This is a genomic window from Roseovarius atlanticus (assembly GCF_001441615.1).
GTDB lineage: Bacteria > Pseudomonadota > Alphaproteobacteria > Rhodobacterales > Rhodobacteraceae > Roseovarius > Roseovarius atlanticus.
On sequence record NZ_LAXJ01000020.1, the window covers coordinates 113702 to 170019 of the forward strand.

Here is a 56318-nt window from a genome sequence, read left to right on the forward strand (position 1 = left end):
GGCTCGGTCTGCGCCAGGCCGAGATAAGCTGCGGCGAAACCGATCGCGCCCGCGGCGACACCGCCCAGTATAAGCGCAAAGGCGCCCGGGCCCTTGGCCGGTTGCTGGGTCGTCGCGGGCAGAGCCGTGGCGCTTTGCTGGTCGCTGGCATCAGCCGTAGCCCCGGTTGTTTCGGTGGTGTGATCCGCCGTACCGCTAGGTTGTGACGTCTCCCCGTGCACCTCCGGTTTGGACTCGTCGGTGGTTGCCTCCGGCGTTGCATCTGGCCCAGCAGGGTCTTCCTGTGCGACGGGCTCGTCCGCGGCGGCAGTGGTGTCGTCTCCGGTCTGTTCGTCAAAGGGCGCGACCTTGGCCGTATCGTCGGCGGTGTCGGTCTTGCCGACCTCCTGTGACGTCTCCTCGGAGCTTTCGGTGACTTCGGTTTTTTCTTCGGAGGTTTCGTCCGGTTGCGACGTATCCTTTTCGAACGCGTTCTTCGCCTTGGACGATGGTTTCTTTGCCACTTGAAAACCTCTTTCGAATCTTGCCGCTAGGGCCCGGTGGACCAAGCTTACTGTGGGCCGGTTCTGCCCTCAAGCCGGTTGGCATGAGACCATAGTGTTGCGGTACAGGCCAGCATGGACTGCCTGTCGGGTGACTGGGCGACTTCGATCCGGGTCGCATTGTCCGGGGCAAAGACCCCGGCTGCGGCGCCGCTGATGGCCGCGACATGCAAGTTAGAGCCTTTTGGAACCGCATCTAGCAAAAGCTGGGCACTGCGCGGGGAAAAGACAGGGGCGATGACCGCATCCGCCTGCATGATCCGGGTGAGAATCGCGTCCGGCAGAGGCACGGGAAGCTGGCGATAGACCGTCGCTTCTTCGGTGTCTAATCCACCGGAATTGAGGTATTTCGCGATGTCGAAAGCGATGTGATCACCGCGCAGGTGCAGACAGGGTGTGGCGGGTGCATCGCCGACTATCCGTTCCGCAAGGTCCCGCCCGGTTCCGGGTCCGATGATGGGAGATAGGCCGCACTCGGCTGCCTTTTCGGCTGTTGCACTGCCCACGGTGTAACAGGTGAAATCCCGTGCCGTTGTGGCCCGGGCAAAGCTGGCGACTGCGTGGGCAGACGTGAAAATAAGCGTTGGATAGCGCGACAGGTCGGGCAGGTCGGGCAAAAGCTGAATGTCCAGCAGGGGTGCGATGCAGATATCAGCCCCGGATCCCAGCTCGGCCTGCACTGCCGCGGCAAATGTCTTGGCCGCGTCGACAGGTCTCGTGATCAGGATCAGCGGCGGCATGTACGCTCCGGAGTTGTTTGTGCATCCTTGCGGTGTTACCTGCCAATAAGGCTTGGCGCAACGGGCGTGAGATGACCGACACCCTGGCAATTCTTGGATTGGAAAGCAGCTGTGACGACACGGCAGCTGCGGTCGTGTCCATGTCCCCAGAGAGTTCCGAGATCCTGTCTTCGGTCGTACTTGGGCAGGACGCGTTGCACGATGCGTATGGCGGGATTGTCCCTGAGATCGCCGCCCGCGCCCATGCAGAGAAGCTGGATGTCGCGGTGAAACAGGCTCTGTTCAAGGCGAATATGACCCTTGGTGATGTGACATTGGTGTCGGCAACGGCCGGGCCTGGCCTGATCGGCGGGGTGCTGTGCGGCGTGACGACGGCCAAGGCCATTGCCGCCGCGCGACGTATTCCGCTGGTCGGGGTCAACCATCTTGCGGGTCATGCGCTGACACCGCGGCTGACCGACGGGTTGCCCTATCCTTATGTCATGCTCTTGGTGTCCGGCGGGCATTGTCAGTTTCTTCTGGTCGAGGGATGTGATGATTTCACGCGACTGGGCGGTACGATCGACGATGCACCGGGCGAGGCATTCGACAAATCCGCGCGTCTACTTGGCCTTGGCCAGCCCGGCGGGCCGGCGATCGAGCGCGCGGCGCTGGATGGTGACGCGGCGCGGTTCCGGTTTCCGCGCCCCCTGCTGGACCGGCCAGGCTGCGATATGTCGTTCTCGGGTCTGAAAACCGCGTTGTTGCGCGCGAGGGACGCCGTAGCCGCGGAAAAAGGCGGGCTGACCAGGCAAGACCGCGCGGACCTTTGCGCCGGATTCCAGCGAGCGGTGGCCGATGTCTTGCAGGAAAAGACGCGGCGCGCCCTGACCGAAGCGAGCCGGACCCTGTCGGAGCCACCCGCGCTGGCGGTGGCCGGGGGTGTGGCGGCAAACACCGAGATCAGGGCCGGATTAGAGACTGTTGCAGGCGAATTCGGCGTTTCCTTCGTTGCGCCGCCGCTGTCGCTTTGCACGGACAACGCCGCAATGATCGCTTATGCGGGCGGGGAACTCTTTCGTGCCGGGCGCATTGACGACATGACGTTGGCGGCGCGTCCGCGCTGGCCTTTGGATCAGCACAGCCCATCCCTGCTGGGCGGCGGAAAGAAAGGGGCCAAGGCATGATCGCGGTGATCGGCGCCGGTGCATTCGGCACGGCCCTTTCGATATCTCTGGCACGTAACGGTCCGGTGGTGCTTTGGGCGCGGGACGCAGAGCATGTCGAGGAGATGCAGGCGACGCAGGAGAATGCGCGGCGCCTGCCGGATGTTGCCCTACCGCAAGCCGTAACGGTATCATCGGATCTGACGTGTCTCGCGGAGGCCGACATCGTTCTCGTCTCTGTTCCGGCACAAAAGCTGCGTGCCTTCCTGGAAACGCACGGGCCGAAACTTGCCGGCAAACCCGTGGTGGCCTGTTGCAAGGGGATGGAACGAGGCACGGGCCTTAGGCCGACACAAGTCATTTCAGAGCATGTTGCCGATGCCGTTCCAGCGATGCTGACCGGCCCGTCATTTGCGCATGATATCGCGCGTGGTCTGCCTACCGCGCTGACGTTGGCCTGCGGGAGCGAACGCATAGGCGAACAATTGCAGGCGCGGCTGACAACACCCAACATCAGGCTCTATCGCACGACAGATGTGATTGGCGCAGAGCTGGGCGGCGCGCTCAAGAACGTGATCGCCATCGCTTGCGGTGCCGCGATTGGTGCCGGTTTGGGGGAAAGCGCGCGTGCCGCCTTGATGACGCGTGGATTTGCCGAGCTTGTGAAGGTCGCCGAAGCCTACGGCGCCAAGGCAGAGACCTTGGCTGGGCTTTCCGGATTTGGCGACCTGGTGTTGACTTGTACCTCGGCTCAATCGCGCAATTTTCGGTTCGGTCAAAGCATCGGTGCGGGCGAGACCTTTGACAGCGGCGTGACGGTCGAAGGTGCGGCGACCGCGGAAGCGCTTGCAGAGATTGCACAAGATGCCGGCCTGGATCTGCCGATTACGCGTGTCGTGATCGGGCTCGTGCGCGACGAATTGAACGTGCGCGAAGCTATGGATATGCTGCTGCAACGGCCATTGAAGGAAGAATGAATGCTGATCGCCCTGATTGCCCGGGACAAGCCCGGCGCCCTGCAAACCCGTCTTGATAATCGTGACAAGCACGTGGCCTATCTGAAGGAAAGCGGCATTGTGAGTCAGGCCGGTCCACTGCTGGATGCCGATGGCGGCATGATCGGCTCGCTTGTGGTGCTGGAGGTAGGCGATATGGCACAGGCCGAGGCATGGGCCGCAATGGATCCGTACAAGGCGGCGGATCTCTTTGAGAGCGTCGAACTGATTCCCTGGAACAAGGTGATCTGACACATGCGCTATTGGCTGTTCAAATCCGAACCGTCGACATGGAGCTGGGACCAGCAAGTCGCCAAGGCGGAGGCAGGCGAGGAATGGGACGGCGTGCGGAATTACCAGGCACGGAATTTCATGCGCGAGATGGCGGTCGGCGACAGAGGGTTCTTTTATCACAGCCAGACGGAAAAAGCGGTTGTCGGCACGGTCGAGGTTATCGCCGAGGCCCATCCCGACAGCACGACCGATGACGACCGGTGGGAATGCGTGGATATCAAGGCGGTTGAGGCGGTCGAAACGCCAGTGACGCTCGATATGATCAAGAACGACCCGCGCCTGGCAGAGATGGTGCTGGTGCGCAATTCGCGGCTGTCGGTGCAGCCGGTGACCGAAGACGAATGGAAAATTGTCTGTGAGATGGCAGGCCTGAGGCCGTAGATCGGCCTGCGCGTCGCAACCGTGCGACTTGAAATCGGACGGAGGGTACCTGCGCGTATCGACCGATACCCTCCGTTGCCCCACGTGCTCCCTACGCACCACACGTGTCACTGGAATTGGTTTCGGCCATACTGGCGCGATCACCTACCTTCTATCACTTTCTCGCCGAATCCACAAAAGCCGAATGCTCGGCATTTTCCTCAAATGCCATGCTCGGCTGTTTGGGTTCGCTCGCGTGCAAAAACGAACAAATTGATTTGTTAAGAACCGAGTAAGACGCCCTCTGCTAACGATTGTTTCGGGTGAGTAAATAGGTGGTGAGATGAGTGCGTCTGGTGACAATGCCGCGCCGGTCATCATCAAACGGAAAAAGGTCACGGGCGGTGACGGGCATCATGGCGGTGCCTGGAAGGTCGCGTATGCGGACTTTGTCACGGCGATGATGGCGTTTTTCCTTTTGATGTGGCTGCTGAACGCGACAACGGAACAACAAAGAAAAGGGATTGCGGACTACTTCAGCCCGACGATTCCCATCAACCGCGTCTCGGGCGGCGGCGACGGGGATTTCGGCGGAGAGAGTGTGTTTTCCGAAGAGACACTGCCGCAGAACGGGACGGGTGCCACAAACCAGCGCCCGACCGAGGCGCGGCAGGCACGCGGTGAAATCGGTGTCAGCGAAGATGGCCGCGCCGAGGGCGCCGACCCCGAGGCAGAGGCGCAGGAAGCCGCCAGTTTCGGCAAGATCGAAGAGATGCTGATGGGGCGCGGCGGTGAAAGCACCGTGTCGAAAGAGACCCGGAGGCATATCGTGACCCAAGTGACGGACGAGGGCCTGGTCATCGAGATTTTCGATCTGGAGAACGCCGAACTCTTCGAGCCGGACAGCGACGAGCCGACACCCCTTTTGCGCGAAATTGCAGAGATGGTGGGGTCGGTCGCAAGGCTGGTCGAGAACCGTGTCGCGATAGAGGGGCATACCAGCGCCGTGCCCGTCGTGCGCGCCGAGAACCCTGTCTGGTCCCTGTCGATGGCCCGTGCCGACCAAATGCGTGAATTGCTAGAGTCCGAGCAGGTCGCGACACAGCGGATGAACCGCGTCACCGGTCATGCGGACCGCGAGCCGGCGCATGAGAACGCACTTTCGATCCGAAACAACCGGCTTGAAGTGATCCTTCTGAGGTCTGACCAATAGGAAGTAGGCAGAATTTTATCTGTTAGCTGCCTGTTAAATCGGAACGTCTAGTTCTGGGCATTGAAGACATTCGATGCAGCAGAAAGGCGTGTCCATGACAATATCATCCTCGTTGAATGCCGGTGTGGCGGGTCTCAGTTCCAATGCGACCCGCCTGGCAGCGATTTCCGACAATATCGCAAACTCGGCCACCTACGGGTACAAGCGGGTCGAGGCGGACTTTCAGTCAATGGTGATTTCCTCGAACGGGGGCAGCTATTCGGCTGGTGGCGTGCGGTCCTCTACGCAGCGTCTGATCGACGAGCGCGGATCGCTCGTGTCCACGTCCAACCCGACCGACCTTGCGGTGCGCGGGCGTGGCATGTTGCCTGTTGCGCTGGCCAGCCAGGTAGACGTCGGAAACGGGTCGAGCCAGATGCTCTTGACCACGACCGGATCGTTCCGGACCGATGCCGAAGGGAGGCTGGTCACGGAATCGGGTCTGGTTCTGCTGGGCTGGCCGGCCAACCCCGACGGCACGGTTCCGGAGTTTCCGCGCGATACCAGCGACGGACTTGAGCCGGTGCAGATCAACGTCAATCAGCTGACGGGCGAGCCGACGACCAGCATCGATCTTGGCGTGAACCTGCCCGCGACGGAAACCGAAGCGGGCGCCGCGGGCGACCCGCAACAATTGTCGATCGAGTATTTCGACAACCTGGGCAAATCCGAAAACATCCTGATCGAGTTCACGCCGACCGTGCCTGCCACGGCGTCGTCCAACGAATGGACGATGGTGCTGACGGATTCGGCGCAAGGTGGCGCGGTCATCGGCGAATACACCCTGAGCTTCGATGATGCGCGGGCTTCGGGTGGCACGCTGCTTGGCGTGGCCGACACTTCGGGCGGTGCATATGATCCCGTTACGGGGTCGATCATCGTCAATGTGGCCGGTGGCCCGATGGAGATCAATATCGGGCAGCTGGGGGCCAATGACGGTCTGACGCAACTGTCCGACAGTTTCGCGCCGCTTTCCATCAACAAGGACGGCTCGCCGGTCGGCAACATGATCTCGGCCGAGGTGGACGAGAACGGCTTCGTGCACGCCTCTTTCGACACGGGCATCACGCGCGTGATCTACCAAGTACCGCTGGTCGATCTGCCCAATCCCAACGGCATGGTCGCCATGGACCAGCAGACTTACCTGCCATCGCCCGAAAGCGGATCGTTCTTCCTGTGGGATGCCGGGGACGGACCCACCGGTGACGTCGTGGCCTTTGCCCGCGAGGAATCCGCGACCGACGTGGCGGGCGAACTGACGGACATGATCCAGACGCAGCGTGCCTATTCCTCCAACGCCAAGGTCATTCAGACCGTGGACGAGATGTTGCAGGAAACAACCAACATCAAGCGCTGATCCGGCGCTTGAACCCCTACCCTAGCACCGAGGTGCCGCGATGAGTATTTCCACCGCTTTGTCCAATGCCCTTACCGGGTTGACCGCAAGTTCCCGCGCCGCCGGGGTGGTCTCGACCAATCTGGCGAATATCCTGACCGATGGTTACGCGCCGCGCAGCATCGAGCTGACGGCACAAGGTGATGGGCGCGGCGGGGGCGTGGCGGTTGTCGGTGTCACGCGGAACGTCGATGCCGGTCTTCTGAGCGAACGGCGGCTTGCCGACAGCGCCTTGGGCTACAACGATGCGATGGCCGGGTTTCTCACGCGGTTCGAAACCGAGGTCGGCCTGCCCGACGAGCCATCCTCTCTGACCGCGCGGATCGCGGCGTTCGAGGCTAGCCTGGCAAGCGCTGCATCCAAGCCGGAAGAAGAGGCGCGTCTGACCGAAGTCGCGCTGCGCGGCGCTGAACTGGCCGAAAAGCTGAACGCGATCTCCAGCCGTATCGAGGCCGAGCGTACTGCGGCGGACACCCAGATCAATCAGGCGGTGGACCGGGTCAACACACTCTTGTCCCAGGTTCAAACCCTGAACGCGCATATTGTGAACGCCAAGAATTTCGGTCACCCGTCCGCATCTTTCGAAGACCAGCGGCAGCAGGTCATCGATGAATTGTCGGACTACGTGCCGGTCCGGTCCGCCGATCGCGGCAACGGAGGCTTGGCGCTATATACGCCCGGCGGCACCGTCCTGATCGACGGTCGGCCGGCCGAGCTTTCCTTTTCGCCCTCCAACGTGGTTGCGGCGCATATGACCGAGGCGAACGGTCTTTTGTCCTGGCTTGAGATCAACGGCGTACAGATCACGTCCTCCGGCGCGAACAGTCCGATCAATGGCGGGCGCCTCGCCGGATTGTTCGAGATACGCGACAGGCTTGCCGTGGCCGCGCAGACCCAGGTGGATGCCACCGCGCGCAACCTGATCGAGCGTTTTCAGGACGCCGGGCTTGATACGACGCGCGCCCCGGGCGACCCCGGCCTTTTTACGGATAACGGCGGAAGCTTTGCCGTGGCCGACGAGATCGGCGTCGCCGGCAGGATTGCATTGAATTCCGCGGTCGATATTCGCCAGGGTGGCGCGGCATGGCGATTGCGCGATGGTCTGGGGGCAACCGCGCCCGGTGCCCCAGGCAATGCCAGCCTGCTCATTGATCTCTCTGCGGCGATCGGCAGCACGAATGCCATGGCGTCAGGCGACCTTGGGGCGACGGCGCGCTCATTTTCGGGGCACGCAACGAGCTTCGTCTCCCGCGTCGGTCAGCAGGCCATAACCGTTGATCAGACATTGAGTTTCGCCGCGTCTCGCCGCGCGGGCCTTAAGGATATCGAGCTCCAGCAAGGCGTTGACTCGGATGAACAAATGCAACGGCTCCTGCTGATCGAACAGGCCTACAGCGCGAACGCCCGGATGATCCAGACCGCCGACGACATGATACAAACCCTGCTGAGGATCTGAAGATGAACGCGCTTTCCTTGGGCGATCTTGCCCACACCTTCCTGCTGCGGCGCCAAAGCGCCCAGATCAAGCAGGACCTGACGCGCCTGTCCGAGGAGCTTGTCAGTGGGCGAGCAACGGACACGCGCACGCATCTCAACGGACATTTCACTGCGCTTGCCGACTTCGAGCGGGAACTGCGCCTGCTGGACCGGCATTCCAACACCGCCGCAGAGGTGGGCGCCCAATCGGCTGCAATGCAAGCCGCGATGAGCACGGTCCAGGACCGCGCCGGCGCGCTTGCCGAGACGATGGCGCTGGCCTCGGCCGCCGCGTCGCCCGGCGACACGCGTACGGTTGCAAACCAGGCGCAAAGCGAGCTTGAAACCATTATTGCCGCGCTCAACACGCGCGTTGCTGGGCGTGCGGTCTTCTCCGGGGTCGCGGTTGCGACCGCACCGCTTACCGATGCCGAGACCCTTCTGGCAGACCTGAGAACCGCGGTATCGGGCGCCACGACGGCCGCAGATGTGATGGCCGCGGCGGACACCTTCTTCGATGCGCCAGGCGGCGCGTTCGAGACCTCGATCTACCAAGGAGGCACAACCGATCTCAGCCCGTTCGATCTTGGATCAGGGGAAAGTGTGACGCTCTCGTTGCGCGCAGATGATGCCGCGTTGCGAACCGTGTTGAAAAATGTCGCCGTCGCCGCGCTGGCAGACGATCCTGGCCTCACGCTGGACGCCGGCGAAGCGAAGGCGCTCATGCAAACGCTGAGTGTCGGTGCGCTTTCGGGACAGGACGGCGTGACGCGCCTGCGCGCAAACCTTGGTTTCGCCGAAGAGCGGATCGAGATGGCATCGGCGCGCATCACATCGGAGCTGACCAGCCTCGAGGTCGCTCGCAATGCCCTGTTGGAGGTCGATCCCTATCAGACAGCGACCGAGCTCGAAGCGGTTCAGACACAGCTCGAAACGCTCTACACGATAACCGCGCGGTCATCGCGCCTTAGCCTGGTGAATTTCCTTTCATGACATTTCTATTGCGCGCGTGCCTGTCTGCGATCCTCTCCCTGATCCTCGCAACATTGCCGGTTTCGGCCAGCCCGATCCGTATCAAGGACCTCGTGGAATTCGATGGCGTCCGCGGCAACGACCTGGTGGGCTATGGCCTAGTAGTGGGTCTCAACGGCACCGGGGATGGATTGCGCAACGCGCCATTCACAGAAGAGATCATGTCGAACATCCTGGAGCGCCTGGGGGTCAACGTTACCGGCGAACAGTTCCGCCCCAAGAACGTTGCGGCCGTCTTCGTGACCGCCACGATCCCGCCCTTCGCGCGCGCCGGCGGCCAGATAGATGTCACTGTCTCGGCGATCGGTGATGCCGGCAGCCTGCTTGGCGGCACACTGGTCATGACGCCACTCAACGCCGCGGACGGTCAGATTTATGCGGTGGCCCAAGGGACGATCATCGCCGGAGGCGCCGCGGCCCAGGGTGAGGCCGGCGGCGTGGTCCAGGGGGTGCCGACCGCCGGGGTCATACCGGCCGGGGCCCGGGTGGAACGAGAGATCGATTTCGACCTTTCATCGCTGGACAGTATGCGCCTTGCGCTGCGTGAGCCCGACTTTACGACGGCGAACCGTATCGAACGCGCGATCAATGCCAGTTTTGGCCGCGCTGTCGCCGTGATGATGGACTCGGGCACGGTGCGACTCGATATTGGCCGGACCGGCACGCCAAGCCCGGCTCATGCGCTGAGCCAGATCGAAAACATCCTGGTTCAGCCCGAACGCAAAGCGCGGGTTGTCGTGGATCAGCGGTCCGGTACGATCGTGATGGGCGAAGACGTACGGATCTCGCGCGTGGCGGTGTCGCAGGGCAATCTGACACTCAGGGTCGAGGAGACACCGCTTGCAATTCAGCCGAACCCGTTCGCGGAAGGCGAAACGGTGATCGTTCCCCGAACGAACGCCGAGATCGAGGAAGAGCCCGGTATCGGCCTTGCCGAAGTACCGGACGGGACCTCCCTTTCGCAAGTCATCGCCGGGCTGAATGCGCTGGGAGTTGCGCCGCGGGACATGATCGACATCCTCAAGAGCATCAAGGCCGCGGGTGCGCTTCATGCGGAATTCGTTGTTCGGTGAAAGAACGCGCCGCGGTGGCGCGGGCCACTGACCGTTTCGGCTGATCGCCTCTCGGTCGCCCTATAGTAGCGCGCCGGACGCATTGTCTGAACAGGGGCCGGAAATGGCCAGCGGTCGTGTCCGGCGCCTCTTTGTACGGTCCAAGGTAAACGAATCTTGGGGTCTTGGCGCCGACTGGCAGGTCCGGTTTGCGGACCAGTATGCTGACCCTAGGGCGTTTCGCGATGCACCTGGATCAGAGCTTGGCCGTGAAACGCGCTGCAACATCCAATCGTATCGCGCTTTTCGCCTTTAGCCGTTGGCTCATGTTAAAGGCGAAACGCTTTGTTACCTGAATTTGAATGTCGGCGGGCCGCATTTTTCAAGCGATCAGAAGTAACCGCGTACCAGCCCGTCTGCCACCAACGTCCATCCATCGGCGATCACGAAGAAAGCCAGTTTGAACGGCAGGGACACAATGGCCGGCGGGACCATCATCATGCCCATCGACATCAGGACTGCGGCGACAACCAGGTCGATTATCAGAAATGGCAGAAACAGCAGGAACCCGATCTGGAACGCTCGGGCGATCTCGGAGAGCATGAAACTTGGCACAAGGATCGACAGCGGTGCGTCGGGCGCCGGTGCCGTTCCGGCTGCGTCAGGACGCAGGGCAGCCATCGCGCTGAACGTGTCACCGTCGACCCGGCCTGCCATGAAATTGCGGAACGGCTCTAACGCGCGTGCGACAGCTTCCTCGATCTCGATGCGCTCGCCGAGCAACGGCTCGATTCCCGTGGCCCAGGCCTCGGAAAACACTGGTTCCATCACGAAATAGGTCAGGAACAATGCCAGGCTGACGATCAGCATGTTGGGGGGCGATTGTTGCAGGCCGATCCCCTGCCTCAGGATGGACAGCACCGTCACGATGAAGGGAAAACAGGTGATCATGATCGCGAGAGCCGGCGCAAGGCTGAGGACCGTGATCAGCAGGATCAGTTGGATCGTGCGTGCCGAGAGTGACCCGTCATCCCCCAGCGAGATCGAAATGTCCTGCGCGGCAGAGGGGCCGGCAAGCAGCAGAAGGCCGCCGATGAGGCACCGCAATAGGCCTGCGTGTCTGATCATCCGAGCCCGTCTTGCAGATCGGCCACCTCGGTCAGCCGGACAGCCAGCTGGCCTTGTTGCTCGCCGTCGAGCTCTTCCAGCTCGCCCCGCGCGATCAGCCGCTCTCCGACATAGAGTTCAACCGCGTCGTCAACGCGCTTGTCCAGCGGCAGCACCGCGTTCTTGCCCATCTTCAGCAGGTCGCGGATCAGCGGGCGTGCCTTGCCGACGGAGATGGTGATCTCGATCGGAACGGAAGAAAACGGGCTGCGCAGTTCGCCGGGAGTGGTGTCCTGCGGGTCGGATTGATCGGTCATCAGGCTGATTTCCTTTGTTCATCGGCAATGGCGGTGGTGAAATAGGTGTCAATCGCGGCGGCTATCCTGGCGATGGTGTCCTGCAGATCGATTTCCTGCTCGGCGCCGTCGTCGAAGCGGACCTGCAGCTGGTCCGGCGAGAGTGTTGCGTCCTCCTCGACAGATACCGACACTTGGCCTTCGCCCAGGTCGGCGACATCGAGCGCGGCGGTCTGACCCGGAGCAACGCATACAAGAACGGGACGTCTTCCATGAAGTGCGACCTGTTGCATGATGATCTCGCTGAGGCGTGGCGCGAGGGTGTCGCGCGCCACGGTCGGCAGCACGGTCTCAACGATCTGCATGATCAGAGGACGCACCCCGTCCAGAAGGGTGCGAAACGCCTCTTGCTGCGTGAAATCGATGTCTTCAACGGCGCGGGCGAATTCCGCGGAGACGTGGCCAGCCTGTCCTTCTTGGGCTTTGACCGAGTCGTCCCACCCGGCTTGGTATCCTTTCTCGAACGCCTCGAGACGCTCTTCCTCGAGCAGGACCTCCGTCATTTCGACCGTGTCGCCGCGGCTCAAGGTTCCGAAATCTTCCAAAAGGTGGGAAACGGACATCAGGCGCGCTCCTCCTCGCCCTCGAGCCAGCTGCGCAAGATCTCGACCGTTTCGTCCTGCCGCTCGCTGATCATGGCGCGTAGTCTTTCGACAGGGTCCTGATCATCGGAGTCGAGGGATGGGAGCCCCACACCACCACCGCCCGACAGCATCGGCAATTCGCCTGGTCCGTCCGCATCGTCCTGTATCTCGCCGGTCAGGGCGGCTTGAGAGGCTTCGAAACCGCCGAGGTTATCGGGATAACCGGAATTTTCGGAAGCGCCCGGGGCGGCAAGCTGCGCTGCACCATCGGGCTGGCGGGCCAGAACCGGGCGCACAACGAATAGACCCAGAATGAGCGCGACAATAGCTAGAACCGCTGCCTTGATGAGGGACATCGCATCGAAAGAGACGTTCGAAAGAAGCGAGCTTTGAGGTTCTGTTCCCAATGGTTCCGGCAGCTCGAACTGCATCGTCTTGAGAGTGATTTGATCTCCGCGCGCTTCGTCGAAGCCGACGGCGGAAGCGACGAGTTCACGCAGGTCGGCAAGCTCTTCCTCCGAGCGCGGTGCAAAGACCTCGGCTCCGTTGGCATCTGTCGTCGTGGTGCCGTTGACCAGAACCGCGACCGTAAGACGCTTCACTGCGCCCGGCACCATCGTGATCTGCCGTTCGGTTTCGGACACTTCGTAATTGACCCTTTCGCGCGTCTCGCTGACCTGGCTGGACGAGGAATCGCCGGCCGCGCCGTCACCATCGGGCAGGTTGGATGCCACCGTGACATCGCCCCCGCCTTGATCGGTTGACTGGTTCGCGACCTCTTCGGTGTCGGTGCTGATGGCGACGCGACTGCCCGGGTCAATCACCCGCTCACGGACGGATTCGGTTTGTGTCACGGTGTCGACGCTGACCTCGACCACCGCATTGCCCGGTCCGACACGTGCCTCAAGAAGCCGTGTCACCCGCTGCCGGATCGCATCGGTGCGGTCGTCCGCCGCGTTGGTCGGCGTTTCCTCGGCCACGCCAAGAAGGCCACCTTCGCTGTCGATGATCGAGACATCCTCCGGCGTCAGGCCCGGCACGGCGGAGGCGACGAGAAACTTCAAGCCCTTCGCGTGCTTGGCTGAAAGGCCACCTGCAGCAGTGCTGATCGAGACGGATGCGGACGGTTTGACGTCGCGCTGAAACGGGTTGTTCCCGGTCTTGGCGATATGCACCCGGGCCGAGCTTATGGACTGGTGGGTCAGGATCGTACGGGCAAGCTCGCCCTCTTTGGCACGCCAGTAGGCGGCATCGAACATCTGCGATGTTGTGCCAAATCCCGACAGACCATCGAGCAGTTCGTATCCGCGCGACGAATTCGCCGGAAGTCCTTCGCTGGCCAGGGTCATGCGAAGTTCGTCACGTCGCGCGGAATCGACGAAGATCGACCCGCCGCGCACATCATAAGCGACGCCGCGCTGTTCGAGAGCACGCACGACCTCGCCCGCCGGGCCGCTTTCGAGGCCGGCGTAGAGCAGCGAAAGACTGGGTGCCGAGGCCATACGGGCAAGCGACAGAACAGCGGCAAACATCGCGACGGTTGCAAGTGTCACGATCACGCGGCGACGGGCATTCATTCCCGACCAGATATCGATGAGCTGCTGCAAGTTCTTCGCCTCCAGGATTGCGGCGTTCTGCCGTTCGCTGCGGTCCTGTTTCGCTCATCAGGCTTAACAATCGGTTAGTTCCTGTCGGGCTATGGTGCAGAAAATCGAAATCTAGGGATCAATCGATGGAAGATACCGAAGACCAGCTCGACGAGCCCCCCAAGAAGAAGTCGAAACTGCCTTTGATTGTTGGGCTTGTCCTGGCTCTTGCCGGCGGTGGTGGCGGATTTTATGCCGTCTCGTCCGGCCTGATTCTCGGCGGAGGATCCACCGAAGATCACGCGCATGAACAAGAGGACCGTGAGGTGAAGGACATGCCCGATGTGGCTTTCGTCCCGATCGAGCCGCTGGTCATTTCTGTCGGCGGCAAGGATGTCAGTCATCTGCGTTTTCGGGCGCAGTTGGAGGTCCGGTCGGCCTATCGCGAGGAAGTCGAGAAGCTGATGCCGCGCGTGGTGGATGTGCTCAATTCCTATTTGCGGGCCGTCGCCGTAGAGGATCTGAGCAACAACTCGGCCTTGGTGCGGTTGCGCGCACAGATGCTGAGACGCGTGCAGGTGGTCACCGGCGGTGACCGGGTTAATGACCTGCTGATCATGGAATTCGTACTGAACTGAGGGATCAAATGATCGAAATGATTGCAGATGTGCTGTTGGTCGCCGGCGCGATCGGTGCCGGATTTTATTGTTATGTTCTGGCGCGCCGGCTTAGTCGGTTCAACGACCTTGAAAACGGGGTTGGCGGCGCGGTCGCAGTTTTGTCCGCTCAGGTCGACGACCTGACCAAGACGCTCGAGGCCGCACAGAAGACCGCCTCGGCATCGACCATGTCGCTGGATGGTCTGACCGACCGCGCCGAAACGGTGGCCAAGCGGCTCGAACTTCTGGTCGCGTCCATGCACGACGTGTCTGACACGCCGCCGCCCCAACCTGGCGAGTCCGAGAAACGGGAGGCACCCGCGTCTCCGCTCGGCCCGATGTTCAAACGGCATGGAAATGGATGAATGGGAAGGTCGGCAATGAAAAAGCAGCCAAGACAAAAGCGCCGTTCCACTCAGAAAGGCAGCCTGGTGGTCATCGCCACGCTGCTGATCTCGTCCGCGGTGCTGAGAATCGGCGAAGGTGCGGGGCAGGCGTTTGCACGCGACCCCGACAATGACGCGATTGCAAATGCGAATGGCGAGGCTATGGGGAAGACCTGCCAGACGTCCGAAGATCTGCAAGCGATGCTGGAGGCATTCCAGTCACGCGAAGCCCGGATCGAGGAAAAGGAAGCCGCCATACGTGATCGTATGCACGCATTGCGCATCGCGGATGAGCAGGTGACGGAAAAACTTGCGCAACTGACCAAGGCGGAAACGCAGCTGCGCGAAACCATCGCGCTGGCAGAGACGGCGGCCGAAGACGATCTGGATCGGCTGACACGGGTTTACGAGACGATGAAACCGAAACAGGCCGCGGCCCTGTTCGAAGAGATGGACCCGAATTTCGCTGCCGGTTTTCTGGGACGGATGCGGCCCGAGGCGGCCGCGGCCATCATGGCCGGCCTCAGCCCCGAGGCCGCGCATCTTTACAGCGTGGTTCTGGCCGGCCGAAACGCGGGTGTTCCAAAGGAATAATCCGCCGCGGTCAGCAAAAAATTAACTGGTCGATGGTTATCTGGCGCGGACATTCCGGCGGAGCACAGAACACGACATGATTGGCATAATCGGTATTCTCGTCATTTTCGTGATGGTCTTCGGCGGGTACCTCGCTGCCGGCGGCAAGCTCGGGATCATTCTCAAGGCCTTGCCGTTCGAACTGATGATGATCGGCGGTGCTGCCATCGGCGCTTTCCTGATCAGCAACGACATGGCTGCGGTCAAGCATACGGCAAAGGATATCGGCAAGGTCTTCAAGGGACCCAAATGGAAAGCCGAAGATTATCGCGATCTTCTTTGCATGTTGTTCGAACTGATCCGCCTGGCACGGTCAAACCCGGTAGCGATCGAGGAACATGTCGAGGCGCCGGACGAGTCCTCGATTTTCGGACGCTATCCCAAGATCCAGTCCGACAAGGAGGCGGTGGCGCTGATCTGTGACACGATGCGCTCCGCGTCCATGAACTATGACGATCCGCACCAGGTGGAGGAAGTGCTTGAAAAGCGGATGGAGTCGACCATGCATCACGCGCTGCACTCCAGCCACGCGCTTCAGACCATGGCCGACGGTCTGCCTGCGCTGGGCATCGTGGCGGCTGTTCTGGGCGTGATCAAGACCATGGCGTCGATCGACCAGCCGCCGGAAGTGCTTGGCAAGATGATCGGTGGCGCCCTGGTGGGTACATTCCTGGGCGTGTTCCTGGCATACGGGTTGGTTGGCCCGTTCGCCGGCAAGGTCAAGGCCGTGGTCGAAGAGGACGCGCAATTCTACCAGCTGATCCGGGAAGTGTTGGTTGCCAATCTTTACAACCATGCCACGAATATCTGCATCGAGGTCGGCCGACAGAACACACCTTCGCATTGCCGTCCGAGCTTTACCGACCTTGAGGAGGCGCTTAAGGCCGTCAAACAGGAGGCGGCATGATGGGTCGATGGCTCGCCATCCTGGTGTCAGCGATCTGGCCTCTGGCGGTGCAAGCGCAAGGCGTTTCAGTGCGTTCGGGAGATCACGAGGATTTCACGAGACTGGTCTTCAACCTGCCATCACGGACCGATTGGACGATCGAAAACACCGAGGACGAAGCCGTGCTGCGCTTTGCACGGCGGGGCCTGTCGTTTGATATCAGCAAGGTCTTCGATCGGATTCAGAGGGATCGACTGGCGGAAATCGACATTGACCGTGATACGCAGTCCGTGACGCTGCGATTTGCCTGCGCCTGCGAGGCGACAGGCTTTTGGTTTCGCCAGTCGATGCTGGTCGTCGATGTCGCCGCCAAAGAGACCGGGTCGACCGGACAGATACGGGACACATCAAGCGACAATCGCAGCGTTGCGCTTCAGCTTCCAACGCGCGGTACGTCTGCCGCGACGACCTTGATGCATCAAGCGATCGGTTTCGAACCACCTGAAACCGAGCAACGGGCCGAGATGGCAAGCCCGCTTTTGCGCGAGACCGGTCTTGAAGAAAGCCGCGATCGCCTGCTGCGCCAAGTCAGTCGCGCGGCAAGCCAGGGTCTCTTGGCACCGAAGAGAACGCTGCGGCAACTGGTTGAAAAAGTCGCTGAGCCATCTCAGCCCGTGCCACCGGAGCCCGCTTTACAAGCTCCAGAGGAAAGAGACTCCACACTGCCCTTCAACCTTAACATTAATGTTCAAACGGCCGTGGACCGCGACTTCCTGTCCGCGCTTGAAGCAGGTGACCAAACAAGGCTTGCCAGCAGATGTCTCGATGCAGAGTTTATCGATGTCGCGAACTGGGGGTCGAGCGAGCCGTTCTGGGAACAGATCGGTCCACTCAGAGGGCGCATGACAAGCGAGTTCGACCGTATCGACGAACAGTCGGTCGGCAAGCTGGCCCAACTCTACCTGTATTTCGGCTTCGGCGTCGAGGCACGCAACATAGCGTCGTTGTTACCGGACGGTTCGGAACGAAAGAAAATCTACACGGCGCTGGCGCAGATCATGGACAATGGCAGTGCAGGCGGGACGGTTCTTGCCGGCCAACTTGACTGTGACGCGCCAGGTGCGATGTGGTCGGCGCTTGCTCATGAAAAATTGCCAGCGGATGCGCAGGTGAACCATAACGCGATTGTCCGGGCGTTTTCTGGCTTGCCTCCGCACCTCAGAAAACATCTCGGGCCAATTCTGTCCGCCAGACTTCTGAGCGCCGGACATGCCCGCGAAAGTTCTGCAATTCTTCGAATCCTCGACCGCGTCGACGAGACCATGACGTCTGCGGCCAAGATGGTCGTCGCCGATCTGCAAATTCAGAACGGAGAACGGGAAGCAGCGGAGGAAAGCCTGGACACCGTGATCGAGGCGAACAGTGAGATGTCGCCTGAGGCTGTTGCCCGACAGATTGACAGCCAGATCGAACGCGGCGGGCAAGTTCCGGCGAAACTGGCGCAATTGGCTTCGGCTTATGCCTATGAGTATGCAGGTAGCCCCTTGGGGCAGAAGCTGGCACGGTCGCATGTTCTTGCATTGGGTGCCACAGGTGCGTTCGACGACGCCTTCTCCGAGCTCGGCAGATTTGAGTCGGATACGGAAGGTTCGCTGGACCACATCCGAGCCGATCTTACGAACCGGCTGGCGACCCATGGCGCGCCATTCGAAATCCTGCGGTATGTGCTGTCGGGCGAGACCGCCCGGCCTGAGTTGCTTTCCCAGGAAAGTGCACTTGCCATGGCAGAGCATCTTTTGGATGCCGGCTTTTACCAACAAAGCCGGGACATGCTGGAGCAAACCTTCCATGGCCGAAATATGCGGCAGGCACGTCTTATACGGGCTAGGGCAGCGCTGAAGCTCAACCAGCCGAGGCTTGCCGAAGTCGAGTTGCTTGGTCTTGAAGGCAAGGACGTCAACATCCTGCGCGCGCAGGCCCGCAGCATGGTCGGCGAACACCGGCAGGCCTATGAGTTGTTCAGATCCGCCGGGCTGGAGGCGGAGGCGAACCGAGAGGCGTGGTTGGCCGAAGGCGGCGTGGCTGACGCCGAACCGCCCACTCCGAATGACCTGACGGGACTTGCCGAGGAGGAAACCGAGATCGGCGTCCTGGCGCAGAACAAGCTCCTCTTGGAAGACGTGGGCGCCACGCGCGCCACCCTTCAGGCCTTGCTGGCCGAAACACCGGATCCGTCGCCGGAGAACTAGGCCCGGTTACGAATTGTAAAGGTCAACACTCTAGACTTCGAACACAGGCAGAATGCCTTTTGCAGTGCGGAGAACCCGGTGGACCATTTGCTCGCTCCAGTCCTTTTGAAATGCGCCAGTGTACCTCTGCGCCGGGGGTTCGGGAGTCTCTTGCATTGAGACCTCTGACACTCGAGAGCTTGTTTCAGCCGACTGTTCTGCTGGCTTTGGCTCTGATGGCCATCATCGTCATGATGGTTCTGCCCATGCCGTCCTGGGTGCTGGACGTTGGTCTTGCGGCTTCTTTCGCACTCGCCATCCTGATCTTCACCGTCACGCTTTTCATCGAACGGCCGCTCGATTTCTCGTCGTTCCCAACGATTTTGCTCGCATCTCTGATGCTGAGATTGTCGCTGAACGTTTCTTCGACCAAGCTCATCATCGGCGAAGGGCACACTGGCACCGACGCTGCAGGAGACGTCATTCAAGGTTTCGCCAACTTCGTGATGGGCGGCAGCATCTTTTTGGGTCTCGTCGTGTTCTCGGTTCTTTTGATCGTTAATTTCATGGTGATCACGAAAGGGGCGGCGCGGATGGCCGAAGTGGGCGCGCGCTTTGCTCTCGACGGTATGCCGGGCAAGCAATTGGCGATCGACAGCGATATGTCCGCGGGCGCCATAGATCACACCGAAGCAAAGGAGCGGCGTGAACGCGAGCAACAGGAAACGACCTTTTTTGGCTCGCTCGACGGCGCGTCGAAATTCGTAAAGGGCGACGCCGTTGCAGGTCTGCTGATCACCCTGCTTAACCTCGTGATGGGTCTGATCATGGGCGTCGTGGTGCACAGTATGCCGATAGGGACCGCGTTCGAGACTTATGCCATCCTCACGGTCGGTGATGGCCTGGTAACCCAGATTCCGGCAGTTGTGATTTCCATTGCGTCAGCCCTCTTGTTGGCCCGCGGGGGCAGCCAGGGCGCGACTGACATCGCTTTGACGGCACAGCTTGGCCGGCACCCGTCCGCCATGGCGACGGTTGCCGTTCTGATGATCCTGTTCGCGCTTGTGCCGGGTCTGCCTTTTATTCCCTTCATCATTGGTGGCCTGGCCCTAGGCGGAACCGCGTTGTGGCTGTTGCGCAAGCGCGGTTTGCCGAAGGAGGCCCCGGTGGAGGTCGATCCGGAGGTAAGCCCTGCCAGCAAATCGCTGGGCGATATCCTTGACCTTGACGATATCCATGTTGAGTTCGCGCCCGACCTCGTCAATATGGTGCTTGATCCGGGAACCGGCCTAGACGCGCGGATCGACAACATGCGTCGCCATGTGGCCAGCTATTTTGGCCTGATCCTGCCAGAAATCCGGCTGACCGATGAACCTGCCTTGCCGAAAGGCACGTATGTCCTGCGGATACAGGGAGTCGAGCAAGCCCGGGCCGTTCTGCGCCTTGATCACGTGCTGGCGCTTGATCCAGACTCCGCGCCCGGTCTGCCCTCGGGTGAAAATGTCCGCGAGCCTGTCTACGATGCCCCGGCGCGTTGGATCCCCGAGGCGGACCAAACAGACGCTGCCTTGTCCGGCGTCACCCTCGTCAATCCCGCTGAAGTGCTGGCAACGCATCTTCTGGAGGTCATCAAGCGAAATCTAGGCCGGTTGCTGACGATGAAGGCAATGCGGCGTCTGCTGGATGAAATGGTCAACCTCAGCAATCCGGCACGGGCCGAAGCCAACCGAAAGCTGCTTGACGAAATGATCCCCGACCGCGTGCCAACAGATCTGTTGCACCAGGTGTTGCGCCTGCTGCTGGCAGAGCAGGTATCTATCCGCAACCTGCCGCTGATCCTGGAAGCGGTGGCCGAGGGCCGCCAGGTGCACGCGCATCCGGAGATGATCTGCGAACACGTGCGGCAACGGCTGGGCTTTCAGCTTGTCGCCAACCTGCAACGCGAGGATGGGAGTTTGCCGCTGTTGCAGCTTGCTCCGGAATGGGAAGACACCTTTTCCACCTATCAGGTTGACAGCGATCGCGGCCGGCCCGACGTGGCGTTGCCGCCGGAGCTTTTCAACGTTTTGACCTCTTCGGTGGCGGATGCCGTGTCGGAGGCGGGCGAACGCGGCGTCTTTCCGGCGATCGTCACATCCACGCCGCGCCGAAGGTTCCTGCGCACGGTGCTGACAGCGAAAAGCATCTCCAACCCGGTTCTGTCCTTCGAGGAAATCGGCGCCGACGCGCGCCCGGCGCTGGTTGGCGTGGTGCCGGCATGAGCCCGGCCGCAGAACTCTTGTCGCTGGTCGAGGACGCACTTTGGGTTCACTTCATCGTCTTTCTGAGAACCGGCCCGGTTATGGCGCTTTTTCCCGGTTTTGGGGAACGCACTGTGCCGACGCGGTTCAAACTGGTGTTGGCTATCCTGTTCACCATCGTGATCGCTCCGGCGCTGGCATCTGTATTGGACCCGGTGGTGGCGGCCCCGCCGCCGCTGGGGTGGCTCATCCTGTCGGAAACGGCTGTCGGCCTTCTCATCGGGATCGGACTTCGGATGTTTCTCCTGGCGCTGCAGACCGCCGGAGCTATAGCGGCCCAATCGACCTCGCTTTCACAGATCCTGGGCGATGCCGGAGTGACGCCATTGCCAGCGATCGGGCACCTACTGGTCATCGGCGGGCTTGCCCTGGCCATGATCCTCGACTTGCACGTTCACGTGGCCGAAATGATGATCCTGACTTACAGCTTGTTCCCGGTCGCACAGTTGCCTGACCCCGGGGCGGTTTCGATGTGGGGCATACGTCAGGTTTCCGGCGCCTTTGCCTTGGCGTTCACCTTGGCGGCGCCCTTCGTGATCGTGTCGGTGCTCTACAACATCACGCTTGGCGTGATTAACCGTGCGATGCCGCAAATGATGGTCGTGTTCGTCGGCGCCCCGGTGATCACCGGGGCCGGAATAGCGCTTCTGTTTCTGTTGGCGCCAACGATGCTGACCCTGTGGATCGAGGCGCTTCAGGCCTTCGTCGTCAATCCGTTCGGAACGCGCTGATGTCCGGTTCGCAGGAAGACGATACCGAAAAGTCGCACGAGCCGACCCAGCACAAGTTGGACGAGGCGCGCAAGAAAGGCGAGCTGGCCCGATCGGCCGACCTGAACACGGCAGCCGCCTATGGGGGCTTTCTTTTGGCCGCGCTTGCAATCGGAGCCAGCTCCGTAGGGTCGGTCAGCACGGCAATGATGGTGTTGCTTGGCCAGGCGGGCGACTTCGCGGATCTCGTGTTCGAAGGTTCGGCGGCCGGTCCGGTCGGCGGGTTGCTGGGGACCATTGCCTTGGGCCTTTTGGCCTGGTTCCTGATACCGGCCGGTGCCGCGTTGCTCAGTGTCTTTGCGCAACGCGCCTTCGTTTTTGCGCCGACCAAGTTGCAGCCCAAGTTGTCCCGGATCAGCCCAGTTTCGAACGCGAAGAACAAATACGGCCTCTCGGGCCTGTTCGAGTTCGCCAAAAGTTTTGCCAAGCTGTTTTTCTACTCGGTCCTGCTGGCCGCATATCTTTCTTTCAGGCTACCTGAAATGGCGGGCAGCCTGCACGCCGAACCTCAGGTGATCGGGGCCCTGATGGCAAAAATGCTGATCGAGTTTCTGTTCGTGGTCCTGGTGATCGCGGCGTCGATCGGCGTGGTGGATTACCTATGGCAAAGCTTCGATCACCAGCGCAAGAACCGGATGTCGCACCGCGAGGTAAAGGAAGAGCACAAGCAGAACGAAGGCGATCCGCACATGAAACAAGAGCGCCGTCAACGTGCGACGCAAATTGCGAGCCAGCAGATGATTGCCGAGGTGCCAGGGGCAGACGTGGTTATCGTAAACCCAACACATTATGCCGTGGCCCTGAAATGGAGCCGCCTGCCCGGGGCGGCTCCGATCTGTGTGGCGAAAGGCGTTGATCATGTCGCGCTTGCGATCCGGGACAAGGCGATGGCGCATGGCGTACCGGTGAGGTCCGACCCGCCAACGGCCCGCGCGGTCTACGCGATGACCCAGATCGGCGATGAGATCGATCCACAGCACTATCGTGCGGTGGCTGCCGCTATCCGCTTTGCAGAGGCGATGCGAAAGCGGGCGAGGGCCTGGTCATGAAGGACGATTTCAACGAGCTTGTGGCGATCACCGATGCGCGGTTCCGCGCGGAACAGGCAAAGTTGCGGGATATCCTGCAAGAGGAAAAACGCCTGCGCGACAAGGCGTCAGAGCTGGAGGCGGCGCAGCGTGGCGCGCAGCTGCAATATGCGTCCGAGTGCGCCGGCCAACGCATCTATGGCGGTGACGTCTTGTGGCTGGGCTGGATCGGTCGCGCCCGCCGCCAGTTGCAGATCGAGCTGGCACGCGTGCTGGTGGAAAAGGGAAAGAGAATGAGCGCGCTCAGTCACGCCCACGGGCGCAAGATCGCGTCCGAGTCGCTGGAGTCAGATGCGCGGCGCAAGGAACGCGCCGAATCTCAAAAGCAGGACATCGAGCAAGAACAGGCTCTGTTCCTGCTCGATCACTGGTTTCGGTGAGCGCACGCCGCGCCGCGTCTAGACGTCCTGGCGGGCGATATCGGTGATCAGAATGCTACGCACCACATCTCCGATCAGGCCCTGCGCGGTCTCGCGCAACGACGCGCGCAGAATGTCCATGTTGTTGGCGTTGGTGAACTCGCCCTCGAATCCGCCGACATTGGCGTGGTCGAAAAGCACTTGCAGAAACGCATCGCGCAGCTTCGGCTCGCGGGCATAGATCACCTCGGATTGACCTTCGGCCACTTCGACGCTCAATGACATCACCACGAGGGAGTTCACGAGATCATTCGTGACCACCGGCACCACGAACTGATTATTGAGCTTGACGTATTCATGTGTCGTTTCTTCTTCGGGCGCATCGGCGTCGTGATCCTTGGCGGATGTGTCCTGTGCGCCCTGGGATTGGTCGGTTTCGCCGCAGGGATGCATTTCCACGACCTCCGCAGGATCCGGGCGAAGCGCGATCCCGGCGCCGACACCGGCACCTATTCCGAGAAGTGCCATCAAGATGGGAATGAGTTTGCGCATGTCGAGTCTTTCTAGAACGGAAGGATCATGTCTAGCGCTTGTTGGCCGTAGCGCGGTTGCTGGACGTCGGTGATCTGTCCCCGTCCACCGTAGGAAATACGGGCCGAGGCGATCTTGTCGTAGGTGATCTCATTCTGGCGCGAGATATCCTCGGGCCGCACGAACCCCTGCACAAGAAGTTCGCGCAGTTCGAAATTCACCCGCACCTCCTGCGAACCCTGGATGGCAAGCACGCCGTTCGGAAGAACCTGGGTAACCGAAGCGGCGATGCGCAGGGTCAGTTCCTCGCGCCGGCTGACGGATCCGTCGCCGCCGGAGCTGCTCGACTGATTGATGCCCACGGCGTTGTCCATGCTGGCGCCTTCGGGCAAATCTTCGTCGATCCGCTGCGGGATACCGAACAGGTCGGGAATCGCGAGATCTTCTGAGCCGTTTCTGGATCGTGAGGTCGAGTTGGAGATCTGGGCTTCGTCGTCGATCTCGATCACGACGGTCAGGATATCGCCTCGCTTCATGGCGCGCCGATCGCCGAGCAGGGACCGTTGCCCACCGCTCCAGAGCGAGGCGCGGTCGACCGGTCGATCGGGCTCGGCTACCAAAGGCAGACCCGGATCGTACATCGCCCGATTTTCGTCGGTGTCTTCGGTCGGGGTGAAGCTGGGCGGTTTTCCGAAATGATCCATGCGCCCGCAGGCCGCAACAGTGCAAATCAGGGCGAAACAGAGACTGAACTTAAGTGACATTCGCATTTTCCTAATGAGCGACCAGAACTTGGCCCGATCGACTGACCCGCCCCGAAACCGTATTGCGTGACGACATGTTCATGACCCGGACGTACTCACCCACGCCGGCACGATCGAGCGACCGTCCCTCGGTGGAAATGCGCAGGCCGTTCGCCTCGAAGATCAGGGGCACGATCTGATTGCGTTCCACGATGGCCGGCGGACCCACATCTCCTTGGCGAATGGGGCGGCCCGCATAAAGCGCGGTGCGCGTCTCCTGCCCCACGAGCAGGGCGGGATCGTCGACGCCGCCGGGGATGTCCCCGCGCTTCAACGCCAGATGTTCGATGGTGAGAATCGTTTGTGCACGGATCGTCTGGGCCGCGACGACAGTGTCGGCCGCTGCGCCGCCGCCAGAGAAACCCATGCAGATCAGGGTAAGACAGAGCCGCATCAGCGCACCTGCGTCGTGGCGCTGAGCATCTGGTCCGCGGCCGTAATGACTTTCGCATTCAGCTCGTATCCGCGCTGAGCCTCGATAAGTTCTGTAATCTCGCGCACCGGGTCGACCGAGCTGTCCTCGAGATATCCTTGCCGCACTGTGCCCAGGCCGTCCTGCCCCGGTGTGCTGGCCAGGGCGGCGCCTGACGCCTCGGTTTCAAGGAAAAGATTTGCGCCGATCGCCTCGAGCCCCTTGGCATTGGTAAAGCCGGCCAGGTTGAACTGTCCCAAAAGCTGTGCCTCGGCCGCCTCGGCGAAATAGGCATATACCTCACCCGCGCCGTTGATCGAGATGCTGCGCGCATCGTCGGGAATCGTGATTTCTGGCGCGACGGGATAGCCTTCGGACGTGACGATCAGCCCGTCTGCCGATCGCTTCAGTGCGCCGTCCCTGGTATAGGCAGCCTGTCCCGAAGGCAGCGTCACCTCGAAGTACCCGTTGCCCTCGATCGCGATGTCGAGATCGCCACCGGTCGCCGAAAGCGAGCCTTGCGCAAGGTTGACAGAGATAGCCGCGGGCCTGACGCCAAGACCCAGCTGCACGCCGGTGGGCAGCAAGGTGCCGTCGGCGGCGTTGACCGTGCCTGGGCGCGCCAGTTGCTGATAATGCAGGTCCGCGAACTCGGCACGGCGCGTGTTGTAGCCGGTCGTGGACATGTTCGCGAGGTTGTTGGAAATGGTTTCGACCCGCATTTGCTGGGCCGCCATTCCGGTTGCGGCGATTTTCAGGGCTCGCATGGCAATCTCCTTTGATTACTTGGCGACAAATGTCTGAAGTGCTGTGCGAATGCGTTCGTGTTCCGCTTCGATAAAGCTCTGACCCATCTCGTAGGCACGCTGCACCTCGATCATTCGCGCGATCTGGCCAAGAGGGTCGACATTGGAGCTTTCGAGAAATCCTTGCCGTATCAGTGGATCGAGAACCGGCTCGACACCCGCGTCAGAGCGAAACATCACGCCGCCCTCCCGGACCATCGCCGTCATATCCGTGGGCATCACGAGCCCGACCTGGCCGATCAACCGCCCATCCGAGCTTATGGTGCCGTCGCCGGATATCCCCAGCGTGCCGTCCGGCGGGATGAAGACCGGCGCACCGCCGGCATCCAGCACCCTGTACCCGTCATTGGTCACAAGATCACCTTCGGCAGAGACCGCGAAGCTTCCGTTGCGGGTCAGGCGCTCGCCGGCGGGCGTTTCGATCAGGAAAAAGCCGTCGCCTTCGATCGCCAGGTCAAGCGCGCCGCCGGTCTGCGTGATGGTGCCCTGGGCGTAGGACGTATTGCGCACATTTGCCGTGGCCATTGACAGGGACGGTCCATTTTCGACGCCCACGATATGCTCGGCAAAGATCAACCCCTCCTGTCGGTAACCGGTGGTCGAACTGTTCGCGATATTGTTCGCGATGGTTTGCATTTCCCGCATCAGGCCCGATTGACGGGTGAGGGTCGTGTAGAACGCGCTTTCCAAATCAGCCTCCGATCATCAGGGGGACCACGCGGTCCTGGAAAAAGCTGACCAGCGTTTGTGTCATGAAGCCCATGGTCAGCCAGAACACCGCGACGATTGCCGCCAGTTTCGGAACGAACGTCAAAGTCAGTTCCTGGATCGAGGTCAGTGCCTGGAACAAACCGACGAAAAGACCCGCCACCAGTGCCACCGAAAGGATCGGAAGCGACGTTATCACCGCCACCCAAAGCCCCTGGCGCAAAGTGTCGAAAAATATGACTTCTTCCGACATCGCCTTACACCGGCATTCGCAGGATTTCCTGGTAGGCCTCGACCACCTTGTCTCGGACCGTCACGGCGGTTTCCACGGCAAGCTCGGTCTGCGCCAGCGCCTGGACAAGGGCGTGTGGATCGGCCTCTCCGCTCATCGCGGCCTTGGCCGTGACCTCGGCGTCCTGCAGGGTTGCGGCAAAATCCCGGGCGAGGCCTTTGGCGGCCCCGCCCACGTCACCCTGACCGGCATTCGGCTCGGTCGCCGGGCGCGCTGCTGCATAATTCTGGGCAGCATTGATAGGTTTGATATCCATTCTGGAACTCCTCTATCGACGTAACAGGTCAAGCAGGCTGGACGACATCTGCCGGGCCTGTTCGAACATTTTCAGGTTCGCTTCGTAGCTGCGCTGGGCCTCGCGGGCGTCGGCAAGCTCGACCACGAGGTTCACATTCGACCCGTCGAAATGGCCGGTCTCGTCTGCCATCGGGTGCGAAGGGTCGAATATTTCTTCAAGATCCTTGCGGCTGAGGTGCACGCGGCTGGTTTCAACGCCGCCGGCATCGGGTCCGCGGGCGACTTCCTCGAAAGAAATCAGCTTGCGACGATAGCCAGGCGTGTCGACATTCGCGATGTTTTCCGACACGTGCCGCAGGCGCTGGCTTTGTGCCTTCAGAGCCGTTGCAGAAACGGAAAGGGATTGTCCGAGATCGCTCATCTATGCCTCGTGTTATCGGCGCACCGCGGTGCGCAAGATTGTCAGGGCGGATTTGTAGATCGTGACGGCGCGGTCGTGCTGGCGCTTGGTGTCCACCGCGTGCAGCATTTCGCTTTCGACTGAAACGGCGTTGCCGTTGGGATCGGCCATCGCGTCACCGCGTTCGAAAACCTCATAGCCGCCGGTTTGCGCGGCACCGTTCAGGTGACGCGCGCGGGTGGCAGCCTGTGCAAAGGCCGGAGTTTTCGTCTCTAATTCAGCCTGAAACGGTGCGATATCGCGCGCGACGTAATCCGGCGTGTCGGCATTGGCCATGTTCCTGGCAATCACGGTCTGGCGTGCGCCAGCGTGCTTGGCCATCGCATGTGCCATGCGAAAGACTTCGAGATTTTCAAACATCGGGGCTTCTCCCTCGATTGGCTTCAATCAAGGCTTAACCGTGATTCCTTTAGAAATGGTTCGCATGAGCCCAGAGGAGACGAAAATGCGCTTGCCCGACCTGACCGCCTTGCGATCTGAAATCGCCGATCTGCAACCGGTGCGCAGCGTCGGCCGCGTGCGCAGCATCGAGGGAAACGTCGTGGGTGTCGGCGGGCTCTCGACCGTGGCCAAGATGGGGGACAGGGTCAATATACACGGGCGCGACGGCGTTTCGGTCCGTGGTGAGATCCTGCGCATGTCGGCCGATCTGGTGACGATCCTGCCGGATGCATGGCCAGAAGGCATTTCGTTGGGCGACAGGGTGTCGCTTGGCCGGCCGCCCCTTTTGTGGCCGTGCGACGAATGGATCGGACGAATCATCGACCCGTTCGGCGCTCCGCTCGACGGTGCACCGCTTCGGCGCGGTGATCGAAATTGTCCGTTGCGCCGCGACCCGCCCGCTGCCGCCCAGCGGCGAGGCCTGGGTGAACGGCTGGAAAGCGGGATGGCCGTTTTCAACACGTTTCTTCCGATTGTTCGCGGGCAGCGGATCGGCCTTTTCGCGGGGTCCGGCGTAGGGAAATCGAGCCTGCTCGGACATCTTGGGCGCAACATGCAGGCGGATGTCGTTGTCTTTGCCCTTATCGGCGAGCGCGGGCGCGAATTGCGCGAGTTCGTGGAAAATGTATTGGGGCCCGAGGGCATGGCGCGGTCTGTAATCGTGGCCGCAACATCCGACCAATCGCCGATCGTGCGACGGCGCTGCGCCTGGGCGGCGATGTGCGTGGCCGAGTATTTTCGGGACTCCGGGCGTCAGGTTCTGTTCCTGGCAGATTCGATCACCCGCTTCGCAGAAGCGCACAGGGAGGTGGCGACGGCCGCCGGCGAGATGCCGGCGCTGCGCGGCTTCCCGGCCTCGACAGCACATATGATCATGTCGCTTTGCGAACGCACGGGCACAGGGTCGGGTCAGTCGGGCGACATAACGGCGCTTTTCAGCGTACTGGTCGCCGGGTCGGACATGGACGAGCCGGTGGCGGACATCTTGCGCGGGGTCCTTGACGGCCATGTGGTCATGGATCGCGCGATTGCAGAGCGAGGACGATACCCGGCGATCGATCTGCTGCGGTCGGTGTCCCGCAGCCTGCCTCGGGCCGCCAGCGATGACGAGAATGCCCTGATCTCTCAGGCACGTGGCCTTTTGGGGGCCTATGCCAAATCGGAGACCATGATCCGTGCCGGTCTTTATTCCGAAGGATCCGATGCGACACTGGATCAGGCAATCCGCGTCTGGCCGGAACTGGATGCGTTTTTGGCCGAATTGGAGCCTGTTTCAACGCAGAACAGTTTCAATCGTTTGTCGCTAATCCTGCGGCGCGCCGGGCACGACCGATCCAGTCTCAAGCAGGTTCAAAAGGGGATGCAGGGTTCGGAAGGTCAGAAATCCGGTACGCGAGGCGCCGCTGGTCAAAACAGACCTGCGCAAAAGACCGGTCAGCCGCGGCCTCACCAGGGGTCCACTACGAGAAACATTGCACTTCGGTAGATGAAAACGCGGGTCTGCGCAGGCGACAGAAGTCCCACGTCCATGATTTGAACGCGGTGATGCGACTGGTGAACTCGGTCAGCGTGCCTGCAACAGCGTCAAGGCGATTGATGTGGGGGACTGGAACGAAATCGCCTTAAGCTGGTCGCGGACCAGGAAGGCCCTGACCAGGTCTTCACGCGCGCTGTCTTCGGCCAGATCGTCGATCGTCTCCAGCCCCAAAGAGCTGCGTGACTTGTCCTTGAAAATCTCCAGCTGCCGATCAATGTCCAACTGACCGAAGCCGTCCGGCAGACCGAGTGCCGTTTCAAACACCGCGCGCAGGGGCGGGGTGCCCAGAACCCGAAACCATTTGGTGTCTTCGGAGCCGTCCGACTGGGCCAGGTCCAAAAGCTCGCGATCCGCGTTCAGGCTCAGTCGCATGGATTCGTTCTGCTCCCCGACGGCCACTTCGAAAGAACGCGCCCGGAACTTGGCAGTGATATCTGCGGCAAAAAGCGGGTCTTGTGTAAGCGCGCCGCTGCTATTGCCAAACCCAAATGCCTTTGCAAAACGTTGGTAGCGGTCATCCGAGAGCCGGTTTGCCAGGGCGTCGTTCGACTCGGTGCCTTGCTCCAGAACCGTGCGGATCAGGTATCGGTTGTTCAGATCGTCCTGAAGCCCGAAAGCCCCGAGGGCGACGCGCAGAAGACGCCGGTCCCCGACCAGCTCTTCCGCGCTTGTGACCTGGCCGATCGTCACTTCGAAATATTCGGTATCGCGAACGATGCGAGGAGAGTTGTTGAACGCCTCCGCCTGGCTGTTCGCAGTCCTTTGCAAGAACATCCATCCGGCCAGTCCGGACATAGGAATGACCGGCTGGAACATCAGATCGTCCCCTGGACCTTTGTATGCGCGAGCACCCTGTCCTCTCGTGGTATCAAGCTTCGCAGCGATTTGAGGCACTGATAATGCTGGCCTTCGATGACAGCCTCTGTCGCCTTGGTCAGGTTGGCCCTGCTATCCGAGTCGGTAAAGACCTGGCTCAGTTCCTCGATCCGCTTGAGCATCGGCATCCGGGAGTCCTCCGCATTATGATCGCCGGACAGAACAAGCTGCGCGGCATAGCAGGCGCGACGTACCGGCGTGGTCGCCTCTTCCGGGTGAATGGCATCGCGCAGACGTAGAATGTTGGCGTTTGGTGTCATGATTGACAGGCGCGAGCGACGTTCGCCGTTCTCGATGACCGCACCATTGACCAGGACACGTTCCCTCGGGCTGAGTTTCAGGACAAGTCCGCTCATGTCACAGACACTCCTGGGCGGGCCGTGCAGAGGTCCGGCCGGTGTTGACGGCGTTCGGGCGGCGCAGACCCTTCATTACGGCGGTGTTGATTTCGACAAGGGGGGCGACGGAGGCCGTACGGCTGAGCACCTTGGCGCTGTGGATGCGCGTGAACTCAGAAAGATAAAGGATACGGGCCTGAATTTCCGGAGGCAGGGCGTTGGACTTGCTTACGACATCGCCCGCAAGCACGGTCCAGAGCCGGCGATTGTCGTAAATTGCGGCGGCCAGCGCCTTGAAGCCGCTGGGACCTCGATCCGCCGCGGCTTTCAGCCGGCTGGTGATACGCGCGAACGCATCATATTCGTTGTCGCGATCGGTACGTATCGGCTGGGCCTCGTCGCGATAGGCGTTTTGCGCTTTCAGCGTTGCGTTCACGGCTGTCTCCTTCGGGAGGTTTATGCATCAGACCTGTTCAGAGGATTGGAAGCGCCCCCCTTGCGAGAGGGCGCTCCCTGCTGTGTTAACCCCGGAAGAGGCTAAGCAGCTGTTGCGGTGCGCTGTTGGCAATGGACAAAGCCTGGACGCCCAGCTGCTGCTGCACCTGAAGCGCCTGCAGACGCGCCGAGGCTTCTTCCATGTCGGCATCGACCAGCGACCCGATCCCGGATTTGAGCGAGTCCGTCAGGTTCAGGACGAACTCCGCCTGGGTTTCAATCCGACCCCGGACAGAGCCGAAATCCGCCGCTGAGTCGATTGCTGTCTGGATCAGTCCTTCGATGTCTTCCAGTGCCGCATCGGCGCCTTCATCCGTTCTCACATCGATATCTGCCAGGTCTTCGAGGCCGCCGCCCAAGGTCACGTCCGTGGTCTCGATAGCGCTCAGAGTGAAGTCTTCGCCGGTCGTCTCAGAGCCTGTGAAGGTGATCGTGGCAGCGCCGCTGGCTGCGACGGTTACCGCTGCTGCGATGGTGGTGCCTTGCGGAATGTCACCAGCTTCGATGCTGCTTGCGACACGCGCGTTAAACGCATCGGCCAAGGCATTCGCCATGTCTTCTTGGGTGTCACCGTCACGTGCTACGTAAGACACATCGCGCGTCGAGTCGTCGAACGAACCAAGGTTGGCCGACCCGGAAATATTGATCTGAATGGCCGTGCCCGCCTCGACAGAGTCGATTGTCAAGGTCTCGGTCGGTGCTGTGCCTGCGCCGTCCAGATCGGCGCCAGCGGCTGCAGCGACGTTACCACTGACCGTGGTGGCGGAACCAGCGGCAATTATCGTGCCTGTGGTGTAGTCGGTGACTTCGGTGCCGAGGTCGTTCTTGCTGACGTCGATATAGCTGACGCCAACCGTGCCGTTCGAGGCGCGGTCCAGCGAACTGAGGATTTCGACAGTTCCGGTGCCGGCTTCGTTTTCACGGTTCGACAACAGGTTCAGACCATTGAACTGGGCAGCACCCGAGACGGCCGAAATCTGATCGCGCAGAACGTCGATGTCTGCCTGGATCTTGGCACGATCGACGTTCGCCTCCTGGGCGTTCACGATCTTGCCCTTGATGTCGGTCAGCAGGTCCGAGATTGTCTCAGCCGCGTTCTGGGCCACGGCAACCGTGGACTCGCCCAGCGCGAGGCTGTCCGAGATCGATTGAAAACCCTTCACGTCTGCTTCCATCACTTTCGAGATGGCCCACACGGCCGAGTTGTCCTTGGCGGTCGCGACCGATTTGCCGGTCGAGATTTCCGCCTGAGTCGATGCCAGGTTCGAGTTGATCGAACGCAAGGTTTGCAGTGCAACCATTGCGCTGTTGTTCGTCAGAATGCTTGACATAGCATAGTCCTTTAGCTGCGGCGCTTTTGCGCCGTTACAGATTTACCGCCCTTGGGCGATGGTCTCGAAAGTCATTCTGACGTTTGCGATGCGCTTCGTCGGCATCGCGCCATCCGCCCTGGGACGCAGCCCGAGAAATGCCGTCAAAGTGCTAAGAGAGTCCTAAGGCCGATCCGGCTTATGATTGGCATTTAGGACAAATACGCAGCAAACTTGGTGGACCGCTCACGCGCGTTTTTCCAGCTGGCGCGTGATCTGAGCGTCGATGGTTTTCTTCTGCCCGTCCTCGCCGTAGGTTTCCAGCGAGCGGCGGACCTTGCGCACAGCGGCAAGCCTTGCCGAGGCCCGACGAATGCCTTGCAAGGCGCCGTCAAGCAACAATTGGTTACGAGACAGCTTGTCCTGGATGTTCGATATTACGGCCGAATCCTCGGCATCGAGTTGACCCAGCAGGTCGATCAGCGCTTCTTTGCGCTCCAACAGGCGGGCCATCTCGTCCAGATTTCCGCTCAGAACCGCTTGCCGCTCCGCATCCAGAAGGACGTCCAATTCATCGACCAGCGCTTGCGCAGAGGAGTCGTCACTCATTTCTTTTCTCCATCATTGATCTCAGGAAATGTTCGGACAGGCCGATTCCTCCGGCCTGGGCGATCTTGTCCGCAATCGCCTGGCGGTGAAACGAGGCAAACTGATCTTCGCCCTCGCCCCCGGAAAAGGAATTCACCTGCTCGCCGAAACCGGCGGCCTTGAGCATTTCGGCAAGAAACGTTGCCTCGAGCTTCTCGGCCGCCTTGCGCGCTGCGTCTAAAGACGAAGATGAAACAACACGTTTCGCAGGCGGCGTGCCCGGCGTAGGTTTGATGGGTAAATGATCGGTCACCAGAATCCCTCGAATGCTGCGAACTTTCCGGCATTTGACACCAAAGCGGTAAAGAACTGGTAATCACCCTCTGCGAAGTTCGATGAGCGAGGAAGAAATCCCGGAGCTCACGAATGTTGCACATACACTCAACCGAGACTGCCGCCACACCGCCAAAGGGCGGCACCCTGGTGAAAACCGATCTGGTATCGGAACGGGAGAGACCCAACGATAATTCCGGGCCGGCGAGCTTCGCTTCGATTTTCGCCGAGGGTCGGCCGCGCCACTCTCCGGACGTTGTTCCCGTAAGTCTCCAGCCAGAGGCGGATACTCCTGAAAATGTGCCGGACGACCCGGGTGAGCCGCCGCGTGACATCGCCGGAGATGACGCCGCAACCGAAAGTGACGAAGTAGACGACAGTGACGAAGCTGATTCCGTTGCGCGTGTCGCGCGCGACAGCAGTGCGCGCCCCGAAGCTCGGGTTATTCTTGCCCAGCCGGAAAAGGGTGAGGTCGCAAAGCAGGATATGCCACGTCGCGATGGCGGGCCGCCCACGGCGAACGCGCGGTCGATTATCGCGGCACCCGGCGGCAAAGGGTCGGACCGTTCCGGTCCGCCTGACTCCGTACTTCAAGATACCAAGGCGGGGCTTACGGCAGAGAGCGGCGACGTGTTGCAATACCCCGTGCCAAGTCGTGAAAGCACGCTCCAAAGGAACGTCTCCGAGCCTCCGACGCTGCTTTGGCCTGAGGAACCGGGCCAGAACGGGACTGCAGGCCGTGCCGTCGTAGCGGGCGCGAAGGGCGCCGAGGCACCGAGCCTGGCGGCGCCGGGTGTTCTGGCAACCGCCCGCCAGACGACCGTTCCTGTGGGCGTGGCGCCGCAGGCCACAAAAAGCGCTGAAGGCGATCATCACATTTCTGCATTCAGTACGGCAGCGGTCTCCGGTGCGATATCGCGGTCCGCGACCTCCCATTCCGCATCTCGGAACAGTGTCACAGTGGCCGAAGATGTCCGGTCGCGCACCGAAACCGGCACCGCACAGCCCGACGTGCGTGCCAAGAGTGAGGCGGTGATCCAGGGCCATGTCCGTTCAAGCCCGGAGGCTGCTGCGCCATCAAATTCGCAGAAGCAGCCGCGCGAAAACAACCAGACTTTGCCGCAGGCGCCGGCGCCGGAAGCAGACTTCGCCGAACTGCCGCGGCCCGCCAGGCTGGGCAGCGAGCCGACGAGCGTAATCAAGCCCGCATCACCATCGCCGGAGCGTTCCGCGCCGAGCACTGCGGTGGCGCAGCTTGCTGCCGAGCGCACCGCGCGTCCGTTTGCCAAACCCGCGCGCGCGAGTGCCGATGCGTCTGTCGTGCGCGACGCGGCTACATCCCGAATACAGACCGCTCAGGGCATCGCCCAGCCAGGCGGCTTACCGGCAGGTCAACAAGATATGCCGAAGCAAGAGGTGACGCTGTCGGAAACCAGGGTTCGGCCCGTTGCCGAACCGGAAGTGACGTCCACTTCAGCCAAGGGGCCGGCGTGGCAATCCAGCGGGCCCAAGACGCAGGCAGCGGCCATGACCCCAACGCCAACCACGGCTACTCAAGTACCCGGCGCAAGTCGCCTTGGTGAGGATTGGTCGCGCGGGCTTGAGGTCGATGCCAGCCGAACGACTGCATCCGGCGCCTTGACCAGCCAAGTCGAGACAAGTGCGCCGCTGCGTCCCAATGCCCCCATGTCAGCGCTGTCACCAGAGCTGCCGCGCCATGTCGCGGAGCAACTTGCCAGCGGGTTCCGCAGCGGCACTGACAAAAGTGTCGAGATCCGGTTGAACCCGGCCGAGCTTGGGCGTGTGCGAATCAATTTGCAAACCAACGACACCGGCGTGGTCGTGGTCGTGCTGGCCGATAGGCCCGAAACCTTGGACCTGATGCGCAGACATACCGATATTCTCGCGCAAGAGTTCCAGCAGATCGGCTATGGCGCGGCCGAATTCTCGTTTGGTCAAGGCAGTGACGCTAGGTCGGGTCAGGGCAGCAACGAGGATCGTGAGTCGCATCGCCGCGAAGGCGCGGTGCTCGAAGCCAACACGAGAGAGGCTGCCGAACCAGGCAACACGAGGGCGCAGATCGCGCTTGACCGTGTCGACATTCGTCTTTGATCAATCTGAAGGACATTCTCATGGATATCTCCACACTTTCCGCAACCGCTGCCGGAACCGGCTCTCGCGGGTCCGCATCCTCTGCAGGAGAGTCATCCGTACTGAGTTCGGATTTCGAGACCTTCATCCGAATGCTGACGGTTCAAATGGAAAATCAGGATCCGCTCAACCCGATGGAGTCGACGGAATTTGCGACGCAGTTGGCCACGTTCTCGAGCGTGGAACAGCAGGTCAAGACAAACGATCTTTTGTCGGCCCTTGGCGCGCAGATGGGCCTGATGGGCGTGTCGCAATTGTCAGGCTGGATTGGCATGGAAGGTCGCGCGATCGCGCCGGTCGTTTTCGATGGCGCTCCGGTGGCCCTGACGGTCTCTGGCGACACCATTGCCGACCGGCATGAACTGGTCGTGCGAGATAGCGCGGGCACCGAGGTACAGCGTCTGGAAGTTTCCGGCGATCGCGAAGAAATCGCGTGGCTGGGCACCGATCGGGACGGCAACCTTCTGCCCTCGGGAACGTACGATATCAGTGTCGAGTCTTACTCTGGCGACGAAATTGTCGGCTCGACGCCGGCACAGGTCCATGGTCGCATCATCGAAGCCAGGACGGAGGCAGGCCAAACTGTTCTGGTCATGGAAAGCGGCCAGGAAGTGCCGGCATCGGCTCTACTTGGCCTTCGATTGCCGCGATAAGATGAAAAATTTGGCGGATCGGCAACAGCTGGACGCGAAAGGCCAGATTCTTCCGGAACTGTTCGGAATGGGTTTTATTTCGGCCGGTTTTATGGGATAAGCCCGGTGAACAGGTGCTTCGGCATCGTGCAACCAAATGACATGGAGTCTGTCATGAAGAAACTTACGACACTTATCGCAGCTAGCGCTGTCGTTGCAGCTTCGGTTGCGCCGGCCGTTGCAGAAGAAGCGACCACGACCAACGATCCCTTCGTTTCGACGCAATCGCTCGAAACCATGCAAATCGGGGGCGTGACCTACGTTGTTGTCGGTGTTGTCGCCGCGGGCCTTATCGTGGCACTGGCCGACGGCTCTTCCACGACGACGAGCCTGGTGACGAATTAATTCGTCCAACCGTTTAGGTATCTTCGAGCGGGCCTTTCGAGGCCCGTTTTTCTTTTTCCCGGTCTGAATTTCGATAACATGAATCGGCACCGCATCAAGCGCCCCGGGCAACTGATGCCAGGTTCACGTTGCGGGCGCGCCTAAGCGTTTCGAAACACCGCGCTCAGCGCAGGTGGCTCAGCGTGAAATATCCCAGACCTTCGCCAAGCCAGGTGCGAGCCTCGACAATTCTGCCTGAATCGCTGACCAGGTAGTAATTGTTGAACGTGCCCGTGTCCGTCTTGCAAAAAACGTCGATACGCGTCACCGCAAGCCTCAGCGCGCCGCCCTCGTAGGTCTGGCGTCCATCCGGGGTGAACGCGCAGTAGGCTTCGGTTTCCTCAATCTGGTTCTCGCCGTCCAGATGCCGCAAAACCTGCCGTTCAATGCCGTCCTGGCGACGCGAGAGCATCCCCAGCAAGCCGTTGACGCTTGACGACATGAGGTCTGTGCCCAGCCCGCGCGTCGAGGTGATGACACCGCCGCGCGTCGAAACGCTGCGCCGCTCGGACGTCCCCCAGGCCGACCAGGTCCTGTAGGGGCCGTTCGTTTCAATGACGCGCAACACGGCGACGCTGCCGGTTCCTTCGATCTGCATTAGCGCGAAGGGACCATCGCTGGAACTCAACGCGCGACGTATCTCGCGCTGGACAACGCTGTCGGGAATTTCCTTTTTCGCCGGGCCCTGGGCGCGGCGCGAGTCGATCAGGGTCTTGCCGACGGACAGAACCGAAACGCCCTGCCGGGTGTTGGTACAGCCCGCCATAGACAGCGCAGTCAATACCCCGACTGCGAGAAGTAGCGTCTTGCTCGGCGTCATCTCCAGTATTTCCCCCAGCTTTTGGCAACTTCCGGCCGGTGCGACTCGCGGATGGTGTCGTAAAGGCGCCCGTCGACTTCCAGCCGCTGACCGCCGTCTCGGGTAAGGGGACGCAAGACGCCGCTCGCCTTCTGCTTCGTCGGCGTGCCCACCAGCCACGACAGCGGCACGGTGAACCGGATGCCCTTGTCGAAAGACCCTTCGCCGAACTGGCTGGCTGGAACATCCGTGAAAGTGGCGAATGCGCCGATTTTCCATCCATTGGCGAATTCCCGGTCCAGCGTAATCGTACCGCCCCAATCGCCGGCCAGGTAGCGGCCTGCGTCAATCTGGCCGTGAAAGCCGTTTCCGAAATCGTAATAGGCCGAAACGTGGCCGTTGAATTCCGGGATCGTACCGCCGGGTGTCACTCGAGAGCGCAGGCCGAATTGTTGATCGAAATCGCGCGGATGCGTGTAGTTGATCTCGGCACCCAGCGCGAGACGGCTGTCCACAGGCTTCCACAGGACTTCGCCCGAGATACCGGCATACATCCGCTCCAGATAGCCCGCGGTGACACGGCTGTAGAAATCCGGCCAGAGGCGGCCGTATTTAGCGACAGTAAGGTTTTCGATGAACGGCTCGTCCGTGCGGTTGTAGCGGTCCACGTCCGACCGAACCTGAGGCAGTTGAGAGTTGTTTGGCCGCACCGCGCTGTCAAGATTGCCGATCACCTTCTGACCGAGAGATCCCGATACGATCCAGCCCGATCCAAGGTGATACTTGGCCTTGGCGCGGATGCCGATATCGGCCCGTAGCGGATTGCTGGGGTCAAACAGCGACGTGCGCAGATATGGTCCGATCGACCATTCGAACCGCGGATAGACGCTCTCGAAGGGATCGGGATAATCGCCAAAGCGCAACGTGTCGGTAAAGCGTGCGGCGGCAAGCGCCTCGCGCGCCGGCCGGTGCTCCAGACGCTCCAGGTCGGTCCGGCTGAAGGACATCGTGCTGGCCGGGATGCCGTTCTCGATCAGCGTGACATGCAGCATCTCGACCGACGGCGGCAACTCGCGGCTCATGCTGCGCAGCGTGCGCCCCAGGGCCTGGGACGTGGCATCGTACTTTTCGTTGCGGATCCGCACATGTGCGGAGCGTCCGTTCAGGGTCATACCCTCAAGGTCAAGGTCGGATTGTTGAAGGCTTTGTTCCAGCGACGCGGTGATCGCCTGTTCGCGGCCCGGTTGCGTGGTCCAGCCCAGGTCCTCGGCGCTGCGCGGGCCGCGCACGGCAACGGGCAGCGGCGCAAGTTCCGTGCCGCCCTTGACGGAAGGATTCTTGGGATTGAGATTGAAGGTCAGTGATGCGCCGAATTCCTCGCCATGCAGGGCGAAGGCACGCAGCGAGGTGTTCTGGCTTACTTGGTACGTTGCGGCAAAGTTCCACGGGATCGACCGTTTCAGAATGCCGGCAGATTGCGCGGTGTCGTAATTGTCCGAAGAATACTCCGCGCTCAGCAAAAGCTTGTCGGTTGCCTGATAGCTGACCCCGCCGAAGAAGGCGTAGTCACCCTGGAACCAGTCGTCGATATTGAACTGACCGCCCGTGCCGCCCTGGTTAAAGCTGAATGGCGTGCGCGTCCCAAAGCTGCCGTCGCTGGCGTAGCTGCCGAAACGCCCAAAGCCCAGGCCGCCGGTCACGCGCAGGCGGTCGCCGATCGACTTGGTGGCGACGATGTATTCGCCGGACAAAAGGCCGGTGCCGACGAAATCCTGAAGGCCGACCGACACCGCAGGGGTGAAATCGGTCTCATCGAACAGGCGGAACCGAAGGTCGAAACTGCGGTCGTAATAGGTCGAGAATTGCGGGGTGATATCTTCTGTCCCGGCATAGCGAAAACTGCCGGACAGCCGGTCCGTGATCTGAAAGCTCAGCGTCGTCCGGAAGAACCCGTCGAAATATGTGACGTTGGTGGTCAGCTCGCCGTCCGGCGCGACTTCGGCCGTGGGCATGTCGATCAGACCGCCGGGCGTACCATAGTTGTTGGTCGTCCGCGTTATAAGATCGTCGGCGCTTGCCACGGCCGGAAGGCCGAACATCCCAAGCGCGACCAGAACGCGTGTCGGTGTGCGGATCACTGCGCGTTTCCCTTCATTGACGTCCCGTCGACGTTAGCCAAGCAGATGTGATTCCGACACCGCCCGAAGCGTCGTGTCATTCGATAGATATCAGGAGTCACATCAATACCACGTCTTCAGATGAATACCGTTGCCAGCATGGTTGCCATGGCACCCAGAGTGATGCCCATACCCAGCCATAGCACGGATTTCCAGCGCAGGCCGCGCGTTGGTTCTGGTTCGGGCGAAGATTGGCGGATCAACGCGCTTTCGACGATCTTCGGCAAGCGCGGCCCGTAGCGCGACAGCACCATCAGCGTGCGGCGCAGGTCGCGCACCGCGGCGCCGGGGCCGATATTCTTGCGGATGTAATCCTCGACCACCGGCTTGGCGACCTGCCAGATATTGGTCTGCGGGTTCAGGCTTCGCGCGACACCCTCGACAACGACCATCGTCCGTTGCAGAAGGATCAGTTCGGTGCGGGTTTCCATCCCGAATCTCTCTGTTACTTCAAAGAGATAGCTTAACAGCCCGCCCATCGAGATCTTCGAGGCATCCATGCCGAAAATCGGTTCGCCCACGGCTCTAAGGGCACGAGCAAACTCGTCCACGTCGCGGTCGGGCGGCACGTAGCCGGCCTCGAAATGCACTTCGGCGACACGTTGGTAATCGCGCTTGATAAAGCCATAGAGGATCTCGGCATAGACCCGGCGGGTGTACTCGTCGATATGCCCCATGATCCCGAAATCATAGGCGATGATATCGCCATTTGGCGCGACCTTCAGGTTGCCCTGGTGCATGTCGGCGTGAAAAAACCCGTCGCGCAGGGCGTGTTTCAGGAACAGCTGCAACACTCGTTCGCCAAGCTCGGCCCGGTCGTGGCCGGCGGCGTCTATGGCGGCGTTGTCGCCCATCGGCGCCCCGTCGGCCCATTCCATCACCATCACGCGCCGCCCGGACATATCCCAGTTCACGGCCGGCAGGCTGAAGCCTTCGTCCTCGGCGGTGTTGGCGGTGAACTCGCTGGCCGAGGCCGCTTCGAGACGCAGGTCGAGTTCTCCGTTAACCACGCCCTCGAAATGGGCGATCACGTCGCGCGGTTTCAGGCGGCGGGCGGACGGGGACAGTACCTCGATCATGCGTGCCGCGAAATAGAACGCGTCGATGTCCCTGCGAAAGGCCCGCTCAATTCCCGGCCGCAGCACCTTGACCGCCACGTCCTGCCCGGTTTCGCGCAGCCGCGCCTTGTGCACCTGCGCGATCGAGGCGGCGGCAATGGGGTCGCTGAACTCCGAGAAAACGGCCTCGACCGGCTGACCCATCGAACTGGCGACACTGGCCTTGGCCACTTCGGCATCGAAGGGTGGAAGCTTGTCCTGCAATACGCGCAACTCCTGCGCCAGCGCATCGCCCACGATGTCGGGCCGGGTCGAAAAGACCTGCCCGAACTTGATATAGGCCGGGCCCAGCGCCGTCAGCGCGCGCAGGGCAGGCGGCATGTTGGTGTCGCCCTTGTAGCCCAGCCATTGAAACGGCCAGGCCAGGAACCGCATCGTCCCGCGAACCAGGGGTGGCGCGTCCATCGCATCCATGATCAGCCGCATCGCGCCGGTGCGTTCCAGCGTGGCGCCCGTGCGGATCAGGCGCAGGATGTTGTGCGGTCCGCGCATGGCTCAGATCTTCCAGCCGGAATGCAGGCAAGCGATCCCCATGCTGAGGTTGCGGTACTTGGCCTGCTCGAACCCGGCCTGGCGCACCATGTTCAGAAAGGTTTCCTGGTCGGGGAACTTGCGGATCGATTCCACCAGGTACTGATAGCTGTCGCGATCCCCGGCAATCGCCCGGCCCATCTGCGGAATGATGTTGAACGAATAAAGGTCATAGACCTTCTGCATCAGATCATTGGGGATCTGGCTGAATTCCAGCACCATCAGCCGCCCGCCTGGTTTCAGCACGCGAAAGGCCTCGTTCAGGGCCTCCTGCGGGCGGGTGACGTTCCGGATGCCGAAGCTGATCGTGTAGACGTCGAAACTGTTATCTGCAAAGGGCAGCGCCATCGCGTCGCCCACCACCCAGTCGAGGCTCGCCGCCATCTGCTCCGCCTCGGCCCGCTTGCGCCCCTCGACCAGCATCGGTTCGGTGAGGTCCAGCACCGTGGCGTGGCCCGAGCCGGCCCGTTTCAGAAACCGAAAGGCGATGTCGCCCGTGCCGCCCGCCACGTCCAGCAGGCGCTGGTCCGCGCGCGGGGCCAGCCAATCCATCATCGCGTCCTTCCAGACACGGTGGATGCCGAAGGACATCGCGTCGTTCATCACGTCATATTTCGACGCGACCGAGCCGAACACGCCGCGCACGCGGCCTGCCTTCTCCTCCTCGGGGATGTCCTCGTATCCGAAATGCGTTGTTTTCCCGGTCATTTATCCCCGCGGCCTTGCCGTTTGATCCTCAAGTCCTTCTTATAGGTCGCCGGGGGCGGGTTACAATGCGCCCGTTTGGTCGCAGAGGGAGCGGAATGCCGGAATTGCCAGAGGTCGAGACAGTGCGCCGCGGGCTGGAGCCTGCGATGACCGGTGCCGTGATTGCGTCGGCACAGGTCAACCGCCCCGACCTGCGCTGGCCCTTTCCGCCGGGCATGGCCACGCGGCTGACCGGACAGCGTGTCCTAAGCCTGCGGCGGCGCTCGAAATACATTCTTGCCGACCTGTCCTCGGGCGAGACGCTGTTGATTCATCTCGGCATGTCCGGCCGGATCCTGATCTCGGGCGATCCGCTGGGGCAGTTCGTACACGACCATCCCGCTGCGGAGAAACATGACCACGTGGTGCTCGACATGGTCAACGGCGCCCGCATCACCTTCAACGACCCGCGCCGCTTTGGCGCGATGGACCTGATGGCCACCGACAACGCCGAGGCCCACCCCCTGCTGGCCAAACTCGGCCCCGAGCCCTTGGGCAACAAGTTCGACGAGCCTTATCTCGTCGCAGCGCTGAAGGATAAGAACACCCCGATCAAATCCGCCCTGCTGGATCAACGAATCGTGGCAGGGCTGGGCAATATCTACGTCTGCGAGGCGCTCTTCCGGGCCGGAATCTCGCCCCTGCGCCGCGCCGGACGCATCTCGGCCAAGCGGGTCGCGGCACTTGTTCCGATCATCCGCGCCGTGCTGAACGACGCGATCCTCGCGGGCGGGTCCTCGTTGCGCGATTTTCGCCAAGCCGATGGCGAGCTTGGATATTTTCAGCACAGCTTCGACGTCTACGACCGCGAAGGTGCCCCCTGCCGCCGCGCTGGATGCCCGGGAAATGTGCGCCGCGTCGTGCAATCGGGCCGTTCCAGCTTCTACTGCGCGACCTGTCAAAGATAACCTTGATCCGACTGCCTCAAATGGTAATGACTCAAGTCTGACAGAAACAAGCGAAAGCAGATTTCATGGCCTATGAGACGATCATCGTCGAAGTAGAAGACCACGTCGCCAAAATCACCCTGAACCGCCCCGATGCCCTGAACGCCCTCAACGACCAGCTGTTGGGCGAGCTTGTCGATGCGTTGCAGGATGCCGAAGGCAACGACAAGGTGCGCTGCATCGTCATCACCGGCTCGGAAAAGGCTTTCGCCGCCGGGGCGGACATCAAGATGATGTCGGAAAAGTCGTTTGTCGACGTGTTCGCAGGCAACCTCTTCGGCCCCGAGGCGGACGCCATCGTGCGCATCCGCAAGCCGATCATCGCCGCCGTGTCGGGCTATGCGCTGGGCGGCGGATGCGAGCTGGCCATGATGTGCGACTTCATCATCGCCGCCGACAACGCCAAGTTCGGCCAGCCTGAAATCAATCTCGGCGTGATGGCCGGAATGGGCGGCAGCCAACGCCTGACGCGGTTCATCGGCAAGTCGAAATCCATGGACATGAACCTGACCGGGCGCTTTATGGACGCCGACGAGGCCGAGCGCTCGGGCCTTGTCAGCCGCGTCGTTCCGGCCAAGAAGCTGACGGAAGAAGCCATGGCCGCCGCGGGCAAGATCGCGGAAAAGTCCATGATCACGGTCATGGCCGTCAAGGAAGCAGTCAATCGTTCTTACGAGGTGCCGCTGGCCGAGGGCCTCTTGTTCGAGCGCCGCGTCTTCCACTCGCTTTTCGCGACCGAGGACCAGAAGGAAGGCATGGCCGCCTTCGCCGAAAAGCGCGAAGCGCAGTTTCGCGACAAGTAAGGGGAAGGGGGCTGTCTGCCCCCGCCCGATTTCAGATCACGAAATGCAGGCTGTCGAACCGCTCGCGCAATTCCTGCGTTCGCGGTGCGACCGCTTCGGGATCTGCGGTCAGGCCTTCGTGGATCAATGCCGCAAGCGCAGGGGCATCCTGCGCTGTGACGCCCCAGCGCACCAGCTCCGGCGTGCCGATGCGCAACCCGTTCATGTCACCCGGCACGTCCGCGATGGGCAGTCCGATTCCGCAAGCCAGGAACCCGGCTTTGCGCAACGTCTTCGACGCGGCCTGACCGCCGCCGAACTGTGCCGCTTCGACCGCGAACTGATGCGAATTGGTATATCCCTTGGGCGTTCTGAATACTGGAAGGCCCAATGACGCCAACGCGTCCGCCAGCGCCTTGGACAGGTCGATCATCGCCCGCGCGTAGGCCGAGCCGTGCTCGCGCCAGTCCAGCATCGACACCGCCAGTGCCGCCGACTTGGCCGCATCGAAATTGGCCGTCATCCCGGGAAAGGCGATGGCGTCCAGACGTTCGGCCATATCTGCCTCGTTGGTGACGATCACGCCGCCCGCCGGGCCGCCAAGGCTCTTGTAGGTGCTCATCGTCATCAGATGCGCGCCTTCTGCCAGGGGGTTCTTCCAGGCGCGCCCGGCGATGATCCCGCATTGATGCGCCGCATCGAACATGACCTTCGCACCCACGGCGTCGGCAATCTCGCGGACCTCAGCGACGGGATGCTCAAACAGGTTCAGCGACCCGCCCACGGTGATCAGCGCGGGGTTTTCGTGCCGAGCCAGGTCGCGCAGCGCATCCAGATCAACTGTGTATCCGTCTGCGTTGACCGGCGCCGGAACGGTACGCAGACCGAACAGCCCGGCACATCCATCGGTATGGTGCGTGACATGTCCGCCGATCGTGGCCGGAGGCGCGATGATCGTATCGCCGGGTTTGCAGGTCGCCATGAAGGAATAGAGATTCGCCAGCGCCCCGGACGGCACGCGAATCTCGGCAAACTTCGCCTGAAAGATCTCGGCGACCAGCTCGGCGGCGATGACTTCGATTTCCTCGATGGCTTCAAGACCCATCTCATATTTGTCGCCGGGATAGCCCAGCGACGGCCGCGATCCGATCCCCGACGACAGCAGCGCCTCGGCGCGCGGGTTCATGACATTGGTCGCGGGGTTCAGGTTGAAGCATTCGCGCTCGTGTATTTCGCGGTTCTGCGCTGCCAGCGCCTCGATCTGCGTGGCAATCGCTGCACTGCTTTGCGAACCTGTCCGTGTCGCAATGGTCTGAACCAGCGTCTCGCTTTGTGTGGGCACCCAGTTCCGGTGGGCAAGGGTCATTTTCGTTTCTCCAATTGAATTGGTCGGATCATGCCGGGCGCGCGACGTGGGTGAAAGCGGTTTTCGTCAATTCCCGCTTTGCTTTCCGGGCGTTTGCCGCTATACGCCTGCGCCATACATGCGCGTGCGGCCCGCTCTGGCCAGAATCATTCCGGCCTTTGGCCTGCCGGAACGGGCTCGTCCTCGTGCACATTTGAAACGCAACGACAGACCCGAAAAGGTTCACACCATGGCCAATACTCTCCAGTCCAAAAAGCGCGCGCGCCAGAACGCCCGCCGCCTCGATGTCAACAAAGCGCGCCGTTCGCGGATTCGCACATTCCTGCGCAAAGTCGAGGAAGCGATTGCATCCGGTGACAAGGAAGCTGCACAGAACGCACTCCGTGCCGCGCAGCCCGAACTGATGCGGGGCGTTTCGAAAGGAGTGTTTCATAAAAACACCGCTTCGCGGAAAATGGCACGGCTGTCTTCGCGAGTGAAATCGCTCGGCTGAAACAGGGCGCTAAGCTATTGAAGGAAAAGGTGCCGAATCGCGCGGCACCTTTTTTTTATGGCTAGGAACGACTCGGGACCATGTGACTTTTTCGCGGCAAAGATCGAGTCAAGCGCTAAGAACAGTTGCCGCCTTGCTGACTCCATTGCTAATTTACCTAAGCGATTCACGCTTGGGGGGACAGGCGCTCGGACCGGTAAGCACGATCAACTGCTCTGATCGAACCGGACCATTCGACACGTGTCGAGGGCGATCATTTTGTCCGACGGAATTGGCGCGATCCATGCGGCTTGCCTTACGCTTGTGGGGACGAGAGAAGGCCAGCGCAGGACCGCGTTTTGACAAAGGCCATTCGGCTTGTTGCCCGGTACCTCGTGTCGGGCAATGGGATGTGGTATGTCTGTTCCTGACCGAACCGCGATCGCATCAAGAAGGTGGTGCGCCGATCGAGGGTGTGCTGGGGTTCAACAACAAGACCGCGGAACGGGATAAAAATGACCAAAGATCAATGGGGCCAAATCAAGCAAGACCTGCTCAAGACAATCGGAAAGAACAATTTCACCAACTGGATCGAGCCGCTCGAACTGACTGCGATCAACGATGACGTTGTGACCTTCAAGGTTCCGACCACGTTTCAGGGCAATTACGTTTCCCGCAATTTCGGCGAGTTGATCCTGTTCAAGGTGAACGGCTATGCCCCCTCGATCCGGCGGATTGATTTTCAGGTCGCGGCGAATTCGTCGCAAAAACCCGCCACCGCCACTGCAAGCACGACCGAGGCCGCCACTGGCACCGCAACCCCGGCACCGACGCGTGCCAAGGCGCGCCTGTCGGATGATGTGCTGTCATCGGCGCCCCTGGACGAGCGATTCACGTTCGACCGTTTCGTCGTGGGCAAACCCAACGAACTGGCGCACGCCGCGGCCAAGCGCGTGGCCGAAGGTGGCCCGGTCACGTTCAACCCGCTGTTCCTCTACGGTGGCGTCGGGCTGGGCAAGACGCACCTGATGCACGCCATCGCATGGGATCTTCAGGCCGCGCGGCCCGAGTTGAACGTGCTCTATCTCTCTGCCGAGCAATTCATGTACCGGTTTGTGCAGGCGCTGCGCGACCGTCGCATGATGGATTTCAAGGAGCTCTTTCGCTCGGTCGACGTGCTGATGGTCGACGACGTGCAATTCATCGCCGGCAAGGACAGTACGCAAGAAGAATTCTTTCACACGTTCAACGCGCTTGTGGATCAGAACAAGCAGATCGTCATTTCCGCCGACCGCGCCCCGGGCGAGATCGAAAACCTCGAAGAGCGCATAAAGTCGCGCCTGCAATGCGGCCTCGTGGTGGATCTGCATCCCACCGACTACGAACTGCGCCTCGGCATCCTGCAATCCAAGGCAGACCGCTTTGCCGAGCAATATCCCAGCCTCGAAATGGCTGATGGGGTGCTGGAATTCCTCGCGCATCGCATCTCGACCAACGTGCGTGTGCTCGAAGGCGCGCTGACCCGGCTTTACGCGTTTGCCTCGCTGGTCGGTCACCAGATCACGATGGAACTGGCCCAGGACTGTCTTGCCGACATCCTGCGCGCGTCTGAACGCAAGGTCTCGATCGAAGAGATCCAGCGCCACGTCTCCGAACATTTCAACATCCGCCTCAGCGACATGATCGGGCCCAAGCGCGTGCGTACCTTTGCCCGCCCAAGGCAGATCGCGATGTTCCTTTGCAAGCAGCTGACGTCGCGCTCTTTGCCCGAAATCGGCCGGCGCTTCGGCGGGCGCGACCACACCACGGTGATGCACGGCGTGCGCCGGATCGAAGAGCTTAGCGCGCAGGACGCGCAGCTTGCCGAAGACCTCAAGATTCTGCGCCGCGCGCTCGAGGGCTGAAGGGCAATAAAAGGCTTGAGCATAAGGCGAAACTTGCTAACGTGCCGGTCCCGGTGCCCGTCAGAGGCACGCACGCAGGGAGCGAGGGCATGAAACTCAGCATCGAACGCGGAACGCTGCTCAAGGCGGTTTCGCAGGCCCAGTCCGTGGTCGAACGGCGCAACACGATCCCGATCCTTGCCAACGTGCTGATCGAGGCCGAGGGGGATGCCGTGCATTTCCGCGCGACCGACCTCGACATCGAGGTGGTCGACAAGGCCCCGGCCCAGGTGGAACGCCCGGGTGCCACGACCGTGTCGGCAGTGACGCTGCACGAAATCGTGCGCAAGCTGCCCGACGGGGCGCTGGTGACGCTGACCGACGATGGCGCGTCGGGGCGCCTGACGGTCGAGGCGGGGCGCTCGAACTTCTCGCTGGCGACCCTGCCCAAGGAAGATTTCCCGGTGATGGCGTCGTCCGAGTACTCCTGCAATTTCTCTGCCAAGGCCCCGGTGCTGCGCCGGCTGTTCGACAAATCCAAATTCGCGATCTCGACGGAGGAAACGCGCTATTACCTCAACGGCGTCTATATGCACGTGTCGGATGCCGAGGGCGGCAAGGTGCTGCGCTGCGTGGCCACGGACGGCCACCGCCTGGCCCGGATCGACGCCGACCTGCCTGACGGTGCCGAGGACATGCCGGGCGTGATCGTCCCGCGCAAGACCGTGGGTGAACTGCGCAAGCTCTTGGACGACGACGATATGGCTGTCGCGGTGTCGGTCAGCGAAACCAAGGTGCGGTTCGCCACGCCGAATATCACCCTGACCTCCAAGGTGATCGACGGCACATTCCCGGATTACACGCGGGTCATCCCGCAAGGCAACACCCGCAAGATGGAGGTGGACGCCAGCGAATTCGCCCAGGCCGTCGACCGTGTCGCCACCGTCAGCTCCGAACGTTCGCGCGCGGTTAAGCTGGCACTGGACGAGGATCGCCTGATCCTGTCGGTCAACGCACCCGACAGTGGCGCCGCCGAGGAGGAGCTGGCCGTGGCCTATGGCGACGAGCGGCTGGAAATCGGGTTCAACGCCAAGTACTTGCTGGAAATCGCCAGCCAGGTCGATCGTGAAAACGCCGTCTTCATGTTCAATTCCTCGGGCGATCCGACGCTGATGCGCGAAGGCAATGACACGTCGGCGGTTTATGTCGTGATGCCGATGCGCGTGTGAGGCGGGCCTTTTGGGCCTTAAGTTTCATCCCAAGCAAGGTTCAGTCGTAAGAGTTGGCTTCGACGCGGCATTCAAAGCGCCCGAGATGGTGAAACCGCGACTCTGCGTCGTGGTGTCCAAACCGATCAAGCCCCGTGCAGGCCTTTGTACTGTCGTCCCTCTCAGCACGACGACTCCCAACCAGCCCATGCCCTATCACTGCCAGCTTGATATTGCTTTCGAACTTCCGCCGCGCTGGGGCCGCAAGCCGCGTTGGGTGAAGGGTGACATGATCTATGCCGCCGGATTTCACAGAATCGATCTTCTCGTTCTCGGCAAAGACGGTACCGGAAAACGAATTTATCAGACTGAAACCATTCCGCTGGATGATTTGCGCCGAATCCAGCGATGTATTCTGAACGGTCTCGCTTTGACGGATTTGACAAAATACATCTGAACGCACATATGTATTGCGTCGCGGCTCTGGAGACATCCGCATTAAGACCCCACCAGGGGCCATCAGGTCCTCCGGCGAAGTCAAGCCGCGGCCTGATGCTGAAAACCCCGCTTCATCGCGGGGTTTTTTGTTGATGTCGTGTGTTTCAGACCGGATTACTGAATTCAATGCCGCTCTATCTCTCATCGCTCAGCCTTTCGCATTTCCGGTCGCACAAAAGCGTGCGGATCGAGGCGGATGCGCGCCCCGTCGCGCTCTACGGGCCGAACGGGGCGGGCAAGACCAACATCCTGGAAGCGGTCTCGCTCTTCTCACCCGGGCGCGGCTTGCGCCGTGCGGCGGCGCAGGACATGGCGCGGCGGCCGGATGCCATCGGATGGAAGCTGACCGGCGTCTTGCGATCGATGCATCAGGTCCACGAAATCGAGACATGGTCCGAAGAGGGCAGCGCACGGCAGCTCAGGATCGACGGCAAGGCCGCTTCGCAGGTGGCGCTGGGCCGTGTCGCGAGGGTCCTGTGGCTGATCCCGTCCATGGACCGGCTGTGGATCGAAGGGGCCGAGGGCCGGCGGCGGTTTCTGGACCGTATGACGCTCAGCTTCGCGCCCTCCCATGCCGAGGCGACACTGGCCTATGAAAAGGCCATGCGCGAGCGCAACCGCCTGCTGAAAGATCAGGTGCGGGACGGGCATTGGTACGTCGCGCTGGAGCGGCAGATGGCCGAGGCGGGGATTGCGATCCACGCGAACCGCGTGGCGGCACTGGAGCAGTTGACCGAGGCGCAGGCGCGGGCCGAAACGGCCTTCCCGGTGGCCGAACTGGAGCTGACAATGACCGAGGGCGAGATGCCCGGCACCGAGTCCGATTTCCGCGACGCCCTGTCCGAAAGCCGCTTTCGCGACATCGCCGCCGGACGCACGTTGGTGGGCCCGCACCGCGCCGATCTTTACGGCGTTTATGCGGCCAAGGGGGTGCCTGCGGCGGAATGCTCGACCGGCGAACAGAAGGCGCTGCTGGTGTCGCTGATCCTCGCCAACGCGCGCGCGCTGGCGCAGGATTTCGGCGCGCCGCCGATCCTGCTGCTGGACGAGGTCGCCGCGCATCTGGACGCAGCCCGTCGTGCGGCGCTTTACGACGAGATCTGTGCCTTGGGTGCACAGGCCTGGATGACAGGAACAGGGCCGGAGCTGTTCACGGAGTTGGGCGATCGGGTGCAGAAATTCGAGGTCACGGAGAACGAGGCAACCTCCTCCGTTAATCCCTGCTGAAATCGCGAAAATGGTACCGACGCGATACCACCTGTATACCGACGCGATACCGATATTAAGCATCTGATCGTTAACCACAAAATCTTGTGCCTATCGCGTGACATTCCCTGCCGGAAATCGTATAAAATACCAAAATGAACAAAGGATAATCTGCATGGCAGAGCCCGCCGCGTCCCCCGAAGAATATGGCGCTGATTCTATCAAGGTTCTCAAAGGGTTAGAGGCTGTTCGCAAGCGCCCTGGCATGTATATCGGCGACACCGATGACGGCTCTGGCCTGCACCACATGGTCTACGAGGTCGTCGATAACGGCATCGACGAGGCTCTGGCAGGTCACGCGGACCACGTAAGTGTCTGTATTCACAAGGACAGTTCCATTTCCGTCAGCGACAATGGCCGGGGCATCCCGGTGGAAATGCACGAGGAAGAGGGCGTGTCCGCGGCAGAGGTCATCATGACCCAGCTACATGCAGGTGGGAAATTCGACAGCAATTCCTACAAGGTTTCCGGGGGCTTGCACGGCGTCGGCGTGTCGGTGGTTAACGCCCTATCGGATTGGCTGGAACTGCGCGTCTGGCGGGCCGGCAAAGAGCACGTCGCGCGCTTCGAGCGGGGCGAGACCGCCAAACATCTTGAAGTGGTCGGCGACGCCGAGGGCAAGCGCGGGACCGAAGTGCGTTTTCTGGCCTCGCTGGACACGTTCTCGAACCTCGAATACAGCTTTGAAATACTTGAAAAAAGACTGCGCGAGCTGGCCTTCCTGAATTCAGGTGTGCGCATCATTCTGCGCGACGAACGGCCTGCCGAGCCGCTGGAAACAGAACTGCATTACGACGGTGGTGTTCAGGAATTCGTCCGCTATCTGGACCGCAGCAAGTCGCCGTTGATGACTGATCCGATCTTTGTCACCGGCGAGCGCGACGACATCGGTGTCGAAGTTGCGATGTGGTGGAACGACAGCTATCACGAGACGGTGCTGCCGTTCACCAACAACATCCCCCAGCGAGACGGAGGCACGCATCTTGCAGGCTTTCGGGGCGCGCTGACCCGCGTATTGCAAAAATACGCGGCCGAAAGCGGGATCGCGAAGAAGGAAAAGGTCACCTTTACCGGGGACGATGCTCGCGAGGGGCTGACCTGTGTGTTGTCTGTCAAAGTTCCCGATCCGAAATTCTCTAGCCAGACGAAAGACAAATTGGTGAGTTCGGAGGTGCGTCCGGCTGTCGAGGGCCTGGTAAACGAAAAGCTGTCCGAATGGTTCGAGGAAAATCCGAACGACGCCAAGATGATCGTCGGCAAGATCATGGAGGCAGCCATGGCGCGCGAGGCGGCGCGCAAGGCGCGAGAGTTGACGCGGCGCAAGACGGCTCTCGACGTGAACTACCTTGCCGGCAAGCTGAAAGACTGCTCCGAGAAAGACCCTTCCAAGACAGAGCTATTTCTTGTCGAGGGCGACAGCGCCGGCGGCTCGGCTCAGACGGGGCGAGACCGGTCGACGCAGGCGGTCCTGCCACTGCGCGGCAAGATCCTGAATGTGGAGCGGGCCCGGTTTGACCGGATGCTGTCGAGCCAGGAAATCGGCAACCTGGTCATGGCGCTTGGTACCGGTATCGGGCGCGACGAATTCAACATCGCGAAGCTGCGATACCACAAGATTGTCATCATGACGGACGCCGACGTGGACGGCGCACATATCCGTACATTGCTTTTGACGTTTTTCTACCGACAGATGCCGGAATTGATCGAAGGCGGATACTTGTATATCGCGCAGCCGCCGCTTTTCAAGGTCAGCCGGGGCAAATCCGAGGTGTACCTGAAGGACACGCCGGCGTTGGAAGATTACCTGATCGCGCAAGGCACGGAAGACGCCGTGCTGCGGCTTGGATCCGGAGAAGATATCACCGGACAAGACCTTGTTCGCGTGGTCGAGGAGGCACGTCAGACAAGTCGTATCCTTGAGGCGTTCCCAACGCATTACCCGCGGCATATTCTGGAACAGGCCGCGATTGCCGAGGCGTTCGAGCCGGGGCGCGCGGATGCTGATATCCAATCGGTCGCCGACAGTGTGGCGAAGCGTCTGGACCTGATTGCCCTTGAGTACGAGCGCGGTTGGCAGGGGAGGCAAACCCAGGATCATGGCATTCGCCTTTCGCGCATCCTGCGCGGCGTCGAAGAGGTGCGAACTCTCGACGGCCCGGTCCTGCGCGGTGGCGAGGCAAAGCGTCTGGGGCAACTCACCAGAGGACTGCGCGAAATCTACAATGAGCCGGCGACTCTGCACCGTAAGGACCGGTCGCAGTCGATCTATGGGCCTCTCGACCTGCTGGAAGCAATACTCAAGGAAGGTGAAAAAGGCCTCGCTCTTCAACGGTACAAAGGATTGGGCGAGATGAATCCCGATCAGCTTTGGGAAACGACGCTGGATCCCGAGGCGCGCACGCTATTACAGGTAAAGGTCGATGACGTAGCGGAAGCGGACGACCTCTTTACCAAGCTAATGGGTGACGTGGTGGAGCCTCGTCGTGAGTTTATCCAGCAGAATGCGCTAAGCGTCGAGAATCTGGATTTCTGACAGCTTGTAGGCGCGCGCATATTTTTTCGCGGTGCGCATATTTTATCGTGCCGCGGAAGATCATGTATCCCGGTTTTTCTTGAGTTACCAGAGGCTTGGGTGAACGAATGTTTTCGGCAGTAATTTGGGGGCGCGGCTGCTATTGGCCGAATCCGGTCGGGCGTCTTCGTTTCGGTTGTCACTTGTCGATTGCTGAATTCTGCCATTGCCCATGAGTAACCGCTAACTCTCACTTCGCGGAGCTTTTGCCCGATGACCTGCCCCCAGAAACTTCCCTCGTTCTAATGTAGAGTTTGCTCAACCTTTCGAAGGAGCAAACGAATGCGAAAGAGCCGTTTCACGGAAGCCCAAATTATCGGGATGATCAAAGAGCAGGAAGCCGGGATGCCAACGGCGGAGGTGTGCCGCAAGCACGGCCTCAGCCAAGGGACCTTCTATAAATACAAATCGAGGTATGGTGGCATGGAGGTGTCCGACGTCGCGAAGCTGAGGGCGATGGAAGACGAGAATGCCAGGCTCAAGCGCCTGCTGGCCGATACGATGCTGGACAATGCTGTTCTGAAGGATCTGCTGGGAAAGAACTGACGACGCCGAATGAGCGGCGAGAGGCAGCGTTCAGAGCGATGCGGGATCATGACGTCTCGCAACGCCGGGCCTGCCGACTTGTCGGTGTCGATCCGAAGACGGTCCGACGTGAACGCCCGCCGGACAATCCTGACATCCGAAAGGAGATGAGGGCCGTTGCTGCTAAACGACGCCGGTTTGGCTACCGGCGGATCGGCGTGACGCTGGAACACAAGGGAATGACCATGAACCACAAGAAGCTGTATCGGCTCTACACCGAAGAGAAGCTGGGCGTCAGGCGACGACGGGGCCGCAAACGGGCGCGGGGATCGCGGACACCGATGCCAGAAGCTCTGCAGCCAGGTGAACGCTGGTCGCTGGACTTCCTTTCGGACACGTTCGGAGCATCGCGCCGATTCCGCATCCTGGCGGTGAACGACGATTGCTGCCGTGAGAACCTGTGCTTGATGGCCGACACCAGCATACCAGGCGCGAGAGTTGCCCGTGAACTGGACGCGCTTGTCCGGGTCTATGGCAGACCGGCCAGCATTGTCAGCGACAACGGGACCGAGTTCACCAGCCGGGCAATCCTGAAATGGGCGGGCGACAACCGCGTCGACTGGCACTACATCAACCCAGGCAAGCCGCAGCAGAATGCCTTCATCGAGTCATTCAATGGCAGCTTGCGGGATGAGCTTCTGAACGAGGAGATGTTCGATAGCCTAAATGACGCCCGCCGCAAGCTGGCGCTCTGGCGCTATGACTACAACAACGTCAGACCGCACTAATCTCTCGGAAACCAAACACCCGCAGAAGCGCGCCGGACGCTTGAGCAACTTGAGGGCTCCGCGCCCGACGCGCTTGCCCAAACCAACGACGACGAATACGAAAACCAGACCCGCAGACTCTCGTTATGAATGAGGGAGCCTCGGGGGGGCAGGTCGCAGATCTTGCTTTATAGGTCGATAAGCCTGTCCTTGTTCCTCTACCTGCTTATTCGAATGCGGTCCGGCGAAAGCCCTTATGTTCAGATCCGCCGCATTGGCTTGCCTGCTGTTATTGCCGCGCTTTCGCTCGTCGCCGCTTATTCCGGTGGGATCTACGCGACTCAGAATACCTCGTTGCGAACGCCATGTTGCTGTTTGCGACAGCGCCGTTTATGGCCGCGACTCTGGGATGGATCGTTCTGCGTGAAGGCGTGCGCGTCGCAACCTGGATCGCGATTGTCGTTTCCATTGGCGAGATCGCGATCATGGTCGCCGACAAGTCGGGCGGCGTTGCGTTGAAAGGCAGTCTCGCGGCACTTGGCTCAGCGTTCGGCTTTGCCGTCTTCACCGTGGCGCTTCGGTGGGGGCGGACGGGAGAGATGCTGCCCGCAGTCTTTCTTTCAGGTCTATTCGCCGTCGTTATCACACTGGCGATCTGCATTGGCTCCGGGCTCTCGGTTATTCTGATTCCGAATGACAGCGGCATTGCGATGGGTATGGGCGCATTTCAGGTCGGAGCCGGTCTGATCCTCTACACGCTGGGTTCGCGCAGCCTTCCCGCGGCGGAACTTGCCCTGTTGTCTCTGGCCGAAGTCTTGCTTGGACCGATCTGGCTCTGGCTTTTTCTTGGGGAAACCGCGAGCGTCAACACTCTGATTGGCGGCGCAGTTCTACTCGCAGCCATCGTGGGCAATGCGCTGTCGGACAAGCGACGAAAACCACCGCCGATTACCTCTCCTTAGAGCGAAGGCAACTCGGACCTGTGGTGACATCCAAGCTGAGCAAGTCATGCTGCCGTCGCGACACACCTTGTTGCCGTTCCCTGCAGGAGCAAGCTACGGAGCCCCCTGCGCGGAAACGTCTTGGAATGAACCGACGCGCCCTTCGTGCGTGGCCAATGAGAAATTTTCATGTCAACTCAAGTGATCAGTCCTGCCGCCTTTCTCGCTATATCATCGACGTTCTCGCCCCCGTTTTCCACGTAGTCGCAGAATTGGCGACGCATTCTCGAATCCCAGAAATCCTGCAGATGGTTCGCGACGCGCTCGGCCTGGTCGTTGCCGGGCTGGGACTTGAAGAACGTGGCGATCTGGTTGGCCATCATGACCAGTTTCTCAGGCGACATCGGGAACCTCGTGGGAAATACGGTGCGGGTTAGAATAAAGGTCGAAACCGCCGCCGCGGGCAAAGGCGGCCAGCGTGATGCCCGCCGCGTCGGCCAGGCGCAGGGCATGGGCCGTGGGGGCGGAGACGGCGATGAGCGTGCCGCAGCCGGCCATGGCGCATTTCTGCACCAACTCGACCGAAAGGCGGCTGGTCATGACGAACGCACCCGACGCCGGGTCGCGGCCCGCGCGCCAGAGCGCGCCGATCAGCTTGTCAAGCGCGTTGTGGCGGCCCACGTCTTCGCGCGCCATGACAACGCCCTTGCCTGGCAGGACAAAGCCCGCGGCATGGGTCGCGCGGGTGCGGCGGTGCAGGGGCTGGATATCGGACAGCGCGTCGGCGGCATGGGCAATGTCGTCCCGGCTGAAACTTGGGCCGACATGCGCCACGTCTGGCATGTCGCGCACCGCCTGCTCCAGCGAGTCGATGCCGCACAGCCCGCAGCCCACCGGCCCGGCCATGAAACGGCGGCGTGCCGCCAGCGCCTCGCGCCGGTCCGCCCGCAGCCAGAACCGGGCCTCGATGCCCCGCTCATGGGTGGCTATCTCGAAGCCTTCGATCTGGGCGGGCTCGGTCACGATTCCTTCGGTCACGGCAAAGCCATGGGCGAAATCCTCGATATCGTCGGGTGTGGCCATCATCACCGCCTGGGTC

59 protein-coding genes and 1 pseudogene (2 of these 60 running past the window's edge) are annotated in these 56318 nt (G+C 61.2%); 32 read left to right on the plus strand and 28 right to left on the minus strand.

Features of this window, described 5'->3' with window-relative positions; translation table 11 throughout:
• Positions 1-503, minus strand: partial view of a COG4223 family protein gene (locus tag XM53_RS17045; protein WP_057795491.1) — the 5' portion only. The gene continues 859 nt to the left of window position 1, outside the view; 503 of the gene's 1362 nt are visible here — the first part of the coding sequence; it begins with the start codon at positions 501-503; the stop codon falls past the left edge of the window.
• Positions 504-550: 47 nt separating this feature from the next.
• Positions 551-1282, minus strand: a complete 732-nt coding sequence (locus tag XM53_RS17050) for a uroporphyrinogen-III synthase (protein ID WP_057795493.1) — start codon at positions 1280-1282, stop codon at positions 551-553.
• 71 nt (positions 1283-1353) lie between these two features.
• Between XM53_RS17050 and tsaD the strand changes: the two genes are divergently transcribed.
• From tsaD to XM53_RS17095, 9 genes are all read left to right on the plus strand, one after another.
• Positions 1354-2448 carry a tRNA (adenosine(37)-N6)-threonylcarbamoyltransferase complex transferase subunit TsaD gene (gene tsaD / locus XM53_RS17055; protein WP_057795494.1) on the plus strand — a complete coding sequence of 365 codons (1095 nt, stop codon included), beginning with the start codon at positions 1354-1356 and terminating at the stop codon, positions 2446-2448.
• On the plus strand, positions 2445-3404 hold the full coding sequence (locus XM53_RS17060) for an NAD(P)H-dependent glycerol-3-phosphate dehydrogenase (RefSeq protein ID WP_057795496.1): 960 nt from the start codon (positions 2445-2447) through the stop codon (positions 3402-3404). The genes tsaD and XM53_RS17060 overlap by 4 nt, the downstream gene beginning before the upstream one ends.
• Positions 3405-3674 carry a YciI family protein gene (locus XM53_RS17065; protein ID WP_057795498.1) on the plus strand — a complete coding sequence of 90 codons (270 nt, stop codon included), beginning with the start codon at positions 3405-3407 and terminating at the stop codon, positions 3672-3674.
• Between the two features lie 3 nt (positions 3675-3677).
• Positions 3678-4097 (plus strand): EVE domain-containing protein, encoded by a 420-nt coding sequence (locus tag XM53_RS17070; protein WP_057795500.1) that lies wholly within the window; start codon positions 3678-3680, stop codon positions 4095-4097.
• A gap of 322 nt (positions 4098-4419) precedes the next feature.
• On the plus strand, positions 4420-5289 hold the full coding sequence (locus XM53_RS17075; protein WP_057795503.1) for a flagellar motor protein MotB: 870 nt from the start codon (positions 4420-4422) through the stop codon (positions 5287-5289).
• A gap of 94 nt (positions 5290-5383) precedes the next feature.
• Positions 5384-6685, plus strand: a complete 1302-nt coding sequence (locus XM53_RS17080; RefSeq protein WP_236544537.1) for a flagellar hook protein FlgE — start codon at positions 5384-5386, stop codon at positions 6683-6685.
• A gap of 40 nt (positions 6686-6725) precedes the next feature.
• Positions 6726-8180 carry a flagellar hook-associated protein FlgK gene (gene flgK, locus XM53_RS17085; RefSeq protein ID WP_082631070.1) on the plus strand — a complete coding sequence of 485 codons (1455 nt, stop codon included), beginning with the start codon at positions 6726-6728 and terminating at the stop codon, positions 8178-8180.
• 2 nt (positions 8181-8182) lie between these two features.
• On the plus strand, positions 8183-9193 hold the full coding sequence (locus XM53_RS17090) for a flagellin (RefSeq protein WP_057795509.1): 1011 nt from the start codon (positions 8183-8185) through the stop codon (positions 9191-9193).
• A complete protein-coding gene (locus XM53_RS17095; protein ID WP_057795511.1) occupies positions 9190-10305 on the plus strand; it encodes a flagellar basal body P-ring protein FlgI in 1116 nt (371 codons plus the stop codon). Before XM53_RS17090 ends, XM53_RS17095 begins: the two co-directional genes overlap by 4 nt.
• A gap of 369 nt (positions 10306-10674) precedes the next feature.
• On the opposite strand, the gene fliP is transcribed toward XM53_RS17095, so the two are convergent.
• Genes fliP through fliF form a run of 4 tightly spaced genes read right to left on the minus strand, consistent with a single transcriptional unit; the run spans position 10675 to position 13938 of the window.
• Entirely contained in the window at positions 10675-11412 is a 738-nt protein-coding gene (gene fliP / locus XM53_RS17100) for a flagellar type III secretion system pore protein FliP (RefSeq protein ID WP_057795513.1), read from the minus strand.
• Positions 11409-11708: a FliM/FliN family flagellar motor switch protein gene (locus XM53_RS17105; RefSeq protein ID WP_057795515.1), complete on the minus strand. Its 300-nt coding sequence runs from the start codon at positions 11706-11708 to the stop codon at positions 11409-11411. Before XM53_RS17105 ends, fliP begins: the two co-directional genes overlap by 4 nt.
• Positions 11708-12274, minus strand: a complete 567-nt coding sequence (locus XM53_RS17110; protein WP_144435583.1) for a FliH/SctL family protein — start codon at positions 12272-12274, stop codon at positions 11708-11710. The genes XM53_RS17105 and XM53_RS17110 overlap by 1 nt, the downstream gene beginning before the upstream one ends.
• 35 nt (positions 12275-12309) lie before the next feature.
• Positions 12310-13938, minus strand: coding sequence for a flagellar basal-body MS-ring/collar protein FliF (fliF, locus tag XM53_RS17115; RefSeq protein WP_057795519.1), 1629 nt, complete (start codon positions 13936-13938; stop codon positions 12310-12312).
• 125 nt (positions 13939-14063) lie between these two features.
• Here fliF and XM53_RS17120 point away from each other — a divergent pair, with 125 nt between their 5' ends.
• From XM53_RS17120 to XM53_RS17160, 9 genes are all read left to right on the plus strand, one after another.
• Positions 14064-14555: a flagellar basal body-associated FliL family protein gene (locus tag XM53_RS17120; RefSeq protein WP_057795521.1), complete on the plus strand. Its 492-nt coding sequence runs from the start codon at positions 14064-14066 to the stop codon at positions 14553-14555.
• Positions 14556-14566: 11 nt separating this feature from the next.
• Complete coding sequence (locus tag XM53_RS17125; protein WP_057795641.1) at positions 14567-14941, plus strand: hypothetical protein; 375 nt, start codon at positions 14567-14569, stop codon at positions 14939-14941.
• 15 nt (positions 14942-14956) lie between these two features.
• Positions 14957-15556 carry a MotE family protein gene (locus XM53_RS17130; RefSeq protein ID WP_057795523.1) on the plus strand — a complete coding sequence of 200 codons (600 nt, stop codon included), beginning with the start codon at positions 14957-14959 and terminating at the stop codon, positions 15554-15556.
• Positions 15557-15632: 76 nt separating this feature from the next.
• Positions 15633-16502, plus strand: a complete 870-nt coding sequence (motA, locus tag XM53_RS17135; RefSeq protein ID WP_057795525.1) for a flagellar motor stator protein MotA — start codon at positions 15633-15635, stop codon at positions 16500-16502.
• On the plus strand, positions 16499-18730 hold the full coding sequence (locus XM53_RS17140) for a hypothetical protein (RefSeq protein WP_057795527.1): 2232 nt from the start codon (positions 16499-16501) through the stop codon (positions 18728-18730). The genes motA and XM53_RS17140 overlap by 4 nt, the downstream gene beginning before the upstream one ends.
• Before the next feature lie 215 nt (positions 18731-18945).
• Positions 18946-20970: a flagellar biosynthesis protein FlhA gene (flhA, locus tag XM53_RS17145; protein ID WP_057795529.1), complete on the plus strand. Its 2025-nt coding sequence runs from the start codon at positions 18946-18948 to the stop codon at positions 20968-20970.
• A complete protein-coding gene (locus XM53_RS17150) occupies positions 20967-21740 on the plus strand; it encodes a flagellar biosynthetic protein FliR (protein ID WP_057795531.1) in 774 nt (257 codons plus the stop codon). Before flhA ends, XM53_RS17150 begins: the two co-directional genes overlap by 4 nt.
• A complete protein-coding gene (locus XM53_RS17155; RefSeq protein WP_057795533.1) occupies positions 21740-22828 on the plus strand; it encodes an EscU/YscU/HrcU family type III secretion system export apparatus switch protein in 1089 nt (362 codons plus the stop codon). Before XM53_RS17150 ends, XM53_RS17155 begins: the two co-directional genes overlap by 1 nt.
• Entirely contained in the window at positions 22825-23247 is a 423-nt protein-coding gene (locus XM53_RS17160) for a hypothetical protein (RefSeq protein WP_057795535.1), read from the plus strand. Before XM53_RS17155 ends, XM53_RS17160 begins: the two co-directional genes overlap by 4 nt.
• Positions 23248-23265: 18 nt before the next feature.
• Here XM53_RS17160 and XM53_RS17165 read toward each other — a convergent pair whose 3' ends face one another.
• The 9 genes from XM53_RS17165 to XM53_RS17205 are packed head-to-tail and all read right to left on the minus strand — an operon-like array spanning position 23266 to position 27796.
• Complete coding sequence (locus tag XM53_RS17165) at positions 23266-23778, minus strand: flagellar basal body-associated FliL family protein (protein ID WP_057795537.1); 513 nt, start codon at positions 23776-23778, stop codon at positions 23266-23268.
• Between the two features lie 11 nt (positions 23779-23789).
• Complete coding sequence (gene flgH, locus XM53_RS17170) at positions 23790-24521, minus strand: flagellar basal body L-ring protein FlgH (protein WP_057795539.1); 732 nt, start codon at positions 24519-24521, stop codon at positions 23790-23792.
• Between the two features lie 10 nt (positions 24522-24531).
• Entirely contained in the window at positions 24532-24954 is a 423-nt protein-coding gene (gene flgA / locus XM53_RS17175; protein WP_057795541.1) for a flagellar basal body P-ring formation chaperone FlgA, read from the minus strand.
• Positions 24954-25739: a flagellar basal-body rod protein FlgG gene (gene flgG, locus XM53_RS17180; protein ID WP_057795543.1), complete on the minus strand. Its 786-nt coding sequence runs from the start codon at positions 25737-25739 to the stop codon at positions 24954-24956. Before flgG ends, flgA begins: the two co-directional genes overlap by 1 nt.
• 15 nt (positions 25740-25754) lie before the next feature.
• The gene (locus XM53_RS17185) at positions 25755-26468 is read right to left on the minus strand and encodes a flagellar hook-basal body complex protein (RefSeq protein ID WP_057795545.1); all 714 of its coding nucleotides are present in this window, start codon (positions 26466-26468) and stop codon (positions 25755-25757) included.
• A gap of 1 nt (position 26469) precedes the next feature.
• Positions 26470-26739 carry a flagellar biosynthetic protein FliQ gene (locus XM53_RS17190; RefSeq protein WP_057795547.1) on the minus strand — a complete coding sequence of 90 codons (270 nt, stop codon included), beginning with the start codon at positions 26737-26739 and terminating at the stop codon, positions 26470-26472.
• A 4-nt stretch (positions 26740-26743) separates the two neighbouring features.
• Positions 26744-27034, minus strand: a complete 291-nt coding sequence (gene fliE, locus XM53_RS17195) for a flagellar hook-basal body complex protein FliE (protein ID WP_057795549.1) — start codon at positions 27032-27034, stop codon at positions 26744-26746.
• A gap of 12 nt (positions 27035-27046) precedes the next feature.
• Positions 27047-27436, minus strand: a complete 390-nt coding sequence (gene flgC / locus XM53_RS17200) for a flagellar basal body rod protein FlgC (protein WP_057795551.1) — start codon at positions 27434-27436, stop codon at positions 27047-27049.
• A gap of 12 nt (positions 27437-27448) precedes the next feature.
• Positions 27449-27796 (minus strand): FlgB family protein, encoded by a 348-nt coding sequence (locus tag XM53_RS17205; RefSeq protein ID WP_328586686.1) that lies wholly within the window; start codon positions 27794-27796, stop codon positions 27449-27451.
• Positions 27797-27920: 124 nt separating this feature from the next.
• On the opposite strand from XM53_RS17205, the gene XM53_RS17210 reads away from it, so the two are divergent.
• Positions 27921-29402 (plus strand): FliI/YscN family ATPase, encoded by a 1482-nt coding sequence (locus tag XM53_RS17210; protein WP_082631072.1) that lies wholly within the window; start codon positions 27921-27923, stop codon positions 29400-29402.
• Positions 29403-29480: 78 nt separating this feature from the next.
• Here XM53_RS17210 and XM53_RS17215 read toward each other — a convergent pair whose 3' ends face one another.
• From XM53_RS17215 to XM53_RS23760, 6 genes are all read right to left on the minus strand, one after another.
• Entirely contained in the window at positions 29481-30269 is a 789-nt protein-coding gene (locus XM53_RS17215; protein WP_057795555.1) for a DUF1217 domain-containing protein, read from the minus strand.
• Positions 30269-30685, minus strand: a complete 417-nt coding sequence (gene flbT / locus XM53_RS17220) for a flagellar biosynthesis repressor FlbT (RefSeq protein ID WP_057795557.1) — start codon at positions 30683-30685, stop codon at positions 30269-30271. The genes XM53_RS17215 and flbT overlap by 1 nt, the downstream gene beginning before the upstream one ends.
• Before the next feature lies 1 nt (position 30686).
• A complete protein-coding gene (gene flaF / locus XM53_RS17225; protein WP_057795559.1) occupies positions 30687-31103 on the minus strand; it encodes a flagellar biosynthesis regulator FlaF in 417 nt (138 codons plus the stop codon).
• An 85-nt stretch (positions 31104-31188) separates the two neighbouring features.
• Complete coding sequence (locus XM53_RS17230; RefSeq protein ID WP_057795560.1) at positions 31189-32493, minus strand: flagellin N-terminal helical domain-containing protein; 1305 nt, start codon at positions 32491-32493, stop codon at positions 31189-31191.
• 225 nt (positions 32494-32718) lie between these two features.
• Positions 32719-33081, minus strand: coding sequence for a flagellar protein FlgN (locus XM53_RS17235; protein WP_057795562.1), 363 nt, complete (start codon positions 33079-33081; stop codon positions 32719-32721).
• Positions 33074-33373: a rod-binding protein gene (locus XM53_RS23760; protein WP_236544538.1), complete on the minus strand. Its 300-nt coding sequence runs from the start codon at positions 33371-33373 to the stop codon at positions 33074-33076. Before XM53_RS23760 ends, XM53_RS17235 begins: the two co-directional genes overlap by 8 nt.
• 170 nt (positions 33374-33543) lie before the next feature.
• Here XM53_RS23760 and XM53_RS22605 point away from each other — a divergent pair, with 170 nt between their 5' ends.
• The 3 genes from XM53_RS22605 (at position 33544) to XM53_RS17265 (ending at position 36581) form a co-directional block, all read left to right on the plus strand.
• A complete protein-coding gene (locus XM53_RS22605; protein ID WP_160321406.1) occupies positions 33544-35505 on the plus strand; it encodes a flagellar hook-length control protein FliK in 1962 nt (653 codons plus the stop codon).
• Between the two features lie 20 nt (positions 35506-35525).
• A complete protein-coding gene (locus XM53_RS17260) occupies positions 35526-36197 on the plus strand; it encodes a flagellar hook capping FlgD N-terminal domain-containing protein (RefSeq protein WP_057795572.1) in 672 nt (223 codons plus the stop codon).
• 153 nt (positions 36198-36350) lie between these two features.
• Positions 36351-36581, plus strand: coding sequence for a hypothetical protein (locus tag XM53_RS17265; protein ID WP_144435585.1), 231 nt, complete (start codon positions 36351-36353; stop codon positions 36579-36581).
• Between the two features lie 163 nt (positions 36582-36744).
• Here the strand turns inward: XM53_RS17265 and XM53_RS17270 are convergent, their stop codons facing one another.
• The 4 genes from XM53_RS17270 to ubiE form a co-directional block, all read right to left on the minus strand.
• On the minus strand, positions 36745-37440 hold the full coding sequence (locus XM53_RS17270) for a YjbF family lipoprotein (protein WP_082631075.1): 696 nt from the start codon (positions 37438-37440) through the stop codon (positions 36745-36747).
• Positions 37437-39557: a YjbH domain-containing protein gene (locus XM53_RS17275; protein WP_236544539.1), complete on the minus strand. Its 2121-nt coding sequence runs from the start codon at positions 39555-39557 to the stop codon at positions 37437-37439. Before XM53_RS17275 ends, XM53_RS17270 begins: the two co-directional genes overlap by 4 nt.
• A gap of 116 nt (positions 39558-39673) precedes the next feature.
• The gene (ubiB, locus tag XM53_RS17280) at positions 39674-41206 is read right to left on the minus strand and encodes a 2-polyprenylphenol 6-hydroxylase (protein WP_057795578.1); all 1533 of its coding nucleotides are present in this window, start codon (positions 41204-41206) and stop codon (positions 39674-39676) included.
• Positions 41207-41209: 3 nt separating this feature from the next.
• A complete protein-coding gene (gene ubiE, locus XM53_RS17285) occupies positions 41210-41953 on the minus strand; it encodes a bifunctional demethylmenaquinone methyltransferase/2-methoxy-6-polyprenyl-1,4-benzoquinol methylase UbiE (RefSeq protein WP_057795580.1) in 744 nt (247 codons plus the stop codon).
• A 95-nt stretch (positions 41954-42048) separates the two neighbouring features.
• Here ubiE and mutM point away from each other — a divergent pair, with 95 nt between their 5' ends.
• Both mutM and XM53_RS17295 read left to right on the plus strand, forming a co-directional pair.
• Positions 42049-42900 (plus strand): bifunctional DNA-formamidopyrimidine glycosylase/DNA-(apurinic or apyrimidinic site) lyase, encoded by an 852-nt coding sequence (gene mutM, locus XM53_RS17290; protein ID WP_057795582.1) that lies wholly within the window; start codon positions 42049-42051, stop codon positions 42898-42900.
• 65 nt (positions 42901-42965) lie between these two features.
• On the plus strand, positions 42966-43742 hold the full coding sequence (locus XM53_RS17295) for an enoyl-CoA hydratase (RefSeq protein WP_057795584.1): 777 nt from the start codon (positions 42966-42968) through the stop codon (positions 43740-43742).
• A 31-nt stretch (positions 43743-43773) separates the two neighbouring features.
• On the opposite strand, the gene XM53_RS17300 is transcribed toward XM53_RS17295, so the two are convergent.
• On the minus strand, positions 43774-45087 hold the full coding sequence (locus XM53_RS17300) for a serine hydroxymethyltransferase (protein ID WP_057795586.1): 1314 nt from the start codon (positions 45085-45087) through the stop codon (positions 43774-43776).
• Between the two features lie 229 nt (positions 45088-45316).
• Here XM53_RS17300 and rpsT point away from each other — a divergent pair, with 229 nt between their 5' ends.
• The 8 genes and pseudogenes from rpsT (at position 45317) to XM53_RS17340 (ending at position 55240) form a co-directional block, all read left to right on the plus strand.
• Positions 45317-45580 carry a 30S ribosomal protein S20 gene (rpsT, locus tag XM53_RS17305; protein ID WP_057795588.1) on the plus strand — a complete coding sequence of 88 codons (264 nt, stop codon included), beginning with the start codon at positions 45317-45319 and terminating at the stop codon, positions 45578-45580.
• Positions 45581-46074: 494 nt separating this feature from the next.
• Positions 46075-47463, plus strand: a complete 1389-nt coding sequence (gene dnaA / locus XM53_RS17310; protein ID WP_057795590.1) for a chromosomal replication initiator protein DnaA — start codon at positions 46075-46077, stop codon at positions 47461-47463.
• A gap of 89 nt (positions 47464-47552) precedes the next feature.
• Positions 47553-48671, plus strand: a complete 1119-nt coding sequence (gene dnaN, locus XM53_RS17315; RefSeq protein ID WP_057795592.1) for a DNA polymerase III subunit beta — start codon at positions 47553-47555, stop codon at positions 48669-48671.
• 10 nt (positions 48672-48681) lie between these two features.
• The gene (locus XM53_RS22610) at positions 48682-49107 is read left to right on the plus strand and encodes a type II toxin-antitoxin system PemK/MazF family toxin (RefSeq protein WP_082631076.1); all 426 of its coding nucleotides are present in this window, start codon (positions 48682-48684) and stop codon (positions 49105-49107) included.
• Between the two features lie 167 nt (positions 49108-49274).
• Positions 49275-50375 (plus strand): DNA replication/repair protein RecF, encoded by a 1101-nt coding sequence (recF, locus tag XM53_RS17320; RefSeq protein WP_057795594.1) that lies wholly within the window; start codon positions 49275-49277, stop codon positions 50373-50375.
• Between the two features lie 154 nt (positions 50376-50529).
• Positions 50530-52947, plus strand: a complete 2418-nt coding sequence (gene gyrB, locus XM53_RS17325) for a DNA topoisomerase (ATP-hydrolyzing) subunit B (RefSeq protein ID WP_057795595.1) — start codon at positions 50530-50532, stop codon at positions 52945-52947.
• A gap of 321 nt (positions 52948-53268) precedes the next feature.
• A pseudogene (locus XM53_RS17335) lies at positions 53269-54428 on the plus strand (IS3 family transposase).
• Positions 54429-54643: 215 nt separating this feature from the next.
• A complete protein-coding gene (locus tag XM53_RS17340) occupies positions 54644-55240 on the plus strand; it encodes a DMT family transporter (protein ID WP_236544540.1) in 597 nt (198 codons plus the stop codon).
• A gap of 176 nt (positions 55241-55416) precedes the next feature.
• Here the strand turns inward: XM53_RS17340 and XM53_RS17345 are convergent, their stop codons facing one another.
• Positions 55417-55623 carry a formate dehydrogenase subunit delta gene (locus tag XM53_RS17345; protein WP_057795600.1) on the minus strand — a complete coding sequence of 69 codons (207 nt, stop codon included), beginning with the start codon at positions 55621-55623 and terminating at the stop codon, positions 55417-55419.
• Positions 55613-56318: the 3' portion of a formate dehydrogenase accessory sulfurtransferase FdhD gene (gene fdhD, locus XM53_RS17350; RefSeq protein WP_408006088.1), read on the minus strand. 122 nt of this gene lie beyond the right edge of the window; 706 of the gene's 828 nt are visible here — the last part of the coding sequence; its start codon lies off the right edge, out of view; it ends in the stop codon at positions 55613-55615. Before fdhD ends, XM53_RS17345 begins: the two co-directional genes overlap by 11 nt.

Coding starts and splice junctions, on each gene's coding strand:
- XM53_RS17050 (WP_057795493.1), bottom strand. CDS start 1,282: ATGCCGCCGCTGATCCTGATCACGAGACCTGTCGACGCGGCCAAGACA.
- tsaD (WP_057795494.1), top strand. CDS start 1,354: ATGACCGACACCCTGGCAATTCTTGGATTGGAAAGCAGCTGTGACGAC.
- XM53_RS17060 (WP_057795496.1), top strand. CDS start 2,445: ATGATCGCGGTGATCGGCGCCGGTGCATTCGGCACGGCCCTTTCGATA.
- XM53_RS17065 (WP_057795498.1), top strand. CDS start 3,405: ATGCTGATCGCCCTGATTGCCCGGGACAAGCCCGGCGCCCTGCAAACC.
- XM53_RS17070 (WP_057795500.1), top strand. CDS start 3,678: ATGCGCTATTGGCTGTTCAAATCCGAACCGTCGACATGGAGCTGGGAC.
- XM53_RS17075 (WP_057795503.1), top strand. CDS start 4,420: ATGAGTGCGTCTGGTGACAATGCCGCGCCGGTCATCATCAAACGGAAA.
- XM53_RS17080 (WP_236544537.1), top strand. CDS start 5,384: ATGACAATATCATCCTCGTTGAATGCCGGTGTGGCGGGTCTCAGTTCC.
- flgK (WP_082631070.1), top strand. CDS start 6,726: ATGAGTATTTCCACCGCTTTGTCCAATGCCCTTACCGGGTTGACCGCA.
- XM53_RS17090 (WP_057795509.1), top strand. CDS start 8,183: ATGAACGCGCTTTCCTTGGGCGATCTTGCCCACACCTTCCTGCTGCGG.
- XM53_RS17095 (WP_057795511.1), top strand. CDS start 9,190: ATGACATTTCTATTGCGCGCGTGCCTGTCTGCGATCCTCTCCCTGATC.
- fliP (WP_057795513.1), bottom strand. CDS start 11,412: ATGATCAGACACGCAGGCCTATTGCGGTGCCTCATCGGCGGCCTTCTG.
- XM53_RS17105 (WP_057795515.1), bottom strand. CDS start 11,708: ATGACCGATCAATCCGACCCGCAGGACACCACTCCCGGCGAACTGCGC.
- XM53_RS17120 (WP_057795521.1), top strand. CDS start 14,064: ATGGAAGATACCGAAGACCAGCTCGACGAGCCCCCCAAGAAGAAGTCG.
- XM53_RS17130 (WP_057795523.1), top strand. CDS start 14,957: ATGAAAAAGCAGCCAAGACAAAAGCGCCGTTCCACTCAGAAAGGCAGC.
- motA (WP_057795525.1), top strand. CDS start 15,633: ATGATTGGCATAATCGGTATTCTCGTCATTTTCGTGATGGTCTTCGGC.
- XM53_RS17140 (WP_057795527.1), top strand. CDS start 16,499: ATGATGGGTCGATGGCTCGCCATCCTGGTGTCAGCGATCTGGCCTCTG.
- flhA (WP_057795529.1), top strand. CDS start 18,946: ATGGCCATCATCGTCATGATGGTTCTGCCCATGCCGTCCTGGGTGCTG.
- XM53_RS17150 (WP_057795531.1), top strand. CDS start 20,967: ATGAGCCCGGCCGCAGAACTCTTGTCGCTGGTCGAGGACGCACTTTGG.
- XM53_RS17155 (WP_057795533.1), top strand. CDS start 21,740: ATGTCCGGTTCGCAGGAAGACGATACCGAAAAGTCGCACGAGCCGACC.
- XM53_RS17160 (WP_057795535.1), top strand. CDS start 22,825: ATGAAGGACGATTTCAACGAGCTTGTGGCGATCACCGATGCGCGGTTC.
- XM53_RS17165 (WP_057795537.1), bottom strand. CDS start 23,778: ATGCGCAAACTCATTCCCATCTTGATGGCACTTCTCGGAATAGGTGCC.
- flgH (WP_057795539.1), bottom strand. CDS start 24,521: ATGTCACTTAAGTTCAGTCTCTGTTTCGCCCTGATTTGCACTGTTGCG.
- flgA (WP_057795541.1), bottom strand. CDS start 24,954: ATGCGGCTCTGTCTTACCCTGATCTGCATGGGTTTCTCTGGCGGCGGC.
- flgG (WP_057795543.1), bottom strand. CDS start 25,739: ATGCGAGCCCTGAAAATCGCCGCAACCGGAATGGCGGCCCAGCAAATG.
- XM53_RS17190 (WP_057795547.1), bottom strand. CDS start 26,739: ATGTCGGAAGAAGTCATATTTTTCGACACTTTGCGCCAGGGGCTTTGG.
- fliE (WP_057795549.1), bottom strand. CDS start 27,034: ATGGATATCAAACCTATCAATGCTGCCCAGAATTATGCAGCAGCGCGC.
- flgC (WP_057795551.1), bottom strand. CDS start 27,436: ATGAGCGATCTCGGACAATCCCTTTCCGTTTCTGCAACGGCTCTGAAG.
- XM53_RS17205 (WP_328586686.1), bottom strand. CDS start 27,796: ATGGCCAAGCACGCTGGCGCACGCCAGACCGTGATTGCCAGGAACATG.
- XM53_RS17210 (WP_082631072.1), top strand. CDS start 27,921: ATGCGCTTGCCCGACCTGACCGCCTTGCGATCTGAAATCGCCGATCTG.
- XM53_RS17215 (WP_057795555.1), bottom strand. CDS start 30,269: ATGTTCCAGCCGGTCATTCCTATGTCCGGACTGGCCGGATGGATGTTC.
- flbT (WP_057795557.1), bottom strand. CDS start 30,685: ATGAGCGGACTTGTCCTGAAACTCAGCCCGAGGGAACGTGTCCTGGTC.
- XM53_RS17230 (WP_057795560.1), bottom strand. CDS start 32,493: ATGTCAAGCATTCTGACGAACAACAGCGCAATGGTTGCACTGCAAACC.
- XM53_RS17235 (WP_057795562.1), bottom strand. CDS start 33,081: ATGAGTGACGACTCCTCTGCGCAAGCGCTGGTCGATGAATTGGACGTC.
- XM53_RS17260 (WP_057795572.1), top strand. CDS start 35,526: ATGGATATCTCCACACTTTCCGCAACCGCTGCCGGAACCGGCTCTCGC.
- XM53_RS17265 (WP_144435585.1), top strand. CDS start 36,351: ATGAAGAAACTTACGACACTTATCGCAGCTAGCGCTGTCGTTGCAGCT.
- XM53_RS17270 (WP_082631075.1), bottom strand. CDS start 37,440: ATGACGCCGAGCAAGACGCTACTTCTCGCAGTCGGGGTATTGACTGCG.
- ubiB (WP_057795578.1), bottom strand. CDS start 41,206: ATGCGCGGACCGCACAACATCCTGCGCCTGATCCGCACGGGCGCCACG.
- ubiE (WP_057795580.1), bottom strand. CDS start 41,953: ATGACCGGGAAAACAACGCATTTCGGATACGAGGACATCCCCGAGGAG.
- mutM (WP_057795582.1), top strand. CDS start 42,049: ATGCCGGAATTGCCAGAGGTCGAGACAGTGCGCCGCGGGCTGGAGCCT.
- XM53_RS17295 (WP_057795584.1), top strand. CDS start 42,966: ATGGCCTATGAGACGATCATCGTCGAAGTAGAAGACCACGTCGCCAAA.
- XM53_RS17300 (WP_057795586.1), bottom strand. CDS start 45,087: ATGACCCTTGCCCACCGGAACTGGGTGCCCACACAAAGCGAGACGCTG.
- rpsT (WP_057795588.1), top strand. CDS start 45,317: ATGGCCAATACTCTCCAGTCCAAAAAGCGCGCGCGCCAGAACGCCCGC.
- dnaA (WP_057795590.1), top strand. CDS start 46,075: ATGACCAAAGATCAATGGGGCCAAATCAAGCAAGACCTGCTCAAGACA.
- dnaN (WP_057795592.1), top strand. CDS start 47,553: ATGAAACTCAGCATCGAACGCGGAACGCTGCTCAAGGCGGTTTCGCAG.
- recF (WP_057795594.1), top strand. CDS start 49,275: ATGCCGCTCTATCTCTCATCGCTCAGCCTTTCGCATTTCCGGTCGCAC.
- gyrB (WP_057795595.1), top strand. CDS start 50,530: ATGGCAGAGCCCGCCGCGTCCCCCGAAGAATATGGCGCTGATTCTATC.
- XM53_RS17340 (WP_236544540.1), top strand. CDS start 54,644: ATGTTGCTGTTTGCGACAGCGCCGTTTATGGCCGCGACTCTGGGATGG.
- XM53_RS17345 (WP_057795600.1), bottom strand. CDS start 55,623: ATGTCGCCTGAGAAACTGGTCATGATGGCCAACCAGATCGCCACGTTC.